Origin of the sequence: Burkholderia sp. MS389 (assembly GCF_016899425.1) — a bacterium.
Lineage (GTDB): Bacteria > Pseudomonadota > Gammaproteobacteria > Burkholderiales > Burkholderiaceae > Burkholderia > Burkholderia sola.
This window is the reverse complement of the sequence record NZ_CP045996.1, coordinates 1,031,894-1,089,564: the sequence shown is the minus strand read 5'-3', so window position 1 is coordinate 1,089,564 and position 57,671 is coordinate 1,031,894. Positions and strand designations below refer to the sequence as shown.

At 67.3% G+C, this 57,671-nt stretch carries 46 protein-coding genes and 2 pseudogenes (1 of these 48 cut by a window edge); 30 read left to right on the top strand and 18 right to left on the bottom strand.

The window, feature by feature from the left end; translation table 11 throughout:
- Nucleotides 1-893, top strand: the 3' portion of a protein-coding gene (locus GJG85_RS34535) for a tryptophan 7-halogenase (RefSeq protein ID WP_204384631.1). It extends 808 nt beyond the left edge of the window; the window shows 893 of its 1,701 coding nt (coding positions 809-1,701); its start codon lies beyond the left edge, outside the window; its stop codon occupies nt 891-893.
- Nucleotides 894-917: 24 nt separating this feature from the next.
- Nucleotides 918-2,012: a Rieske 2Fe-2S domain-containing protein gene (locus tag GJG85_RS34530; protein ID WP_204384841.1), complete on the top strand. Its 1,095-nt coding sequence runs from the start codon at nt 918-920 to the stop codon at nt 2,010-2,012.
- A 186-nt stretch (nt 2,013-2,198) separates the two neighbouring features.
- On the opposite strand, the gene GJG85_RS34525 is transcribed toward GJG85_RS34530, so the two are convergent.
- Complete coding sequence (locus tag GJG85_RS34525; protein WP_124640009.1) at nt 2,199-2,711, bottom strand: Lrp/AsnC ligand binding domain-containing protein; 513 nt, start codon at nt 2,709-2,711, stop codon at nt 2,199-2,201.
- A gap of 170 nt (nt 2,712-2,881) precedes the next feature.
- On the opposite strand from GJG85_RS34525, the gene GJG85_RS34520 reads away from it, so the two are divergent.
- Nucleotides 2,882-3,898 (top strand): 1-aminocyclopropane-1-carboxylate deaminase, encoded by a 1,017-nt coding sequence (locus tag GJG85_RS34520; RefSeq protein WP_050014211.1) that lies wholly within the window; start codon nt 2,882-2,884, stop codon nt 3,896-3,898.
- Nucleotides 3,899-3,970: 72 nt separating this feature from the next.
- A pseudogene (locus GJG85_RS34515) lies at nt 3,971-4,360 on the top strand (pyruvate dehydrogenase (acetyl-transferring), homodimeric type); the annotation flags it as partial.
- Nucleotides 4,361-4,546: 186 nt separating this feature from the next.
- Here GJG85_RS34515 and GJG85_RS34510 read toward each other — a convergent pair.
- Entirely contained in the window at nt 4,547-5,443 is an 897-nt protein-coding gene (locus tag GJG85_RS34510) for a LysR family transcriptional regulator (protein WP_050014229.1), read from the bottom strand.
- A 133-nt stretch (nt 5,444-5,576) separates the two neighbouring features.
- Here GJG85_RS34510 and GJG85_RS34505 point away from each other — a divergent pair, with 133 nt between their 5' ends.
- From GJG85_RS34505 to GJG85_RS34485, 5 genes are all read left to right on the top strand, one after another.
- Entirely contained in the window at nt 5,577-7,001 is a 1,425-nt protein-coding gene (locus GJG85_RS34505; protein WP_050014212.1) for a M20 family metallopeptidase, read from the top strand.
- A 48-nt stretch (nt 7,002-7,049) separates the two neighbouring features.
- Nucleotides 7,050-8,336, top strand: coding sequence for an MFS transporter (locus GJG85_RS34500; protein ID WP_050014213.1), 1,287 nt, complete (start codon nt 7,050-7,052; stop codon nt 8,334-8,336).
- 92 nt (nt 8,337-8,428) lie between these two features.
- Nucleotides 8,429-8,902, top strand: coding sequence for a hypothetical protein (locus GJG85_RS34495; RefSeq protein WP_124631900.1), 474 nt, complete (start codon nt 8,429-8,431; stop codon nt 8,900-8,902).
- A gap of 300 nt (nt 8,903-9,202) precedes the next feature.
- The gene (locus GJG85_RS34490) at nt 9,203-9,880 is read left to right on the top strand and encodes a heavy metal response regulator transcription factor (protein WP_050014215.1); all 678 of its coding nucleotides are present in this window, start codon (nt 9,203-9,205) and stop codon (nt 9,878-9,880) included.
- Nucleotides 9,877-11,337 carry a heavy metal sensor histidine kinase gene (locus GJG85_RS34485; protein ID WP_204384627.1) on the top strand — a complete coding sequence of 487 codons (1,461 nt, stop codon included), beginning with the start codon at nt 9,877-9,879 and terminating at the stop codon, nt 11,335-11,337. Before GJG85_RS34490 ends, GJG85_RS34485 begins: the two co-directional genes overlap by 4 nt.
- 63 nt (nt 11,338-11,400) lie before the next feature.
- Here the strand turns inward: GJG85_RS34485 and asnB are convergent, their stop codons facing one another.
- From asnB to GJG85_RS34465, 4 genes are all read right to left on the bottom strand, one after another.
- Nucleotides 11,401-13,221, bottom strand: a complete 1,821-nt coding sequence (gene asnB / locus GJG85_RS34480) for an asparagine synthase (glutamine-hydrolyzing) (RefSeq protein ID WP_124557418.1) — start codon at nt 13,219-13,221, stop codon at nt 11,401-11,403.
- 692 nt (nt 13,222-13,913) lie between these two features.
- Nucleotides 13,914-15,455 carry an efflux transporter outer membrane subunit gene (locus GJG85_RS34475; RefSeq protein ID WP_204384625.1) on the bottom strand — a complete coding sequence of 514 codons (1,542 nt, stop codon included), beginning with the start codon at nt 15,453-15,455 and terminating at the stop codon, nt 13,914-13,916.
- A gap of 31 nt (nt 15,456-15,486) precedes the next feature.
- The gene (locus GJG85_RS34470; RefSeq protein WP_204384623.1) at nt 15,487-16,896 is read right to left on the bottom strand and encodes an efflux RND transporter periplasmic adaptor subunit; all 1,410 of its coding nucleotides are present in this window, start codon (nt 16,894-16,896) and stop codon (nt 15,487-15,489) included.
- 53 nt (nt 16,897-16,949) lie between these two features.
- Nucleotides 16,950-20,186 (bottom strand): efflux RND transporter permease subunit, encoded by a 3,237-nt coding sequence (locus GJG85_RS34465; RefSeq protein ID WP_204384621.1) that lies wholly within the window; start codon nt 20,184-20,186, stop codon nt 16,950-16,952.
- Between the two features lie 266 nt (nt 20,187-20,452).
- Here GJG85_RS34465 and GJG85_RS34460 point away from each other — a divergent pair, with 266 nt between their 5' ends.
- Both GJG85_RS34460 and GJG85_RS34455 read left to right on the top strand, forming a co-directional pair.
- Entirely contained in the window at nt 20,453-20,920 is a 468-nt protein-coding gene (locus tag GJG85_RS34460; protein WP_089490276.1) for an MEKHLA domain-containing protein, read from the top strand.
- A gap of 236 nt (nt 20,921-21,156) precedes the next feature.
- The gene (locus tag GJG85_RS34455) at nt 21,157-21,462 is read left to right on the top strand and encodes a DUF4148 domain-containing protein (RefSeq protein ID WP_050017642.1); all 306 of its coding nucleotides are present in this window, start codon (nt 21,157-21,159) and stop codon (nt 21,460-21,462) included.
- A 67-nt stretch (nt 21,463-21,529) separates the two neighbouring features.
- Here GJG85_RS34455 and ansP read toward each other — a convergent pair whose 3' ends face one another.
- Nucleotides 21,530-23,020, bottom strand: coding sequence for an L-asparagine permease (gene ansP, locus GJG85_RS34450; protein ID WP_050017630.1), 1,491 nt, complete (start codon nt 23,018-23,020; stop codon nt 21,530-21,532).
- Nucleotides 23,021-23,491: 471 nt separating this feature from the next.
- Between ansP and GJG85_RS34445 the strand changes: the two genes are divergently transcribed.
- From GJG85_RS34445 to GJG85_RS34425, 5 genes are all read left to right on the top strand, one after another.
- A complete protein-coding gene (locus tag GJG85_RS34445; protein WP_050017628.1) occupies nt 23,492-24,298 on the top strand; it encodes a transporter substrate-binding domain-containing protein in 807 nt (268 codons plus the stop codon).
- Nucleotides 24,299-24,387: 89 nt separating this feature from the next.
- Entirely contained in the window at nt 24,388-25,074 is a 687-nt protein-coding gene (locus GJG85_RS34440) for an amino acid ABC transporter permease (protein WP_050017627.1), read from the top strand.
- Entirely contained in the window at nt 25,071-25,721 is a 651-nt protein-coding gene (locus GJG85_RS34435; protein ID WP_050017626.1) for an amino acid ABC transporter permease, read from the top strand. Before GJG85_RS34440 ends, GJG85_RS34435 begins: the two co-directional genes overlap by 4 nt.
- Complete coding sequence (locus tag GJG85_RS34430; RefSeq protein WP_050017625.1) at nt 25,708-26,457, top strand: amino acid ABC transporter ATP-binding protein; 750 nt, start codon at nt 25,708-25,710, stop codon at nt 26,455-26,457. The genes GJG85_RS34435 and GJG85_RS34430 overlap by 14 nt, the downstream gene beginning before the upstream one ends.
- A 174-nt stretch (nt 26,458-26,631) precedes the next feature.
- Nucleotides 26,632-26,910 carry a DUF4148 domain-containing protein gene (locus GJG85_RS34425; RefSeq protein ID WP_176016159.1) on the top strand — a complete coding sequence of 93 codons (279 nt, stop codon included), beginning with the start codon at nt 26,632-26,634 and terminating at the stop codon, nt 26,908-26,910.
- 193 nt (nt 26,911-27,103) lie between these two features.
- Here the strand turns inward: GJG85_RS34425 and GJG85_RS34420 are convergent, their stop codons facing one another.
- The 3 genes from GJG85_RS34420 to GJG85_RS34410 all read right to left on the bottom strand — a co-directional run bounded on the left by GJG85_RS34420 (nt 27,104) and on the right by GJG85_RS34410 (nt 30,010).
- The gene (locus GJG85_RS34420; RefSeq protein WP_050017623.1) at nt 27,104-28,246 is read right to left on the bottom strand and encodes an FAD binding domain-containing protein; all 1,143 of its coding nucleotides are present in this window, start codon (nt 28,244-28,246) and stop codon (nt 27,104-27,106) included.
- Nucleotides 28,247-28,287: 41 nt separating this feature from the next.
- Entirely contained in the window at nt 28,288-29,163 is an 876-nt protein-coding gene (locus tag GJG85_RS34415; protein WP_176016161.1) for an alpha/beta hydrolase, read from the bottom strand.
- A 127-nt stretch (nt 29,164-29,290) separates the two neighbouring features.
- The gene (locus GJG85_RS34410) at nt 29,291-30,010 is read right to left on the bottom strand and encodes a TetR/AcrR family transcriptional regulator (RefSeq protein WP_050017621.1); all 720 of its coding nucleotides are present in this window, start codon (nt 30,008-30,010) and stop codon (nt 29,291-29,293) included.
- Between the two features lie 238 nt (nt 30,011-30,248).
- Between GJG85_RS34410 and GJG85_RS34405 the strand changes: the two genes are divergently transcribed.
- Complete coding sequence (locus GJG85_RS34405; protein ID WP_089490279.1) at nt 30,249-30,485, top strand: DUF1427 family protein; 237 nt, start codon at nt 30,249-30,251, stop codon at nt 30,483-30,485.
- Nucleotides 30,467-31,204 carry a YoaK family protein gene (locus GJG85_RS34400; RefSeq protein WP_050017619.1) on the top strand — a complete coding sequence of 246 codons (738 nt, stop codon included), beginning with the start codon at nt 30,467-30,469 and terminating at the stop codon, nt 31,202-31,204. The genes GJG85_RS34405 and GJG85_RS34400 overlap by 19 nt, the downstream gene beginning before the upstream one ends.
- A gap of 159 nt (nt 31,205-31,363) precedes the next feature.
- On the opposite strand, the gene GJG85_RS34395 is transcribed toward GJG85_RS34400, so the two are convergent.
- Together GJG85_RS34395 and GJG85_RS34390 are read right to left on the bottom strand one after the other, a co-directional pair.
- Complete coding sequence (locus tag GJG85_RS34395) at nt 31,364-32,272, bottom strand: LysR family transcriptional regulator (protein ID WP_050017618.1); 909 nt, start codon at nt 32,270-32,272, stop codon at nt 31,364-31,366.
- 107 nt (nt 32,273-32,379) lie between these two features.
- A complete protein-coding gene (locus GJG85_RS34390; RefSeq protein WP_089490280.1) occupies nt 32,380-32,658 on the bottom strand; it encodes a XapX domain-containing protein in 279 nt (92 codons plus the stop codon).
- A gap of 298 nt (nt 32,659-32,956) precedes the next feature.
- On the opposite strand from GJG85_RS34390, the gene GJG85_RS34385 reads away from it, so the two are divergent.
- The 5 genes from GJG85_RS34385 to GJG85_RS34365 all read left to right on the top strand — a co-directional run bounded on the left by GJG85_RS34385 (nt 32,957) and on the right by GJG85_RS34365 (nt 38,501).
- On the top strand, nt 32,957-33,643 hold the full coding sequence (locus GJG85_RS34385; protein WP_034175518.1) for a hydrolase: 687 nt from the start codon (nt 32,957-32,959) through the stop codon (nt 33,641-33,643).
- 168 nt (nt 33,644-33,811) lie between these two features.
- Nucleotides 33,812-33,979: a DUF1427 family protein gene (locus GJG85_RS34380; RefSeq protein ID WP_014725963.1), complete on the top strand. Its 168-nt coding sequence runs from the start codon at nt 33,812-33,814 to the stop codon at nt 33,977-33,979.
- A gap of 19 nt (nt 33,980-33,998) precedes the next feature.
- Complete coding sequence (locus tag GJG85_RS34375) at nt 33,999-35,900, top strand: amidohydrolase (protein WP_204384619.1); 1,902 nt, start codon at nt 33,999-34,001, stop codon at nt 35,898-35,900.
- A gap of 172 nt (nt 35,901-36,072) precedes the next feature.
- Entirely contained in the window at nt 36,073-37,026 is a 954-nt protein-coding gene (locus GJG85_RS34370) for a hypothetical protein (RefSeq protein WP_060734298.1), read from the top strand.
- 14 nt (nt 37,027-37,040) lie between these two features.
- The gene (locus tag GJG85_RS34365; protein WP_124655263.1) at nt 37,041-38,501 is read left to right on the top strand and encodes an alginate export family protein; all 1,461 of its coding nucleotides are present in this window, start codon (nt 37,041-37,043) and stop codon (nt 38,499-38,501) included.
- A 28-nt stretch (nt 38,502-38,529) separates the two neighbouring features.
- On the opposite strand, the gene GJG85_RS34360 is transcribed toward GJG85_RS34365, so the two are convergent.
- Nucleotides 38,530-39,435 (bottom strand): LysR family transcriptional regulator, encoded by a 906-nt coding sequence (locus GJG85_RS34360; RefSeq protein WP_050018288.1) that lies wholly within the window; start codon nt 39,433-39,435, stop codon nt 38,530-38,532.
- Between the two features lie 168 nt (nt 39,436-39,603).
- Nucleotides 39,604-40,701 (bottom strand): IS5-like element ISButh6 family transposase, encoded by a 1,098-nt coding sequence (locus tag GJG85_RS34355; RefSeq protein WP_080334439.1) that lies wholly within the window; start codon nt 40,699-40,701, stop codon nt 39,604-39,606.
- 594 nt (nt 40,702-41,295) lie between these two features.
- Here GJG85_RS34355 and GJG85_RS34350 point away from each other — a divergent pair.
- Entirely contained in the window at nt 41,296-42,342 is a 1,047-nt protein-coding gene (locus GJG85_RS34350) for an MBL fold metallo-hydrolase (RefSeq protein WP_124557075.1), read from the top strand.
- 302 nt (nt 42,343-42,644) lie between these two features.
- Here GJG85_RS34350 and GJG85_RS34345 read toward each other — a convergent pair whose 3' ends face one another.
- Entirely contained in the window at nt 42,645-43,616 is a 972-nt protein-coding gene (locus GJG85_RS34345) for a LysR family transcriptional regulator (RefSeq protein WP_050014118.1), read from the bottom strand.
- 269 nt (nt 43,617-43,885) lie between these two features.
- Between GJG85_RS34345 and GJG85_RS34340 the strand changes: the two genes are divergently transcribed.
- From GJG85_RS34340 to GJG85_RS35165, 3 genes and pseudogenes are all read left to right on the top strand, one after another.
- The gene (locus tag GJG85_RS34340) at nt 43,886-46,447 is read left to right on the top strand and encodes a winged helix-turn-helix domain-containing protein (protein ID WP_050014119.1); all 2,562 of its coding nucleotides are present in this window, start codon (nt 43,886-43,888) and stop codon (nt 46,445-46,447) included.
- A 178-nt stretch (nt 46,448-46,625) separates the two neighbouring features.
- Nucleotides 46,626-47,615 carry an alpha/beta hydrolase fold domain-containing protein gene (locus GJG85_RS34335; RefSeq protein ID WP_239469021.1) on the top strand — a complete coding sequence of 330 codons (990 nt, stop codon included), beginning with the start codon at nt 46,626-46,628 and terminating at the stop codon, nt 47,613-47,615.
- 156 nt (nt 47,616-47,771) lie between these two features.
- Nucleotides 47,772-47,945: pseudogene (locus tag GJG85_RS35165) on the top strand (hypothetical protein); the annotation flags it as partial.
- 48 nt (nt 47,946-47,993) lie between these two features.
- On the opposite strand, the gene GJG85_RS34325 reads toward GJG85_RS35165, so the two are convergent.
- Nucleotides 47,994-48,914, bottom strand: a complete 921-nt coding sequence (locus tag GJG85_RS34325) for an AraC family transcriptional regulator (RefSeq protein WP_050014121.1) — start codon at nt 48,912-48,914, stop codon at nt 47,994-47,996.
- 401 nt (nt 48,915-49,315) lie between these two features.
- On the opposite strand from GJG85_RS34325, the gene GJG85_RS34320 reads away from it, so the two are divergent.
- The 3 genes from GJG85_RS34320 (at nt 49,316) to GJG85_RS34310 (ending at nt 55,039) form a co-directional block, all read left to right on the top strand.
- Nucleotides 49,316-52,261 (top strand): winged helix-turn-helix domain-containing protein, encoded by a 2,946-nt coding sequence (locus tag GJG85_RS34320; RefSeq protein ID WP_176016167.1) that lies wholly within the window; start codon nt 49,316-49,318, stop codon nt 52,259-52,261.
- Nucleotides 52,262-52,384: 123 nt separating this feature from the next.
- Nucleotides 52,385-54,283 carry an amidohydrolase gene (locus GJG85_RS34315; protein ID WP_050014175.1) on the top strand — a complete coding sequence of 633 codons (1,899 nt, stop codon included), beginning with the start codon at nt 52,385-52,387 and terminating at the stop codon, nt 54,281-54,283.
- Nucleotides 54,284-54,364: 81 nt separating this feature from the next.
- Nucleotides 54,365-55,039 carry a hypothetical protein gene (locus tag GJG85_RS34310; RefSeq protein WP_050014123.1) on the top strand — a complete coding sequence of 225 codons (675 nt, stop codon included), beginning with the start codon at nt 54,365-54,367 and terminating at the stop codon, nt 55,037-55,039.
- 94 nt (nt 55,040-55,133) lie between these two features.
- Here GJG85_RS34310 and GJG85_RS34305 read toward each other — a convergent pair whose 3' ends face one another.
- Entirely contained in the window at nt 55,134-56,246 is a 1,113-nt protein-coding gene (locus GJG85_RS34305) for an alkene reductase (RefSeq protein WP_124639746.1), read from the bottom strand.
- 78 nt (nt 56,247-56,324) lie between these two features.
- The gene (locus GJG85_RS34300) at nt 56,325-57,542 is read right to left on the bottom strand and encodes an MFS transporter (RefSeq protein ID WP_204384617.1); all 1,218 of its coding nucleotides are present in this window, start codon (nt 57,540-57,542) and stop codon (nt 56,325-56,327) included.
- Between the last annotated feature and the right edge of the window lie 129 nt (nt 57,543-57,671).

Here is a 57,671-nt window from a genome sequence, read left to right as displayed (position 1 = left end):
TGCAGCTCGATCCGCGTGTCTACCCGAAAACGGACATCTCCGCGCAGCAGGAATTCGACGAATTCCTCGCGCGGTTCCCGAGCATCGCGGCGCAGTTCCGGGATGCCGTGCCGGTGCGCGACTGGGTCAAGACCGACCGCCTGCAGTTCTCGTCGCGCGCGTGCGTCGGCGACCGCTACTGCCTGATGCTGCACGCGAACGGGTTCATCGATCCGCTGTTCTCCCGCGGGCTCGAGAACACCGCGGTGACTATCCACGCGCTCGCGGCACGCCTGATCAAGGCGCTGCGCGACGACGACTTCTCCCCCGAACGCTTCGAGTACATCGAGCGCCTGCAGCAGAAGCTGCTGGACCACAACGACGACTTCATCAGCTGCTGCTACACGGCGTTCTCGGACTTCCGCCTGTGGGACGCGTTCCACCGGCTGTGGGCGGTCGGCACGATCCTCGGGCAGTTCCGGCTCGTGCAGGCGCACGCGAGGTTCCGCGCGTCGCGCGACGAGCGCGCCCTCGATCATCTCGACGACGATCCCCCGTACCTCGGGTACCTGTGCGCGGACATGGAGGGGTACTACCAGTTGTTCAACGACGCCAAAGCCGAGGTCGAGGCCGTGAGCGCGGGGCTGAAGCCGGCCGGGGAGGCCGCGGCGCGGATTCACGCCCTCATCGACGAACGCGAATTCGCGAAGCCGATGTTCGGCTTCGGATACTGCATCACCGGCGCCAAACCGCAGCTCAACAACTCGAAGTACAGCCTGCTGCCGGCGATGAAGCTGCTGCACTGGACGCAGACCAGCGCGCCGGCGGAGGTGAAGCGGTACTTCGACTACAACCCGATGTTCGCGCTGCTCAGGGCGTACGTCACGACCCGCATCGGCCTGGCGCTGAAGTAGTCGACCGACCCCGGAATGAAAATGATAGACGACGTTCAATTGAATCAAGTGCGCGCCAGCGAGCATCCGTCGGCGGCGTATGACGCGACCACGCGCGTGGCCGCGAGCTGGTACGTCGCGATGCGCTCGGACGACCTCAAGGACAAGCCGACCGCGTTGACGCTGTTCGGCCGCCCGTGCGTCGCGTGGCGCGGCACGACGGGCCGGGCCGTGGTGATGGACCGCCACTGCGCGCATCTTGGCGCGAACCTGGCCGACGGGCAGATCAAGGATGGGTGCATCCAGTGCCCGTTTCACCACTGGCGGTACGACGAGCACGGCCAGTGCGTGCATATTCCCGGCCACAGCGCGGCGGTGCACCGGCTGGAGCCGGTGCCGCGCGGGGCGCGCCAGCCGACGTGGGTCACCGTGGAACGGTACGGTTACGTGTGGATCTGGTACGGCTCCCCGCAGCCGCTGCACCCGCTGCCCGAGATCGCCGCGGCCGACGTCGACAACGGCGACTTCATGCACCTGCACTTCGCGTTCGAGACGACGACGGCGGTCTTGCGGATCGTCGAGAACTTCTACGACGCGCAGCACGCGACGCCCGTCCACGCGCTCCCGGTCTCGGCCTTCGAGCTCAAGCTCTTCGACGACTGGCGCGCGTGGCCGGAGGTCGAGTCGCTGGCGCGGGCGGGCGCGTGGTTCGGCGCCGGGATCGACTTCACCGTAAACCGGTACTTCGGGCCCCTCGGCATGCTGTCGCGCGCGCTGGGCCTGAACATGTCGCAGATGAACCTGCACTTCGACGGCTACCCCGGCGGGTGCGTGATGACCGTCGCGCTGGACGGAGACGTCAAGTACAAGCTGCTCCAGTGCGTGACGCCGGTGAGCGACGGCAAGAACGTCATGCACATGTTGATCTCGATCAAGAAGGTGGGCGGCGTCCTGCGCCGCGCGACCGACTACGTGCTGTTCGGGCTCCAGACCCGGCAGGCCGCGGGGTACGACGTCAAGATCTGGAACGGGATGAAGCCGGACGGCGGCGGCGCTTACAGCAAGTACGACAAGCTCGTGCTCAAGTACCGCGCGTTCTACCGCGGGTGGGTCGACCGCGTCGGCTCGAGCGAGCGGTAACGCATGAGTCGGCGGCGCTGGCCGGCCCGGTGTCGGTCGCGCCGCTTCGTCCGGCGCTCGCGAACCGCGGCGCACTGAGCGACCGCGTGTCGCCTTCGCGTGCCGCGAGTCGGCCGGATCCGCTTCCGCGCGATTGTCGCCGGTGCGTTCCAGCGTGCACAGGAAAGGGCCCGCCTGTCTCAGCCGCTATATGGCGATCTGCGTCGAAGAAAAAACCTGCTTGAGCACCATGAAAGTCCGAATCTGACGCACGCCGGGCAGATAAAGCAGTTGCTCGGCATGGAGCCGGTTGAAGCTTTCGCTGTCGCGGGTGCGCAGCATCATGAAGTAGTCGAACTCGCCGGTCACCACATGGCATTCCATGCAGCCGGATACGTTCTGTGCCGCTTTTTCAAACGCGGCAAAGGATTCGGGGGTCGATCGATCCAGCACGACCCCGATGATGACGACCATGCCCGCGTCGAGGGCAGGCGCGTTGAGCAACGCGACGATTCCTCGGATCAAACCGAGGCTCTTGAGCCGTTCGACGCGGCGCAAACAGGCCGGCGCACTCAAATTCACCTTCGCCGCCAGCGCGACGTTCGAGATCGATGCGTCCTTCTGAAGGGCGCGCAGGATCGCTTTGTCCGTACGGTCAAGTTCGACGTGGCTCGCGTCCGCCGGGCGCGATTTGTCGAGAAATTTTGTTGTCGATTTCATCGATTCGAAAAAATTTGCGTTCGTCGGGATGGGGAAAATTGTATTTCAAAGCACGGAGGAGGAAATATGTTTGCAACCACGTTTCGAGGGTATTTCACTAGAATTTCTTCATGCCCGGTCGCCCTGACGACAGGCGTCCGAACCCACCGCCCATCTTTCGGAGAACCTCCGTGAACCTCGATCGCTTTCCCCGCCACAAGCTGACCTTCGGACCCACCCCCATTCATGAGTTGCCGCGCCTCGGCAAGGCGCTGGGCGGCAAAGTGCAGCTCTATGCAAAACGCGAAGACTGCAACAGCGGCCTGGCGTTCGGCGGCAACAAGACCCGCAAGCTCGAGTACATCGTGCCGGACGTGCTGGCGAGCGGCGCCGACACGCTGGTATCGATTGGCGGCATCCAGTCGAACCAGACGCGTCAGGTCGCGGCAGTCGCGGCTCATCTTGGCCTGAAATGCGTGCTGGTTCAAGAAAACTGGGTCAACTACTCGGATGCTGTGTATGACCGCGTCGGCAACATTCAGATGTCCCGCATGATGGGCGCCGACGTTCGGCTGGTCAGCGACGGCTTCGACATCGGCATTCGCCCGAGTTGGGAAGAGGCGCTGGAGAGTGTCCGCAACGCGGGCGGGAAGCCGTATCCGATCCCCGCCGGTTGTTCCGAGCATCGGCTTGGCGGCCTCGGGTTCGTCGGTTTCGCGGAGGAAGTGCGCGCCCAGGAAGCTGAACTCGGATTCAAGTTCGACTACATCGTCGTGTGTTCGGTGACCGGAAGCACGCAGGCCGGCATGGTCGTCGGGTTCGCGGCGGATGGACGCGCGGATCGCGTGATCGGTATCGATGCGTCGGCCAAACCCGAGCAGACGCGCGAGCAGATTCTTCGCATCGCACGCCAGACCGCCGATCTCGTGGAACTCGAGCGGCCGATCGAGGACGCGGACGTGGTGCTCGATACGCGCTACGGCGGCCCTGAATACGGCCTGCCGTCGGAAGGGACGCTCGAAGCGATTCGACTGTGCGCGAAGACCGAGGGAATGCTGACCGACCCGGTTTATGAAGGCAAGTCGATGCACGGAATGATCGATAGGGTGCGCCGCGGCGAGTTTCCGGAAGGGTCCCGGGTCTTGTATGCGCACCTCGGCGGTGTCCCCGCATTGAACGCATACAGCTTCCTGTTCAAGAACGGTTGAGGCTTTGGCCGCGTTCCGACTGCAAGTGAAGTCGGAACGCGGCGTGCATATCGCCAATTCGGGGCGCCAAGTATGGACATGCAGAATCGACTTCCGACCAGCACGATGACGGATCCCGACCCGGAGGAACTCAGGGAATGGTGCGACGCGCTCGATGGCGTGTTGCATGCGTGGGGCGGCGATCAAGGCAACGCACGTGCACGCCATCTTCTCGACTCGTTGTTGGCGCATGCACACACCCGTCGCGTCGCGTGGCGGCCGCCGCTGGTCACGCCGTACGTCAATACCGTGGCGCCCGACGAGCAGCCGGCCTATCCGGGCGATCTGCACCTCGAGCGGCGGATCGCGGCGTTGATACGGTGGAACGCGCTCGCGATGGTGGTTCGCGCCAACCGTGCGCTGGGTGAACTGGGCGGGCACATTGCAAGCTATGCTTCCGCCGCGGATTTGTTTGCTATCGGTCTGCTAGCGTCGCCCCTGCGCGGGGCGGCGGTCACTTTTCTTTGTCTTCCAAAGAAAAGTAACCAAAAGAAAGGCGCGTCCTTGGGCGGACGGCAAAGGAGGTCCTGCTCAGGGTCGTGGTTTCCTTGTTGTCCCAGTTCGTGGGATTCGGACTGGGCGTGACAACAGTGCGACGTCGCCGTGTACCTAATCGGCCGTTTGCAGTTGCTTCACCAATTCGCCAACGAAGTCGATCAATACGGTCGACAACACTCTTCCGGTCAAGGTCTGGATCTGGATCGCACGCAACGACATGCCCGGATGATCGATCGGTATCGCTACCAGACCGTCCGTCGCCAGACGCGCCTGCACCGTCAGACGGCTCGTCAGGGACACGACCCCCGACATTTGAGTGAATGCATACAGCATGTTGGAGTTGTTGCAGGTCAGGACAGGCTCGAAGAGAAGATTCTCCAGGCTCGCCGTCGTATCGAAAAGCTGACGGATCGTCGTGCCGCGGTCAAGCAGCGCAATCGGGAAATTCCGCAACTCCGCCATCGATACCGTCGCACGCCCGGCCAGCGCGTGAGAACGGGGCATGACCGCGCAAATGGGCGCGCTCTGCGTGTACTCGACGTTGATCTCCGGCTCTCGTACGACACCGAACGTCAGGCCGATATCGGCTTCGCCGGTGCGGACGTGTGCCGTCACCTCTTTCGGCGCTGTCACTGCCACCTCGAAACGGGTACCGGGCGACTTTTCCAGAAATTGCGTGATGGCGCGAGGGAGAACATCCCGGGCAAACGCCTCCGACGTCGAGACGCGGATCGTGCTCCGATCGAATGAGTTCAGCGCCTTGATCTCCTCGATCACCTGCTGACCTTCGAGCAGGGTTCGTCGGACATGCGCAGCCAACAGCTCCCCGGCCTTGTTGGGGACCATGCCGCGCGCCTGACGCTCGAACAGCGGGCAGCCGACCTCCTCCTCGAGCCTCGTCATCTGACGGCTGATCGCCGAGATCGAAACGTGCAGCTTCTCGGACGCCTCGCTCAGCGAACCGGTGTTGGCAACGGCAAGGAAGTATCGGAGTGCAGCGTTGTGCATGACGGCCGCCAAGTTTGCGTTATTGGAAAGCAGGGCACGCAAAAAAGTCAATTGTAGTGCGCGTTTTGGCTCCGTACGCTTGATCCATCAGGGTTGAACAAACCGCTCTTCCACAATACACGCGAGGATCGTCATGACGCGCCGCCAAGCAATCGACTCTGCCACAACATATTTCGATTCGGGGGGCTTCCTGAAAGATCTCGCGCGACGCGTCCACATGATGACGGAAAGTCAGGATTCCGGAAGGGCCGACGATCTTAGAGCCTACCTCGTCGACGAGATCGTCCCGTCGATCGACCGTATGGGTTTCGAGTCTCGTATCGTCGAGAACCCGGTTGCGGGGAGCGCGCCGTTCTTGATTGCGACGCGTATCGAGGATCCCTCGCTTCCGACGATCCTGATGTACGGGCACGGTGATGTCGTCCGTGGCCATGACGGACAGTGGAAGGACCAGATGTCGCCATGGAACGTCACGGTTGAAGGAGACCGATGGTTTGGGCGGGGCACCGCGGACAACAAAGGGCAACACACGATCAACCTGGCCGCGCTGGAGCAAGTCGTCGCGGCCAGGCATCGACGCCTGGGTTTCAATGCGACGCTGCTGCTCGAGATGGGGGAAGAGACCGGATCGCCCGGGCTGCGTGCGGTCTGCGAGCAGAACCAGGACCTTCTCGCCGCCGACATTCTGATCGCTTCGGACGGCCCCCGGGCCAGATCGAACGTCCCTTGCGTTTTTCTCGGGTCGCGCGGGTTCGTCAACTTCACGCTTTCCGTCCGGCTCCGGTCGGGCGCACATCATTCCGGAAATTGGGGCGGGGCGCTCGGCAATGCCGGCACCGTCCTCGCCAACGCGATCTCGTCGCTGGTCGACGGGCGGGGGCGGATCCTCGTTGACGCGCTGTTGCCGACGCATATTCCGGATGCGGTGCGGACTGCGCTGAAGCATATTGCCGTCGGCGGCGGGCCCAACGATCCTCACGTCGATGCCGATTGGGGCGAACCTGGCTTGACCGCCCAGGAGCGCGTCTATGCATGGAACGCGCTGGAAGTACTGGCCTTTACCACCGGTAACCCGACCAGCCCGATCGGCGCGATTCCGCCCGTTGCGCACGCGCATTGCCAACTCAGGTACGTCGTCGGTACGGATTGCGAGCGTATCGAAGAAGTCTTGCGGCATCGCCTCGACGCATGCGGGTTCGATCGGGTCGAGGTGGCCATCGGCGAGCGGATGGGCGCCACGCGCCTGCCGCCGGAAGATCCGTGGGTCGCATGGGCGCTCGATTCGATCGAGCGGACGACCGGCAAGCAGCCGGATTTGCTGCCCAATCTTGGCGGGTCGCTGCCCAACGACGTCTTTTCCGAGGTGCTGGGCCTTCCGACGGTCTGGATTCCGCACTCATACGGCGCCTGCTCGCAGCATGCACCGAACGAACACCTGCTTGGAAGTGTCGCGCGTGAGGCGCTTCAGATCATGGCCGGCATATTTTGGGATCTCGGGGAGTCGGCATCCGCCGTCCGGGATCGGCGCAAGGAAGGAGTGCTTGTCGCCCAGGCATAAGACGCCAATTTTTAATGCACTTGTTATCGTAGGTTACCGGAGAATGAGATGCGTACGATGGAAATGGTGGATGCCGCGCCCACAAGAGAACAGGCTCCAAACGTGTTGCGACTGGTGTCCGCCGCAACGGTCGGCAATGCCTTGGAGTGGTTCGACATACTGATTTATGGATTCTTCGCGATCTCGATTTCAAAGGCTTTCTTTCCGGCGTCGAGTAGCGGGGTCTCCCTTCTTCTGACGTTCGGGACGTTCGCGATCTCGTATTTGGCCAGGCCGATCGGCGCGCTCGTGCTGGGTTCGTATGCGGATCGCCGCGGTCGCAAGGCATCGATGATGGTGTCGATTGTGACGATGATGATCGGCACGACGACGATCGCACTGACGCCGAGTTACGCGTCGATCGGCGTGATCGCACCGATTCTGGTCATCTGCGCTCGACTGCTTCAGGGCTTTTCCGCGGGCGGCGAGTTCGGCAGTACCACTGCATTTCTGGTGGAACAGTGTCCCGAACGCAAGGGATTGTTCGCCAGCTTCCAGTTCGCGAGTCAGGGATTGAGCTATATGCTCGCGGCCGGTTTCGGCGTTCTCCTGACCTTGACGCTCGATGCAGACGCCATCGACGCATGGGGCTGGCGCATACCGTTTCTCTTTGGCGTGTTGATCGGCCCCGTCGGCCTGTACCTGCGAAAGCACGTGCATGAGGCCGACGGCGCAACGCGTGAAAAGCGCGAATCGTTCCCGGTAAGGGAAGTGTTCGTCAACCAGAAAGCCAGGATGTTGTTGGCGATCGGTACGCTCGTCCTTTCCACCGGCGCCAGCTACGTCATTCTTTACATTCCGACCTACGCGGTACGTGAGCTTCATCTGCCCGCCAGTTTCGGCTTCATCGCAACGACGTTGACCGGCGCCATCCTGACGTTCGTGACGCCGTTCGTCGGCTATCTGTCGGACGGGATCGGCCGCGTCAGGCTGATGATCTGGGCCGGGATGGCATTCATTCTGACCATTTATCCGGTTTTCAAATTGCTTGGCGCACATCCCGATCTGGGAAGGCTCATTGCGATGATGGCCTGGATCGGGACGCTGAAGGCGGTCTATTTCGGCGCGCTGCCGGCGCTGATGGCGGAAGTATTTCCGACAGAAACCCGAGCGACGGGCATGGCCATCAGCTACAACATCGGCGTCACGCTTTTTGGCGGTTTCGCGCCGCTGATCGTCGCATCGTTGATCCATCAGACAGGCAATTTGGCATCGCCGGCGCTTTACCTGATGTTGCTCGGCGTGCTGAGCTTGATGGCGTTGCGCGGCTGTCGATCAATGTTGAATCTCCGATAAGGCGGCGCATCGAGAGAATCCCGCACAGTCGAGCGATTGCTTCGTCGGGTGCGGTCCGAGACTGTTTCGACGACATGCGAGGAGAGATCGGGATGAGTGCAAGGAAACTGGACACGGTATCGTCGGTCGCGTCGACGTGGAATTGGCTGTTGCCGCCTTCGGAGCGGGCCCGCGTGTGTGTCGTCATTGATCCGAGCCTCGGCGTTGCCGCGGTTTTGGCGACCGTAGCGTGCTTCACGGCGATGCCGGAAGTCGCGCTTCTCCAGATTGACGATCCCGTCGATGCGCACCGTGCATGGAGCGCGTCGCTCATGCCGGGTAACGGTCCCGATGCGGCGAAGACGAGCGCGGAGTGCCGATCGGGTCGATTGCCGCGAGGCGTGCCGTTGCTGGTGTGGTCGACACGCCCGCAGGACCTCGACTGGGTCGGCGGCATCGAAGGGAACAGGGTGAGTGCGCTCGTTACTTTCGACGGCGACGATGTCGAAATACAGGTATCTCGTCTTCTCACGCTTGTTCTGAAGGAGTTGAAGCATGCGATCGCCGAGAACATGTTGATCTATTAATACGATCAAAATGGTCTTGCTTCGGCATGCGGCCTTCCGGATTTCATCGAGTCATTTCAATGCCGGAGAGCGGGCGCGATGCACCGCCTGCGATAGCCGACCGCACGGCAATTGGTCGAAAAAGTCGCGCATCAGGACCGACGGCGCGGGAATCCGCCGTCTGGCGCCGCGACCGCACGCCAGGCTGACCGTCCGATTACCGTTTTGTCATCTACGCCGTTCGGGCCTGCACGGAGCGAAGCCGTGTCGCCGTTTCCGGGTAACATCGCCGGATGTCCCCACGAATGCGACGGAGCCGCCATGCGCATCCTGATAGTCGAAGACGAACCGAAGACGGGCGCGTACCTGAAGAAGGGGCTCGAGGAATCGGGCTTCAGTGTCGATCTCGCGAAGGACGGCGCTGAAGGGCTGATGCTCGCGCAGGAAGAGCGTTACGACGTGATCGTGCTCGACGTGATGCTGCCCGTGCTCGACGGCTGGGGCGTGCTCAAGCGGCTGCGCGAAACGCACACGACGCCGGTGCTGTTCCTGACCGCGCGCGACGACGTGCAGGACCGCGTGCACGGCCTCGAACTCGGCGCCGACGACTACCTCGTGAAGCCGTTCGCGTTCGTCGAACTGCTCGCCCGCATCCGCACGCTCGCGCGTCGCGGGCCGCCGCGCGAGACCGAACACCTGGTGGTCGGCGATCTGGAAATCGACGTGGTGCGCCGCCGCGTGAAGCGCGGCGCCACGCGGATCGACCTGACGCCGCGCGAATTCTCGCTGCTGCAGCTGCTCGCGCGCCGGCAGGGCGAGGTGCTGAGCCGCACGCAGATCGCGTCGTACGTGTGGGACATGAATTTCGACAGTGACACCAACGTCGTCGAGGTCGCGATCCGGCGCCTGCGCGCGAAGATCGACGATGCGTTCCCGGTCAAGCTGATCCATACCGTGCGCGGCGTGGGCTACGTGCTCGAACCGAAGGACGACGCATGACGCGCCCGCGCTCGCTTGCGGCGACGCTCGCGCTCGCGTTCGCCGCAACCACGCTCGCCGCGTTCGCGCTCGTCGGCGCATACGTGTATGCGGGCCTCGAGCGACAGGTCAACACGCAGGACGATCTGGACATCGTGCTGGCCGCGCGTCACACGCGCCGGCTCGCGGGCGAACTCGAGTCGCTCGACGCGGTTCGCGCGCACGCGGAGCGGCTCACGAGCCAGGTGCTGGGCAACGAGGCGCTGTCGATGGTCGTCGTCGATGCGCAGGGCGACGTGCTCGCGCGCCACAACGTCCGGCTCGCGGCGCTCGACGACGCGCCTGCGGCCGCATCCGTTCCGCTGGCGGACGCGCAGCTGTTCGCGCCGCACGCGGTGCCGGTTCCGTCGAACGACCGGATCACGGCCGACCGGCTCGTCACATGGACCACCGGCGGCGGCACGCCGATGCGCGGCGTCCTGATCGAGGCCGCACTCGGCGACCGCACGCCGATCCGCATCGCGATCGCGCGCAACATGCACGACCGGGCCGATCTGCTCGAAGGCTACCGCGACCGGCTCAAGCTTGCCGGCGCGCTCGGCGCGCTGTTCGCGCTGCTGCTCGGGTACTGGCTGATTCGCCAGGCGCTCGCGCCGCTGCGCGAGATCGTCGACGACACCGGCCGGATCACGGTCGACAAGCTCGACACGCGGCTCGATGCGTCGCGCGCGCCGCCCGAACTGCGCGCGCTCGTCGATGCGCAGAACGCGATGCTCGGCCGCCTGCAGCAGGCGTTCGCGCATCTGTCGCAATTCAGCGCCGATCTCGCGCACGACTTGCGCACGCCGCTGAACAACATGCGCGGCGCGACCGAAGTCGCGCTCGCGCGACCGCGTTCGGTCGACGAGTACCAGACGCTGCTCGAATCGAATCTCGAGGAATACGACCGTCTCGCGCGGATGATCGAGAACGTGCTGTTTCTCGCGCGCGCCGAGCACCCGAGCTTCGTCACGCGGCAGCGCGCATTCGACGTGCGCGAGGAACTCGAGCGCATCGCCGAGTATTTCGAGGGGCTCGCCGACGAAGCGGGCTCGACGCTGCGCGTCGACGGGCACGGGCAACTGACCGCCGACGTCGAGCTGTTTCGTCGCGCGGTGGGCAACCTGCTCGCGAACGCGCTGCGTTACACGCCGGCCGGTGGCGTCATCACGCTCGCTGTCGACGAAACGCCGGACGCGGTGCGCGTCGTCGTCGCTAATCCGGGCGAGCCGATCGATCCCGCGCTGCTGCCGCGGATCTTCGACCGGTTCGTGCGCGGCGACCCCGCGCGCAGCGGCGGTGTGCCGGGCGGCACGGCCGGGCTCGGCCTTGCGATCGTGCGCTCGGTGATGGAACTCCACGGCGGCACCGCGCAGGTCGAAAGCGACGCGCGCGACACGCGGTTCGTGCTCACGTTCAACCGGCCGCCGGCAGCGTGACGGCGGGTTCGACACAAAGATTGAGATGCTCCTTCTCGGGCACCACGCAAAACGAGGCTCGCCTCATGGCATGCTCACGCCGTGAACCCGCGACCAGTGAGCCAACGAGCACGCCCGAAACATGATGGCGCGCTCTTGTTCATTCAGCGGCGATGGATCGGCGCAGCGGCGCTGCAGCCGGGGTACGTCGAGCAAGCCGGCGATGCGGTCGGCGTCCGTAGCCAGTATTTCGCGGGTGTGCTGGCGCAATGCCTCGCCGTTGCCTTGATCCTTGGGTAAGGCCGATTTCCTGCGCAGGCGCACGGCTTCCGGCAACGCACCGCGCGACGCTTCGCGCAACATGGCCTTTTCCACGCCATCACGTAGCGCCAGTTCGGCCGGAATGGTGGCAGCCAGGTCCAGAACTTCGGTATCGCTGAAGGGGATGCGCGCTTCCAGTCCATGTGCCATCCCATGGATATCGCCGTTATGCAACAGCCGCTGCAACCAACGATGGCGCACCAGCCATTGCGTGGCGCGCAGACGTGAGGCGGGCGTATGCCAATCGTGTCCGGCGGCGATCGCCAGTTGGCGATAGACCTCGCCGTAGTGTTGCAACGGTTGCGCCAGCAGGCCGGGCCGTAGATAGGGATCGGCGGTCAAGCGTTGCAGGATATGGGTCGGGTCACGGGTGGCGTGCGGGTCGAGCAAGAAGTGATAGCCGTAGTGCGTTTCATCGGCGGCATCGCCGACCAATACCGCCTTGAGGCGCGTGCTGGCGGCTCGCGCCAGGTAATGTTGCGCCAGCTCCTGTTCCCACGCGGGCAGTGCATCGTTCTGCGTGGCCAATTGCAGCAGATCCTGGGCGAGTGTCGAGCGCGTCGGTGTGACGTCTTCACGTGGCAAACCCAATTCATCGGCGGCCTGCTCGGCGAAAGGTTGATCGTCGGAAGCCACGATCAGCGAACGCGCGTAGTCGTAGCGATGGTGATCTTCAAAGCGAATGGTGAAGCAGGGCGGTGTCGCACCTGCCGCTCGCGCTAGGCCGCCGATCAGCGTGGAGTCGAGGCCACCGCTGAAAAACAGGCCGACCGGTGTATCGGCGATCAAGCTGCGCTGGACGGCTGCGGCGAGGCGCTCGCGCAGCGCGGGAGCGATATCGTCGGCCCGGGTGGCCGGGTTTTCGGCAATCTCCGGCGCCCAGCGCGACAGCTGCAAGCCATCGCGATCCACGCGCAGCAGATGCCCGGGCGGCAGGTACGCCATGCCTTCGAACATGGGTTGCGCCACGCCGCTGAAGAACGGCGCCACCAGGTATTCCAGCACGGCGTCGATATTCGCACGCGGCGCTTGCATCGCGGGCAGCAGTCCTTTGGCCTCCGACGCAAACAGGAATTCCGGCCCCTGTTGCAGGTAAACGAACGGCTTGACGCCCAGCCGGTCGCGCGCGGCAAAGGCGCGTTGACGATGGGTGTCCCACACCAGGAACGCGAACATGCCGTTGAAGCGCCGAAGACACACTTCGCCCCAAACCGCATACGCGGCTAGCACCACCTCGGTGTCGGTGTTCGTACGGAACGACCAGTGCGCGCTCAGTTCGCGGCGAAGCTCAGCGTAGTTGTAGATTTCACCGTTGTAGACCAGCACGTAACGATGGTCGGCACTGCACATCGGCTGCGCGCCATGCTCGGCGTCGAGTAGCGCCAAACGGTCGTGAGCAAGCACGGCGTGTTGGTCATGCCATAAGCCCCGGCCGTCCGGCCCACGATGCCGTTGTCGCTCGCGCATGGCGAGCACCCGCTCGACCTGTGCGGGTGCCTGGCCGTCGTAGCGAATCAGCCCAGCCAAGCCGCACATCAGACGGTCGCGCCCGGTTGAACGGGGGCGAGCAACAGCGTGGTCCATCGCTGTTGCCGTTCGAAGTTTCTGCTAACGGTCACCACAGATACGGCTAATGGGAAAACTCGTGGTAGTGCCGTCAGCAAAGGCTGAGAGCGACGTTCTTTTTGTGTCTGCACGCGTTGCGCTCATGCAAAAAACGGGGGACGTATGCGCGAAGATTTTGCTAATGCGCCTTCAAGCGCTTGCAATGTCGGATTGGGTTCATGAGCGGCGTAATGAGGAAAGCTACTCGTGACAAAAGCATAGCGTGCACGTAACGGATGATCAACAAATTGGTGCGTGCACAACAATATAACCATCATCCGAAGCCCGGTGGGGCGACTCTAGTGGTTGTTTACCCTAGGGTCTGTTTACATATGGAACGCGCATGCGTTGCCACGAGAACGGCCGCTCGCGAGGCGCGCGACGCCGCGAATACTGACGTATTCGCAAGGGGCGCAACGCGGCGAGCGGCCGTTCTCGTGGCAACCCCAAATTAAAAAATCATTCCACGGGAATGCCCGAAATCGCCCGTATGGCGGCGTCGCTCGTCGCTTGTTTGGCTCGGCCAAACGGCGCTCCTCACTCCTTGCCCTACGAGCGATTTCGGGCATTCGCATGCGCGTTCCATATGTAAACAGACCCTAGACAGCATCGCAAGTGCGCCGCGAAAGGATTTTTGCGGGCATAGCGCGCGGCACGCGTTCCTTGCAGGTTCAACCAGCCGCCGGCGGCGTGACGGCGGGTTCGGGTTGCGCGGCCCCGGCGTGTTCCATCACGCCGGTGTTCGATTCCGCACCAGAGCCTGCGTTCGCCCCTGTCTGCCAGCCACCACCCAATGCCTTCAGCAACCCGACTTCCGCCTCGATCCGCCGCGCGTCGATCTGATCGGCCGTGCGCCGGTTCGTCAGCGCGATCGTCTGCGCGGTCACCACGTCCAGATAGCTGACGGCGCCCGCATTGAAGCGATTCGTCGTCAGCCGCAGCGACAGGTCGGCCGCGTCGGTCGCGCGTTGCTGGCTGCCGGCTTCGGATGCGAGCGCACCGATCGCGGACAACTGATCCTCGACCTGCTGGAACGCGACGAGCACGGTTTGCCGGTAATCGGCGACCGCGCCGTCGTATTGCGCATGCGCGCCGCGCAGCGACGCGCTGCGGCGGCCGCCGTCGAACAGCGTGCCGGCGAGTTGCGGGCCGAGCGACCAGAACAGGCTCGGCGCGGCGAGCCACGGCGCGAAGAACGAACTCTCGAGGCCGGCGCTCGCCGACAGCACCAGATCGGGAAAGAACGCGGCGCGCGCCTCGCCGATCTGCGCGTTCGCGGCCGCGACACGGCGCTCGGCCGCCGCGATGTCGGGCCGCCGCTCGAGCAATTGCGACGGCACGCCGGCCGGAATGGCCGGCACGTGGAACGCCTGCACGCGCGGCGGCAGCGCGAACGTCGATGCGCTCTCGCCGACGAGCGTCGCGATCGCGTGCTGCAACTGCGCACGCGACGCGTCGATGTCGGTGTCCTGCGTGCGCGTCGATTCGAGCTGCGTGTCGGCTTGCGCAACCGCCGACGCGTCGATCGCACCGGCCGCGAGTTGCTGCTTGAGCAGCGTCAGCGCGTCCGCGTACGCGTGCACCGTGTCATCGAGCAACTGCTTCTGCGTGTCGAGCGAGCGCAGCGCGAAATAGTCGGTCGCGAGTTCGGCCGTGACCGACAGCTTCACGGCCTGCAGGTCGGCCGCGCTCGCGGCGGCATTCGCCTGCGCGCCGGTCACCGCGTCGCGCACGCGGCCGAATACGTCCGGTTCCCAGCTCGCGGCCACGCCGGCCTGGTAGTCGGGCGTCGTCTTGCCGGCGAGCGACGAACCGAGCCGGTTCTGCGACACGCGCGAGCGGCTTTGCGCGACGCCCGCCGTGATCGTCGGCAGGAACCCGGCGTGCTGATAGTCGACCATCGCGCGTGCCTGCTGCAGGTCGGCGACGGCTTTCTTCACCGTCTGGTTCGACACGTCGACGCGGGCTTCGAGCGTGTTCAGGTCGGCGTCGCCGAACACGGTCCACCACGCGCCGCGCGCGGCGGCGTCCGCGGGCATCGCGACGTGCCAGCCGGCTTGCGCGGCCGGTGCGGCCGGCGCGCCCGCGTAGTGCGCGGGCACCGCGACGGCGGGCGGCGAATAGGGCGGCAGCGTCGAGCAGGCGGTCAATGTGGCGACGGCGCCGAGCGCGACGATGCGGCGAGCGAACGGGAGCGGATGAAGAAGGCGCATGGCAGGCATCTCGTGGGTGGTCGTCGATGGGTTAGCCGCGGGCGGGCGCCGGAGCGGGCGTTGAAGCAGCGCGTGCGACGCCGGCCGCGCGCAGCGGCGGCACGTCGCGCGCACCGGTCGCGGACGCCGGTTGCGCGGCCTGCGCGGACGAAGCAGCCGAAGCAGCCGAAGCCGCAACCGGCGCCGCATCGCGCGAAGTCGCCACGATCTTCACGGCTTCCCCGGCCGTGATCGCATCGCCGGGGTTATCGATCACGCGATCGGTCGCCGCGAGCCCCGCGACGATCTCCACGCGCGTGCCGAAATCGCGCCCGATCCGCACGGTCTTCAGCGCGGTGCGTCCGTTCGCGCCGACGGTGGCGACCGTCACGCCGTTCGGGCGGAACAGCAGCGCACTGACCGGCAGGTCGAGCGCCGGCGCCGCGCTCGGCAAGACGAGATGCGCCTGCGCATACGCACCGGGCATCAGCGTGCCGTCGCGGTTGTCGACGTCGATCTCGACGCGCAGCGTGCGCGTGACGGGATCGATCGCGCCCGCGCTGCGCGCGACACGCGCGGCAACGCGCCGCCCCGGATACTGCGGCGTCGTCAGGTAGACCGGCGTGCCGGTCGATACGCCGGCCGCGCTGTCCTGCGGCACGTCGACGAACACGCGCAGCGTGTCCGTCTGTTCGAGATGGAACAGTTCGCCCGACAGGCCGGGGCTGCCGGGCGTGCCGCCCGCGGTGACCAGCGTGCCGACGTCGACGTTGCGTGCGGTGATCACGCCGTCGAACGGCGCGGTGACGGACTCGTACGACACGAGTTCGGCAAGGTGCGCGACGTTCGCCTGCGCGGACGCGAGCATCGCGCGCTTCGCGTTCATGTCCGCGACCTTCGTGTCGGTGTCCTGCTGCGACACCGACTGCGTTTTCAGCATGTCCTGCCAGCGCTGCGCGGTCGATTTCGCATAGTCGTAGTTCGCCTGCGCGCTCGCTTCGTCGGCGCGCGCCTGGCGCAGCTGCGCGTCGAGATCGGGCGCCGAGATCTGCGCGAGCGTCTGGCCGGCCTTCACGTGCGTGCCGAGATCGACGCTCCAGTGTGCGATATAGCCGCTCGTGCGCGCATAGATCGATGCGTCCGCATAGGGCGCGACCGAGCCGGGCAACGTCAGCGTCTGGTCGGCCGGCGCCGCGCCGGGCACGACGATGGACACCGGCAGCGCCTGCTCCACGGCCACCTGCGCACGTTGCGCGGCGCGTGCGTCGATACGCGGCACGATGCCGAGCGCGAGCAGCGCGGCGGCGAGCGCGACGGCCGCGAGCGGCACGGCCAGCTTGCGGCGGCCGCGGGCCGGCGGGGTGTCGGGGGCGCCGCCGCGGGCGGCGGGCGGTACGGCTGCGGCCGCGGTGGCCGCTTCGGCGGCGGGCGGCGGGGCGACGGGTTCGATCGAGTCGTTCATGATGGGTCCGGGGTCGGGCGAATCGATGGATAGGAAAGGTGGGGCGCCTGCGCTCAACGCAGCGCCGGCGTATCGGGTGCGTGCTGCGCGCGCCGGGCGGCGGCGTCGCGACGCCGCGCGAGCCACGCGTGGACGAAGCCGAACAGCACCGGCACGAACAGCAGCGTCGACACCGTGCCGAACGCGAGGCCGCCGATCACCGCGCGGCCGAGCGGCGCGTTCTGCTCGCCGCCGTCGCCGAGGCCGAGCGCCATCGGCAACATGCCGATCAGCATCGCGAGCGCGGTCATCACGACGGGCCGGAAGCGGCTGAAGCCGGCGTCGAGCGCGGCCTGCCACGGCGATGCGCTGCCCGCGAGCAGCTCGCGCGCCGTATTCACGACGAGGATGCTGTTCGCGGTCGCGATGCCGATGCACAGGATCGTGCCGGTCAGCGCGGGCACCGACAACGTGGTGCGCGTGACGAACAGCATCCACGCGATACCGGCGAGCGACGCCGGCAGCCCGCCGACGATCACGAGCGGATCGAGCCACGACTGGAAGTTCACGACCATCAGCAGGTAGACCAGCGAGATCGCGAGCGCGAGGCCGCCGAGCAGGCCCGCGAACGATTCGTGCATCGCCTGCACCTGGCCGCGCAGCACGATCGACGAGCCGGGCGGCAGTTGCGCGCGCGCGGCGTCGACGAGCGTCGTCACGTCGGCCGTGACGCCGCCGAGGTCGCGCCCCTGCACCGACGCGAAGATGTCGAGCACGGGTTGCACGTTGTAGTGCGACACCACGGCCTGCTGCGTCGCGCGCGAGAACGTGCCGAGCGAGCCGAGCAGGTTCTGCGCGGGCACGCCCGCGGCCGGGCCGCCGGCCGGCGTCTGCGGCGAGCGGGCGGTGCCGGCGGGCAGCGGCACGTTCGCGAGCGACTGCAGCGAATTCACCGTGTATTGCGGCGTCTGCACGAGCACCGGGTAGCTGACGCCGTTGCGCGGATCGAGCCAGAAGTTCGGCGTCGTCTGCGAGCTGCCGGACAGTGCGATCAGCAGGTTCTGCGCGACGTCGCGCTGTTCGAGGCCGGCCTGGATCGCCTTCGTGCGATCGACGTTCACGTTGATCGCCGGTTCGTCGCCGGGCTGCTGGATGCGCGCGTCGACGAGCCCGCGCACGCCGCGCAGCTTCGCGAGCAGCGCGTTCGCGACCGCCCGGTTCTGGTCGAGCTTGTTGCCGACGATCTGGATGTCGATCGGCGCGGGCAGCCCGAAATTGAGGATCTGGCTGACGATGTCGGCCGGCAGGAACGCGAACGTCACGCCGGGGAACGATTGCGCGAGCACGTTGCGCAGCTTCGCGACGTACGCGGCGGTCGACGCGTGATTCGGCTTCAGCGTGACGAGCACGTCGGCGTCCTCGGTGCCGATCGGGTCCGACGAGTCGTACGTGAGGTTGATCCCGCTCACCGGCACGCCGATGTTGTCGAGCACGCCGGCGAGTTGGTTCGCCGGAATCACGCCGCGGATCTTTGCTTCGACCTGGTCGGTCAGCCGCGCGGTTTCCTCGATCCGCGTGCCGGTCGGCGCGCGCAGGTGCAGGCGGATCTCGCCGGTGTCGACCGACGGGAAGAAGTCCTGCCCGGCGAACGCATAGAGGCCGGTCGATGCGACGCAGGCGAGCAGGAACGCGGCCGCGAAGCGGCGGCGATGTGCGATCGCCGCCGACAGCAGCGCGCGATAGCGCAGCCGCACGGCCTCGAAGCGATGCTCGAACGCGGCCTGGAAACGTGCGATGTGCGCGAATACGCCGCGCGGCGGCCGGCCGCTGCCTTTGGCGCGCATCAGCGCCATCGCGAGCGTCGGCACCAGCGTGCGCGAGAAGAAGTACGACGCGATCATCGCGAAGATCACGGCTTCGGCGAGCGGCACGAACAGATAGCGCGCGACGCCGGTCAGCAGGAACATCGGTACGAACACGATGCAGATCGACAGCGTCGACACGAAGGTCGGCACCGCGATTTCGCCCGCGCCGGTCAGAATGGCCTCCTCGAGCGGCGCGCCGAGCTCGAGATGATGCGTGATGTTCTCGATCGCGACGGTCGCGTCGTCGACGAGGATCCCGACCGCGAGCGCGAGCCCGCCGAGCGTCATGATGTTGATGGTCTGGCCGAGCACGGACAGCGCGAGCAGCGACGTGAGCACCGCGAGCGGGATCGTGATCGCGATGATCAGCGTCGCGCGCCAGCTGCCGAGGAACAGCAGGATCATCAGCGCGGTCAGGCACGCGGCGATCAGCGCCTCGCGCACGACGCCCTGGACCGCCGCCTTCACGAACACGGACTGATCGTCGAGCGGCGAAATGTGCAGCGCCTTCGGCAGCCCGGCCGCGATCTTCGGCAGCATCGTCTTCACCTGGTCGATGATCGTCAGCGTCGACGTGCTGCCGGTCTTCTCGACCGTCAGCAGCGCCGCGCGCTTGCCGTCCGCCCGTACGATGTTGGTCTGCGGCGCGTAGCCGTCGCGAACGTGCGCGACGTCGCGCACATAGACGACATTACCGCCGATCGTCTTCACCGGCAGGTCGTTCAGCGCGGCGACCGTCTGCGTGCTGCCGTTCATCTGCACGTTGTATTCGTGCGTGCCGATCTTCGCGGTGCCGCCCGGCAGGATCAGGTTCTGCGCGTTGATCGCGTTGACGACGTCGATCGGCGCGAGTCCCTTCGCCTGCAGCGCGCGCGTATCGAGATCGACGACGATCTGGCGAATCTTGCCGCCGAACGGCAGCGGCACGGCCGCGCCCTGGACGGTCGCGAGCTGCGTGCGGATGAAGCTGTTGCCGAGGTCGTACAGCTGCTGCTCGGGGAGCGTGTCGCTCGACAGGCCGAGCTGCAGGATCGGCACGGTCGACGCGTTGTACGTGATGATGTTCGGCGGCAGCGTGCCGGGCGGCAGGATGCGCAGGATCGACGCGGCGTTGCTCGCGGCTTCCGCGATCGCGCGATTGATGTCGGCGCCCGGATGGAAGAAGATCTTCACGACCGACACGCCGTTCAGCGACTGCGACTCGATGTGCTCGATGTCGTCGACGTCGGACGTGAGCGCGCGTTCGTAGTTCGACGTGATGCGCTTGGCCATGTCCTCGGCGGAGAAGCCGTTGTACGACCAGACGATGCTGACGACCGGAATGTCGATGCTCGGGAAAATGTCCGTCGGCGTGCGCAGCAGCGCGAGCGGCCCCGCGATGAAGATCAGCAGTGCGAGTACGACGAACGTGTAGGGCCTGCGTAACGCCAGCCGGACGATCCACATGATGGTGCTCCTCGAAGCAGGGCTTGGATGCGCATTCGATGCGACGAGCATGCAGTCTGCCGGCGCGGCGTTGACCCGACCCTGACTCGAAGATTACGAAACCGTTATCTGTGCGGGCGGCGGCATCGGCCGTGCGGCGGGCGGCGCAGCGCGATGCGGGCTGGCCGACCCTCGCCGCCGACGGCGGTGCGCCGCTTCATCCCTATAATGTCCGGCGGCAAACTTTCGCTCGTTCGCGTATCTCGCTGATTTCAGGAGCCAGACCGATGTCGTTGCGCACCGATGCAAACTTCTTCCTCCTTCTTGCCGACTCGTATCGCCGGCTCGTGAACGGCCCGCTCGTGCCCGACGGCATGAGCGCATCCGACGGCGCCGCGTGGCTGTACGAGACGGCGCCGTTCGGCATCCTTGCGCACGACACGTCGGCCGACCCGGTGTTCGTGTACGGCAACCAGCGCGCGCAGGCGATCTTCGAATACGACTGGGATGAACTGACGGCGTTGCCGTCCCGTCTGTCGGCGGAGCCGATGGAGCGCCACGAGCGCCAGGTGTTTCTCGACAAGGTGATGCGCGATGGCTTCGTGTCCGAGTACCGCGGCGTGCGGGTGACGAAGTCCGGCAAGCGGTTCCGGATCGAGCGCGCGACCGTGTGGCAGCTCATGGACGCAGACGGAATCGTGCACGGGCAGGCCGCGATGATTCCGGAAGTACGGCCGCTCGACGCGTCCGCGTGAACTCGACGATCGATTGGCATAGGCGTCGCGTGGCGGGCCCGCACCGTGTCCGGCGAACCGGGCCGGCCGGCCCGCGACGGGCGCCGGCGCTCAGATGACAAAACCGTAATCGAAGCCTCACCTTCAGGAAAGCGCGCGAATCGCAGAATGCACCCAACTCTTCATCGCATCGATGGGGAGCGGAGGTCCGGCCTGATCTGCGGACGCGAACACGCCATCTTTGAGAGGTGAACATCATGAACAACCTGATTCGTGCAGTCCTGCTTTCCTGTGCGCTGAGCGCACCGATCGTCGCATTTGCGCAAACCACCGACCATGCGGTCACACGGGCCGACGTGCGCGCCGATCTCGTCCGCGTCGAAAAGGCCGGTTATCGTCCGGTCGGCAGCGATCCGTACTATCCCGACGACATCCAGGCCGCGGAAGCGAAGGTCGCGGCACAGCGAGCGCAATCGGCCGCCGCACGGCCGAGCGTCGCGGCCAAGACCGCTGCGCCGTCGTTCGCATCGCTCGACGAGCAGTCGTTGTACGAGCATCACTGAATGCGGCGGTCGACCGCCGTCGCTGGCCCGACGGCGGATCGTTCGACGGCGCGCGTGCCGCCGCGAGTCAGTGCTCGCCGTTCTCGAGCACGTTCTGCGTGAGCGCGATCGACGGAATCGTCGGCTTGAGCAACGCACGGCGCGCGCGACGGCTCAGCCACTTCCAGCCGGCCACGAGCAGCAGCGCGACCAGCGGGATCGACGCAATCGTCCACGTCCCGTTCGGGTAGTCGAATGCCATCAACACCAGCACGCCGAGCAGGAACAGCAGCGTGAGCCACGACGTCACGGGCGCGCCCGGCATCCTGAACGCGACGTCTTCCACGTCGCCGCGCCTGACCGCGGCGCGGAACTTCATCTGGCACACGACGATGAAGCCCCATGTGCTGATGATGCCGAGCGACGCGATGTTCAGCACGATCTCGAACACGCTCGACGGCACCAGATAGTTGAGCAGCACGCCGACCACATAGATCGCGACCGTCACCAGAATGCCCGCGTACGGGACGGATTGCGAACTCATCCGCGCGAGGAACGCGGGGGCCGAGCCGCCCATCGACAGCGAACGCAACACGCGCCCGGTCGAATACAGGCCGGAGTTCAGGCTCGACAGCGCGGCTGTGAGCACCACCAGGTTCATCACCGAGCCGATACCCGGCACGCCGAGCGCGCCGAAGAACGTGACGAACGGGCTCTGGCCCGCCTTGTACGCACTCCACGGCAGCAGGCAGACCAGCAGGACGACCGACGCGACGTAGAAAATCGCGATGCGCCAGATCACGTTGTTGATCGCGCGCGGCAGCACCTTGCGCGCGTCCTTGCATTCGCCGGCGGCCGTGCCGACCAGTTCGACGCCCGCGAACGCGAACACCACGCCCTGCACCAGCACCAGCGCCGGCATCAGCCCGTGCGGAAAGAACCCGCCGTTGTCGGTGATCAGATGCATGCCGGTGCCATGGCCGGCCACCGGCATGCCCGTGCCGAGGATCGCCGCACCGATCACGAGAAACAGCACGATCGCGGCGACCTTGATCAGCGCGAACCAGAACTCCATCTCGGCGAACCATTTCACGCCGATCAGGTTCATCGTCGCGACGATGCACAGCGCGACGAGCGCGAAGATCCACTGCGGCACGGCCGCGAACGGCGCCCAGTAATGCATGTAGAGCGCGACGGCGGTGATGTCGACGATGCCGGTCATCGCCCAGTTCAGGAAGTACATCCAGCCGGCGACGAACGATGCCTTCTCGCCGAGGAATTCGCGTGCGTACGACACGAAGCTGCCGCTGCTGGGGCGATGCATCACCAGCTCGCCGAGCGCGCGCAGGATCAGGAACGAAAACGCGCCGCACACCAGATAGACGATCGCGAGCGCCGGGCCGGCGGCCTGCAGCCGCGCGCCGGCGCCGAGAAACAACCCGGTGCCGATGGCCCCGCCGATTGCGATCATCTGCACCTGTCGATTGCCGAGGGTCTTGTGATAGCCGGCTTCGTGCGATTCGAGCCAGCTGCGTTTGTCGGTTTCGCCGGTTGTCGACGGGTCGGGAATCGATGCCATGACGGTATCCTCGCGCACGGATGGGATGGGACTCGCCCCGATCGCGGGACGATCGGGACCACCGGTACCGGAGGAGCCGCGCGCGCAATCGAGCGCGCCCGTCCTGATCGCGATTCGTCGGACGTGACGAAAGGCCCGGTACGTCGCGAACGTATTCAGCCGTAATTCCCGTCACAAACGGAATGCAAATTTGGACTGGGGCTGTTCGAATCCGTGCATAGGGCCCCGGCGCCGGGTGAACCGGATAGGTAATTTGGTGCGCCGGCGCGCGCTGCGGGGGCAAGCGTTACCGACGGCACCGGTTCGTGCACCGAAATGAGGAATCCGGTTCGCCGAGAGGTTCGCCGAAATTTCCGCCTCATGCCGGTGCGGCAAGCGTTTCACGTCGGTGGCCCGGTTTTTGCTGGAGTGGTGTCGGCCGCGCAATCGTTGCGCGCTGCCCGACGACATACCAGACAAGGAAGATTCACCGTGAGCCCGACGACCCGACCGTTCCCCCGACGCACCTGGCTGGCTGCGCTGCTCGCCGCCCCCGTGATCGCGCTGTTCGCCGCCGCGCCGGCCCACGCCGATGCGCTCGACACCATCGCGAAGAACGGCACGCTGCGCGTCGCGGTGCCCGAGGACTATCCGCCGTTCGGTTCGGTCGGCACGGACATGCAGCCGCAGGGCTACGACATCGACATGGCAGGACTCCTCGCCAAGGCGCTCGGCGTCAAGCTGAAGCTGGTGCCCGTGAACAGTGCGAACCGGATTCCGTACCTGACGACCAACAAGGTCGACATGGTGATCTCGTCGCTCGGCAAGACGCCGGAGCGCGAGAAGGTCATCGACTTCTCGAGCGCGTACGCACCGTATTTCCAGGGCGTGTTCGGGCCGTCCGACGTGAAGGTGAGCACGCCCGCCGACCTCGGCGGCAAGACGGTCGGCGCGACGCGCGGCGCGCTCGAGGAGATCGCGCTGTCGCAGCTCGCGCCGAACGCGACGATCAAGCGCTTCGAGGACAACAACGCGACGATCCAGGCTTTCCTGTCGGGGCAGGTCCAACTGATCGCGGCCGGCAACATCGTCGCGGCGGCGATTCTCGCGAAGAATCCGCCGCGCCGCCCCGAGGTCAAGTTCGTGATCAAGAATTCGCCGTGCTTCGTCGGCGTCAACAAGAACGAACCGCGCCTGCTCGCGAAGATCGACGATGCGATCGCGCATGCGAAGCAGGACGGCTCGCTGGGCGAAATGTCGCGCAAGTGGCTCGGCCAGCCGTTGCCGGCCGGACTGTGACGCATCGCCGTGTCGCGTGACACGTCGCCGCGGCCGGGATGCCCGGCGCGGCGCGTGTCGTTGTCCGAACCCGAATCTATCCCGTTCCCATGAGCTACCAGCTTCAATTCGGCGAGCTTGCCGAGTATGCCGGCGTATTCGCGAGCGGCGCGGCGATCACGCTCGCGCTGACCGCGGTCGCGACCGTGCTCGGCGTGGCGGTCGGCGTGCTCGGCGCGGCCGCGTACAGCGCCGACGCGCGCGCGGCCGTGAAACTTCGCCCGCTGATCGGCGCGTACGTCGAGGCGATTCGCAATACGCCGTTCGTCGTCCAGCTGTTCTTCATCTTCTTCGGCTTGCCGGCGCTCGGCGTGCACATCGACGAATACACGGCCGCGATCCTCGCGATGACGCTCAATCTCGGCGCGTACTCGGTCGAGATCGTGCGCGCGGGCGTGGCCGCCGTGCCGAAAGGGCATCTGGAGGCGGCGTCCGCGCTCGCGATGTCGCGCGCGCAGATGCTGCGCCACGTCGTGCTGCCGCAGGCGCTCGCCAAGGTGTTTCCCGCGCTGTCGAGCCAGATCGTGATCACGATGCTCGGCTCGGCGGTCGTGTCGCAGATCTCGGTGGCCGATCTGACCTATGCGGCCAGCTACATCCAGTCACGCAACTTCCGCGCATTCGAGACATACTTCGTGATCACGCTCGCGTATCTGGCGATGGCGCTGCTGATGCGCGCGACGCTCGGCGCGATGGGCCGCCGCCTGTTCTCCCGCCGCATGCGAGGTGCGCGATGACCGATTTCACGTTCGGGCAGATGCTCGCGAACCTGCTGCTGGCCGCGCGCTGGACGATCGTGCTGTCGATCGTGTCGTTCGTGTCCGGCGGCCTCGTCGGCCTCGGGCTGCTCGTGATGCGCGTGTCGAATTCGACGGTGCTGCGCGGTGTCGCAAAACTCTATATCGAAGTGTTCCAGGGCACGCCGTTGCTGATGCAACTGTTCATCGTGTTCTTCGGCTTGCCGCTCGTCGGGCTCGACGTTTCGCCGTGGGTCGCGGCCACCGCGGGGCTCACGTTCTTCACCAGCGCGTATCTGGCCGAGATCTGGCGCGGCTGCGTCGAGGCGGTGCCGAAAGGGCAGTGGGAGGCGTCGGCGAGCCTCGCGATGAGTTATGTCGAGCAGTTGCGTCACGTGATCCTGCCGCAGGCCGCGCGCATCGCGATCGCGCCGACGGTCGGCTTCGGCGTGCAGGCGGTGAAGGATACGGCGCTCGTGTCGATCATCGGCTTCACCGAGCTGACGAAGGTCGGCATCGCGATCTCGAACGCGACGTTCCGGCCGTTCGTCGTGTATGGCCTCGTCGCGCTGATCTATTTCGCGCTCTGCTATCCGCTTACCCGTTATGCGCGCACGTTGCAAAGGAGATGGCATGCCGCTCGTTGAAACCCGGGGTCTCGAAAAGAACTTCGGCACCCATCATGTGCTCAAGGGCATCGATCTGTCCGTCGAGCGCGGGCAGGTCGTGTCGATCATCGGCCGCAGCGGCTCGGGCAAGAGCACGCTGCTGCGCACGCTCAACGGGCTCGAGAGCATCGACGCGGGCACGATTTCGGTCGACGGCGAACGCGTCGATGCACGGCATGCGGACCTGCGTGCGCTGCGGCTGAAGGTCGGCATGGTGTTCCAGCAATACAACCTGTTTCCGCATCTGAGCGCCGGACAGAACGTGATGCTCGCGCAGTCGGTGGTGAAGAAGTCGCACCGCCAGCAGGCGCGCGCGATCGCGGAGCTGATGCTCGAGCGCGTCGGCCTCGGCGACAAGTTCGACGCGTTTCCGGAACAGCTGTCGGGCGGCCAGCAGCAGCGCGTCGCGATCGCGCGTGCGCTCGCGATGAAGCCGAGCGTGCTGCTGTGCGACGAGATCACGTCCGCGCTCGATCCCGAGCTCGTCGGCGAGGTGCTGGGCGTCGTCGAGCAACTCGCGCGCGAGGACATGACGCTGATCATGGTCACGCACGAGATGAACTTCGCGCGGGCGGTGAGCGACCGGATCGTGTTCATGCACCAGGGACGCGTGTGGGAGAGCGGGACGGCCGAGGAAATCTTCGAGCGGCCGCAGACGGTGGAGTTGACGCGGTTTCTGAGCAGCGTGCGGAATCCGGAAACCGCTGCGCGTTGACCGACACGGCCGTGCGGCCGGGCCGCGACCAGATGACAAGACCGTAATCGAAGCCTCACCTTCCGGACAGCGCGCGAATCGCAGAATGGACATCACTCCTCATCGCATCGATGCGGAGCGGATGTCCGGCCTGATCGGCGGACGCGAACACGCTATCTTTGAGAGGTGAAGGTCATGAACAAGCTGATTCGTGCAGTCCTGATTTCCTGTGCGCTGAGCGCGCCGGTCGTCGCATTCGCGCAAACCGCCGACCATACGGTCACGCGCGCCGACGTGCGCGCCGACCTGGTTCGGGCCGAGCGCGACGGCACGGTGCCGACGTCGAACTGGGACTATCCGCCGAGCACGCAGACGATCGCGCGCAATCGCGAGCTGTATGCGATCGCGCATGGCGACAGCCACACGGCAATGGCCATGACGTCGGCCGCCGTGTCGACCGCGAGCGCGCAATGAAGCGGGCCGCCATATCGATACGCGTGACGGGGCTGGCGATCGCCGCGTGGCTTGCGGCGGCCGCGGCCCCGGCTTTCGCGCGCGGGCAGCCGCAACTGCCCGATGACGACGGCGGGCGCGCCGGCGTGCTGCGCGCGTTGAACCCCGACTTCGATCCGCACCGCGCGGCACTCGACCTCCGGCCGGCGAGCCGTCACGCCGCGCCCATCAGCCGCGCGCCGAGCGCGATCCCGCGCGCGGACAACAGCGCGCTGGCCGCCCGCTGACGGGCGTCCCAGCCCGCCAGCGCGGCGTCGAACGCGACGCCGCGTGCGACGTCGCGCAACGCTTCGGCGAGATCGACCGCGTTGTCCGCCGCTTTCGCGACGCCCCCCGCGGTGTGCGGGCGCACGATGCACGCGGCGTCGCCGAGCAGCACCGCGCGGCCGAACGCCATGCGTGCGGCCGCGAGATCGACGATCGCCTGCGCGAACGGCGCGGCGGTCGCATCGACGAGCGCGGCGAGTGTCGGCGCGAGCATCCGGTCGGCGGCGTCGACGAGTTCCGCGCGGTTGTCGTCGCGCATCGCGCCGGGCGGCAGCGACCCGTCGCGCTGCGTGCCGTCGCGCGCGAGGAACAGCGACGGCAGCCGGTCGGACGCGAGCCGCCGGTACCACACCCAGTTCACGCGCCGCCCGCCCGGTTCGGTCGCGCCGTCGGCGCCGGGCACCAGATAGGTGAGGAACAGGTGCCGGTCGCCTTGCTGGAACGTGAAGCGTTCGCGCAGCATGACCAGCACCTGCTCGGGCAGCGCGCGTTCGTCGACGAGCCCGCGCCACGCGACATAACCCGCATACGCCGGCTGCACGTCCGGCAGCAACTGCGCGCGCACCGTCGAGCGGCCGCCGTCCGCGCCGATCAGCAGGTCGGCCGTCTCGACGCGGCCGCTCGCGAAATGCGCGACGATCCGCTCGCCGTCCTGCTCGAACCGCTCGAATGCGTCGCCCGCGTGGATGATTTCGGCCGGCAGCGCACGCCTCAGCGCCGTGTAGATCACGTTCCATCCCGTCTGCGTCTGCGGCATCGCGAAGCGCTGCACGATCCGGTCCTGCGCGTCGACGTAGATCCGGTCGACCGAATCGACGCCCGCGTCGCGCGGTAGCGCCATGCCGCCGAACGCGAATGCGCGCTCGATCGGCGGCTGCAGCACGATGCCGCCGCCGCGGCTGTCGAGTGCGTGCGGCGATTGCTCGAAGACGCGGACGTCCCAGCCGGCCGCGCGCAGCGCGGTCGCCGCGAACAGCCCGCCGACCGATCCGCCGGCGATGACGGCCTTGCGGCCCGATCCGTGTTCCATCCGATGTTCCCTCGATGATGCCGCGTGCGGCGAACGGCGCGTCAGCCGCCCCAGCCGCGCAGGAAATCGAGCAGCAGCGCGTTCACGCGCTCGGGCTGCTCCTCGTGCGGCAGATGTCCGCACTGCGCGATCGGCTCGGCACGCAGGTGGGTTGCCATGCTTTCCCACACGGTCTTCATGTCGAACATCTTGCCGACCGCGTAGAAATCCTCGCCCCAGATCGCCATGGTCGGGCACGCGATCCTGATATCCGCATCGACGAGGTCCTGCTGGACGTCTTCCGCGTTCGCGCGATAGTCCGCCAGCGCGCCGCGCACGGCGCCCGGACGCCGATACGCGCGCACGTACGTGTCGAACGCATCGCCCGAGATCGCGTGCGGGTTGTAGCACCAGTCGGCGAAAAAATAGCCGAGCCATTCGGCTTCCTTGCCGGCGATCAGCGCCTCCGGCAGGTCGGGCACCTGGTGGAACAGGAAAAACCAGTACGCGCGGGCCGTTTGCGCGGTCATGTTCTGCGCGACGATGCGCGTCGGCACGTTGTCCATCACGACGAGCCGGTCGACACGTTCGGGGAAGTCCTTCGCGAAACGCGTCGCGACGCGTGCGCCGCGGTCGTGCCCGACGAGCGCGATGCGCCCGATGCCGAGCGCATCGAGCAGCGCGGCGACGTCGCGCGCCATGTTGCGCTTGTCGTAGCCGGCCGCGGGCTTGTCGGTTTCGCCGTAGCCGCGCAGGTCGGGCACGATCACGCGATAGTGCCGTGCCAGCGCCGGAATCTGGAAGCGCCACGCGAAGCTCGTTTCGGGGAAGCCGTGCAGCAGCACGACGACGGGCCCCGCGCCGGCATCGATGACGTGCTGGCGGATGCCGTTCGCCGTAACGGTGTGGTGGGTCAGTGCAAGCGTGTCGGTCGTCATGGGAAATCCCGGTTGTGCGGGCGGTGCGCGATACGGCACGCGTCCGATGCTGTCCGAGGATAGGGCAGGCGACGTGCGTCGCGGCTGAATCGTTCTGAACCGGCCTGAGCGCCATGCCACGCCGGCATCACTTGCGGCGGGGGCGCTTGCCGGATGCGTCGGACGCCACACGCTGCAGCGCGGCCGGCGTGCCGTTCAGGAACGCGTCGATCTGCCGTTCGATTTCCGCGTCGAGATCGTCGGGCACCGGCAACCCGTATACCCACTTGCGCACGCCGAGATAGAAGATGCTCGCGTGCAGGCTCCACACCAGTTCGATTTCCGCGTTGCGCTGCGCTTCCGACGCCGGTGTCGCGATGTCGTACGCGTGCCGCAGCTCGCGCAGCACCGGCAGGAACACGCGTTCGCGCAGCCGCGACAGATAGCGCGTATTGAAGCCCTCGCGGCTGAGCCCCGCGAAGATGAACGTGCGGATCCATTCGCGCCGCAGGATCGTCTGCGCGTACGACCGGTAGAACGCGACGAGCCGCTGCTGGAGCGGAACCGAGCGGTCGGCGATCAGCTTTTCCCACTCGGGGTCCCACGTGTAGACCTCGTCGTATACGCGATCGATCAGCGCTTCCTTGCTCGGGAAATACCGGTAGAGCAGCGGCTGGGTCACGCCGATCTGCCGCGCGAGCTCGCGCGTGCTGCCGGAAAAACCGTGGGTCGCGAAGTGTTCGACCGCCTTTTCGACGATCTGTCGTTCGCGTGCTTCCGGCGTGAGGCGGCGGCCCGATGTGCCGGCGGTGTCGTCGGCGGTCGTCCTGCGCGCACGGGGCGCTGCATTGCGCTTGGTCTCGGTCATGCGTCGGCTCCTGAATGGGCCATTCTGCACTTATCGATCGAAAAATAGCAAGGCGCGCCCCGGCGAGGGCCGCGCGGCAGGCCGCGAAGGCGGGCGTCGTGCCGCGCGCGGTTCGGCGGTTTCAGAAAATTTCAGGTCGCCGCCATGACTTTCAGGCCCGCATTCCCTACGCTTGCTCCCGAACCGCTGCACGAGGCCGACGCCCTTCGGCCGGCCCGCGGCGCAACCGGAACGGACCATGGCTTACCTGATCTCGCCGGGAGCCGGCATCGCAGTCGGCTTCCTGCCCCCCCTCGTGCGCGTGCAGTCGCCCGCGCGGCCGCTGACCGCGCCAGCGGGCCTGCTCGGCCTCGTCTTCCGCGAGCATGCGATTCCGCTCGTGCAGGCGCAATGGCGCGTGCTCGCCGCGCGGGTCCGCGATACGGACACCTTCGATAGAACCACGGAAGCCACGACATGCAGCCCGCGCAAGTAACGGCAGCGGGCGCGGCGGCCCCCGATCACCTGCGCGGCGAGGATGTGTTCCTCGCCTCGATCGCCGGCTATGTCGACACGCTCGGCTTCGTCGCGCTGTTCGGGCTCTTTACCGCGCACGTCACCGGCAACTTCATCCTCATCGGCTCGGGCCTCGCCGGTGTCGGCCAGGGCCTGATGATCAAGTGGCTCGCGTTTCCGGCCTTCATTGCGGGCATCGTGGCCGCCCGCCTGCTCGATCACCGGATGCGCGTGCGCGGGCATGGCCCGCGGGCGTGCTCGCTGTATGCACTGCAGACGATCCTGCTGGCCGGCTTCATGCTCGCGGGCGTCGCGGCGTCGCCGATCGGCAGCGCCGATGCGCCCGCGACGATCGTCTGCGGGCTGCTCGGTGCGGCGGCAATGGGCGTGCAGAACGCGCACGGCCGGCTGACCGCGCGCACCGTCGTCGCGAATACCGTGATGACCGGCAACGTCACGCAGGCGGTCATCGATGCATTCGACTGGCTTGTGCCGATCGCCGCGCCGGCCGAACGGGAAGCCGCACGCGCGCGGCTGCGACGCACGCTGCCGCCGGTTGTCGGTTTCGCGATCGGCGCGGGCGCCGGCGCGACCGCGTACCTGTACGCCGGGTTCTGGGCCCTGGCGCTGCCGCTTGCGGCGCTCGGTTTCCTCACCTGGCGATCCGGCCGCGCCGGCGAGCCGTCCGCGTCGCGCTGAACGCCGATTCCGCACGCGGCGTCGGCTGCGTGCGCCACCGGGGCGGCGGCGAAGCCGCCCTGCGTTTCTTCATTTCATTCAACGCTGACTTCGAGAACCGCTTGATTGATGCAGGTCGGCAAGCGTGAGACCGCTCGACCGTTCGCGGAAAGCGCAACGTCACGCGCGCGCGGTGAACCGGTCGACGAGGTCGTGGTGACCGAGCTGTTCGACCCACCAGCGTAGCGCGCGTCCGGCTTCGTCGGCGCGCCATGCGATATAGCAATGGGTCGTGTCGCGCATGCCGGTGACTTCCCGCGCGACGAGCCTGCCTTGCGCGATCGCGGGCGCCGCGATGCAGTCCGGGAGGGTACCCACCGCGAGTCCTTCGCATTGCGCGGCCAGTTTCGCGGCGAGCGTCGGCACCGCGAGATACGGTTGGCCGGCGTCAAGCGCGACGGGCTGCGGCTGAAGTTCGCGGGACGTGTCGGAGATCACCGCGCTGCGATACTCGACGATCGCCGCCATCGACAGCGGTTCGGGCAGCGCCGCGAGCGGATGGGTAGGGGCGACCGCGAACACGTGCCGGAGCGTGCCGATGGGCTGCGCGACGATGTCCGGCAGTTCCGGAGGCTCGCCCGCCGCGCCGACGATCAGGTCGGCCCGCCGCGAAATCAGCGCATCCCAGGTGCCGCCGAGCACTTCGGTGGAGAAGCGCAGTCGCGTGTCCATTTCAAGATCGTAGAACGCGTGAACGTATGGCCACATCATGTCGAACGGCAGTATCTCGGCGATGCAGACGCGGACCTCGGTTTCCCAACCTTGCTGCGCGCGCTGGGCCTTCCGTTCGAGCTGTTCGGCGGCATGAAGGAGACGGCGACCTTCCTCGACGACGACGCGGCCCGCATGCGTGAGCTTCGCACGACGCCCGCTGCGATCGAACAACGCGACGCCGAGATCGCTCTCGAGCTTCTGTACGACGTATGTCAGCGCTGACGGCACGCGGTGCACCAGCTCTGCCGCGTCGGCAAACGTACCGGTGCGGTCGATCGCGTCCAGTGCCTCGAGTGCTTCGAAAGACAGCTTCATGGCGAGTTTCTACGGCAAGGGCATCAGGCGATGTCGCGCCGTCGGGCGACGCGGATTCCAATCCTGTTCACAACGGGCCGCCGCCGCATTCGCTCGACGTCCGCCTGTCACGTCGGTGTCGATTCGCGGCGCTTCACGGCAGCGTCGGCGTGTGCGCCGGGCAGCGCGCCGAACATGTGCTGGTTGCACTTCGCGTCGCGCCACGCGGTTCCCAGTCGGATCCCGTCGAACATCCGTCGCACCACGGGAAGGATCTGTTCGCCGGCCAGAATGCCGAGCAGGCCCACCAGGGCGACGGCGGGCGGCGCCGGCGATTGCACGCCGATCAGCGCGTAAACGACGCCGGCGAGGATGCCGGCGAGAAGTGAAGCAATGTACGGTTTCATGGGTCTGGAATGGAATGACGGCCGTTTAAAAATACGGATGAATACCGGGCTGGCGTCGATCCGAAAGTCTTGGGCCAGCCTATCAGGTCTGCGCGTTCGTCGTCAGCGCATTCAATGAAATTCAGATCTTTTCAGTCTGAATTCAGCGCGTGGCGAGAATCAGAACAATTAACTGGTGCGGTCGCGCATTCGCGTATTGAATGACGCAGGCCGGTTGCCGGCACCGCGCATTGGACGCTTCGCGGATTCGTCGGCCAGGCGAGTCTCATCTTTCTCCGCGTCAAAGGACATCACCATCATGAGCAACCCCAAGCTTGAAGTACTTACCCCGCACAACAGCCAGCTGATCTTCATCGACCAGCAGCCGCAAATGGCGTTCGGCGTGCAGTCGATCGATCGCCAGACGCTGAAGAACAACGTCGTCGGCCTCGCGAAGGCCGCGAAGGTCTTCAACATCCCGACCACGATCACGACGGTCGAAAGCGAGAGCTTCTCGGGCCACACGTATCCCGAACTGCTCGACGTGTTCCCGAACCAGAAGACGCTCGAACGCACGTCGATGAATTCGTGGGACGACCAGAAGGTGCGCGACGCGCTCGCCGCGAACGGCCGCAAGAAGGTGGTCGTGTCGGGCCTGTGGACCGAAGTCTGCAACACGACGTTCGCGCTGTGCGCGATGCTCGAAGGCGACTACGAGATCTACATGGTCGCCGACGCATCGGGCGGCACGACGCAGGCTGCGCACGATATCGCGATGCAGCGCATGGTGCAGGCCGGCGTGGTGCCGGTCACGTGGCAGCAGGTGCTGCTCGAATGGCAGCGCGACTGGGCGCGCCGCGAGACGTACGACGCGGTGATGGCGATCGCGAAGGAGCATTCGGGCGCATACGGGATGGGCGTGGACTACGCGTACACGATGCTCCACAAGGCACCGCAGCGCACCGCGACGCCGCACGAGTCGATTGCGCCGGTTCCGGCGAAGTAAGTGAAGACGGCCGGTAACGGCTGATGCCGGTGCGGCGGGTTCGACGCGAACGCGCCGCATGGGCTCCATTGCCGCGGGCGGCGGACGTGACCGAAACACGAATGCCGCCCGCGGCATGCGGGTCGAAACACTGCGCCTGCATTTGAAATTGTCCGGGAGATTTATCGCATGGAACCTTATCTGGTTTCCCTTGGTGCGGGCCTGCTGATCGGTGTGATTTACAGCGCCATCAAGGTTCGCTCTCCCGCACCGCCGCTGATTGCGCTGGTCGGGTTGCTTGGCATGCTGATCGGCGTGCAAGCCCTACCCACCGTCAAACAACTCTTTGGCTTCTGATCAACAAGAGGTGATGCATATGACCGCAACCGTGACCCAACCGGATCTGATCCTGCACAACGGACGATTCACGACGCTCGACCGCGCGAACCCCGTCGCGACGGCCGTCGCGATTGCCGCCGGGCGCTTCGTCGCGGTCGGCAGCGAAGCGGACGTGATGCCGCTCGCGGGCCGCGCGGCGAAGGTGGTCGATCTCGGCGGCCGCGGCGTGCTGCCGGGTCTGATCGACAACCACTGCCACGTGATTCGTGGCGGACTGAACTACAACATGGAACTGCGTTGGGACGGCGTGCCGTCGCTTGCGCTCGCGATGGAGATGCTCAAGCAGCAGGTCGCGATCACGCCCGCGCCGCAGTGGGTGCGCGTGGTCGGCGGCTTCACCGAACATCAGTTCGTGGAGAAGCGGCTGCCGACGATCGAAGAACTCAATGCGGTCGCGCCGGACACGCCGGTGTTCATCCTGCACCTGTACGATCGCGCGTTGCTGAACGCGGCCGCGCTGCGTGTCGTCGGCTACACGAAGGACACGCCGGAGCCGCCGGGCGGCACGATCCTGCGCGATGCCGCCGGCAACCCGACCGGCCTGCTGCTCGCGAACCCGAACGCGACGATCCTCTACGCGACGCTCGCGAAGGGGCCGAAGCTGCCGTTCGAGTATCAGTACAACTCGACGCGCCATTTCATGCGAGAGCTGAACCGGCTCGGCGTGACGGGCGTGATCGACGCGGGCGGCGGTTCGCAGAATTACCCCGACGATTACGAAGTGATCCGCAAGCTGCACGACGCGGGCGAGATGACGATCCGGATCGCGTACAACCTGTTCACGCAGAAGCCGAACGCGGAGAAGGAAGACTTCGTGAACTGGACGAAGAGCGTCAAGTATCACGACGGCACCGACTACTTCCGCAACAACGGCGCCGGCGAGATGCTGGCGTTTTCCGCGGCCGACTTCGAAGACTTCCGCGTCGCGCGTCCGGACCTGCCCGCGCAGATGGAGGACGATCTCGAAGGCGTCGTGCGCGTGCTCGCGGAAAACCGCTGGCCGTGGCGCATGCACGCGACCTATGACGAAACGATCAGCCGCGCGCTCGACGTGTTCGAGAAGGTCAACGAGGACATTCCGCTCGAAGGGCTGAACTGGTTCTTCGATCACGCGGAAACGATCACCGAGCAATCGATGGACCGGATCGCCGCGCTCGGCGGCGGGATCGCGGTGCAGCACCGGATGGCGTACCAGGGCGAATACTTCGTCGAGCGCTACGGCGCGCAAGCCGCGGAGGCGACGCCGCCGGTCGCGAAGATGCTCGCGAAGGGGCTCAAGGTGTCGGCCGGCACGGACGCGACGCGCGTCGCGTCGTACAACCCGTGGGTGTCGCTTGCGTGGCTCGTGACGGGCAAGACGGTCGGCGGCATGCGCATGTATCCGCAGCGTAACCTGCTCGATCGCGAAACCGCGCTGCGGATGTGGACCGAGTATGTGACGTGGTTCTCGAACGAGGAAGGCAAGAAAGGCCGGATCGCGGTGGGTCAGCTTGCCGACCTGGTGGTCCCCGATCGCGATTTCTTCGGGTGCGCGGAGGACGATATCGCCGCCACGACCGCATTGCTGACGGTGGTCGACGGGAAGATCGTGTGGGGCGCGGGGCCGTTCGCGTCGCACGACGCGCCGATTCCGCCGGCGATGCCGGACTGGTCGCCGGTGCGCGAGTTCGGCGGCTATGGCGGCTATGGCGGCTGGGGCGCGACGCAACGCAACGGCGCGCCGCTGCAACGCGCGGCAGCGGCCGCAGCGATGTGCGGCTGCGCGAACGAATGCAACCTTCACCAGCATGCGCACGCGAGCGCATGGGCGAGCACGTTGCCGACGTCGGATGCGAAGGGCTTCTGGGGCGCGTTCGGGTGTTCGTGCTGGGCGATCTGATATCGCGTGCATACCGCTTTCAACTCCCCGGCATGGGTCCGCGCGCTGCCGCTCGCGGTGCGCGTGTTTCTCGCCTGTCGTCCGGGCCGCCCGGATGAGCGGCCTGCATCCCGCTGAATCAGAATCCGCGCGCGGCGCCACGCCGCGCGCGTCAACATCACGGAGAAAACCAATGAGTTCATTCAACCTGCGCAACCTGCTGCGCATGACCGCCGCGTCGTCGGCCGTGCTCGCCGCGCTGCTGGTCGGCGCGCCGGCATTCGCCGACGAAACCCACCTCGACGACATCGCGTCGCCGGCCGCCGCCGCGCGCTCCCCCGCGATCGCGGTCGGCCCGCAGTACGACACGACCCACGTGTGCGTCGCGCCGGAAGACTTCGATCGCTTCACCGACAGCTTCGTCGCGACGTTCGGCGGCAAGAAGTCGAAGCAGGGCGTGTTCCAGGTCACGCCGACGCCGAGCCAGACGATGTCGCAGCTCGTGCTGACGCCGGTCGGCACGATCTCGGTATTCGGCTTCAAGACGCCGATCCCGTATCCGTTCTGCGAGGAACGCACCGGCTATCTCGTCACCGACATGGACGTCGCGGTGAAGTCGGCGCGTGCGCATGGCGCGGACATCGTCGTGACGACGTTCCCCGACCCGATCGGCCGCGACGCGATCGTCCGGTGGCCGGGCGGCGTGAACATGCAGCTGTACTGGCACACGCAGGCGCCGAACTACGACCCGCTGCAGACGGTGCCGGAGAACCGCGTGTACGTATCGCCGGAAAGCGCGAGCAAGCTCGCACGCAACTTCGCCGCGTTCTCGCACGGCAAGATCGTGTCCGACGTGCGCCATGCGCCGGGCATCGAGATCGGCCGGCCGAACGATACGTACCGCCGCATTCGCATCGAGTCGGGCTTCGGCAAGATGACCGTGCTCGCGACCGACGGCCACCTGCCTTACCCGTTCGGGCGGGAAATGACGGGCTATGAAGTCGCCGATCTCGCCGCGACGCTGAAGCAGGCCGAAGCCGCGGGCGTGACCGTGCTGGTGCCGCCGTTCAAGTCGGACGGTCGCGACGCGGCGCTCGTGCAGTTCCCGGGCGGCTACGTCGCCGAAATCCACGCGCGGTCGAAATGACGGTGCGCAGGCCGATGAAGCGATCGTGGCGCGGCGCGCTGCCGTGCGTCGTGCTGGCGGGCGGCGCCGCGTTGCACGCGGGATCGGCCGTCGGCGCCGATGCCGATGTGGCGGCGGCCGGCGCGGCCGCGTCGCCGGCCGCCGCCGCCGCGGCGTGCACCGCGAAGCGCCCGACGGTGTCGTTCAACCGCTGGCAGGAAGACTGGTCGGTGCTCGCGAATCCGTGCGTGCCGCGCAAGCCGTTCGACGCGCTGAAATACATACGGCTCGGCGACGATCCGTCGACCTACCTGTCGCTCGGCGCGAACCTGCGCGAGCGCTTCGAACTGAACAACGCGCCGCTGTTCGGCCTCGGCGCCGCGCACGACGACAACTACGTGATCCAGCGCGCGAACGTGCATGCCGATCTGCGCTATCGCGGGCACTTCCAGGCGTTCGTGCAGTTCGTCGATGCGCGGCCGTTCGGCAAGGACACGGTCGGCCCGGTCGACAAGGATCAGCTCGATATCGAGCAGGCGTTCATCGCGTACGTCGATCAACTGGGGCCCGGCACGTTCAAGACGCGGATCGGCCGGCAGGAGATGGCGTTCGACTTGCAGCGTTTCGTGTCGGTGCGCGACGGCCCGAACGTGCGGCAGGCGTACGACGGACTGTGGACCGATTACGAAATCGGCAAATGGCGCTTGATCGGCTATGTGACGCGCCCGGTGCAGTATCGCAATGCGGCCGTGTTCGACGACGTGTCGAACCGGCACCTGCGATTCGACGGCGTGCGCGTCGAGCGCACCGCAACGGGGCCCGGCGATCTGTCCGCGTACTGGTCGCGCTATACGCGCGACAACGCGCGCTATCCGGATGCATCCGGCACCGAGCGGCGCGACGTGTTCGACATGCGCTACGCGGGCAAGACCGACGGGTTCGACTGGGACGTCGAGGCGATGCTGCAGACCGGCCACGTCGGGCAGGATACGGTCGGCGCGTGGGCGTTCGGCGCGCTGGGCGGCTACACGTTCGCGAAGACGGCCGGCACGCCGCGCGTCGGCATCCAGGTCGACGGCGCGTCGGGCGACGCGCATCCGGGCGACCGGCGCGTCGGCACGTTCAACCCGATGTTTCCGAACGGCTATTACTTCACGCTCGCCGGCTACACCGGATACAGCAACCTGATCCACGTGAAGCCGTCGCTGACGTTCAAGCCGGCCAGCTCGGTGACGGTGCTCACCGCCGTCGGCTTCCAGTGGCGGCAGACGACCGCCGACGCGATCTACGGTCAGGGGATGTCGGCGGTGCCGGGCACGGCCGGCAAGGGCAGTGCGTGGACGGGGATGTACGCGCAGGCGCGCGTCGACTGGCTCGTGAACGCGAACGTCGCGCTCGCGCTCGAGGCCGTGCACTTCCAGCTTGGCTCGTCGATTCGCGCGCTCGGTGCGCGCAATGCCGACTATCTCGGGATGGAAGCGAAGTTCGGCTGGTGACGCGTCGTGTCGCTCCGCGCCGCACGTGTCAGCGCTGCGCGCGGGCGAGCGATTCGACGAAATCGATGAACGCGGTCACGCGCTTCGAGCCGCGCTGGTTCGGCAGGTACAGCGCGGTGATCACCGCGCGCGCCGAGCCCGGCGTCACGTCGTACTGATCGAACAGCCGCTGCAGGCGGCCCGCTTCGATATCCGCGTCGACGAGCCAGTCGGGCAGCAGCGCGATACCGGCGCCGTCGAGCGCGGCCTCGCGCAGCACCTCGCTGTGATTCGATTTCAGCCGGCCGGTGACGACGACCTGCGTCGTGCGTTGCGCGCCGGCGAACGTCCACGTCTGCTGGTCGACGCCGAAATGAAAGCGCAGGCACGCGTGATCGACCAGTTCGCCCGGCGTCGCGGGCGTGCCGTGCGCGTCGAGGTACGCGCGGCTCGCGACCACGTAGCGCCGGAACGTGCCGAGCGGCCGCGCGACGACTTCCGCGGTCGGGGCCGCGTCGCCGAGCCGGATCGCGACGTCGATCCGCGCGGACACGAGATCGACGCGTTCGTCGGTCAGTTGCAGGTCGAGGTCGAGCTTCGGATGGCGCGCGACGAACGCGGCGACGTGCGGCGCGATGCGTCGCAGCCCGTACGCGACCGGGACCGACACGCGCAGCGGCCCGGACGGCGCGTCGCCGCGGTCGGCCACCAGCGCGTCGGCATCGGCGAGTTCGCCGAGCACGCGTTTCGCTCGCGCATAGTAGACGGCGCCCGCGTCGGACAGCGTGACCTGCCGCGTCGTGCGGTTCAGCAGCACGGTGCCGAGCGATGCCTCGAGCGCGTCCACTGCGCGCACGACGGACGAAGCGGCGAGATCGAGCCGGCGCCCCGCGCTCGAGAAGCCGCCGGCTTCCGCTACTTCGACGAATGCGCGCAGCGCGGAGAATTTGTCCATGGGGTTGCTAGCAGGCTGTTGAAAAGCGCCTCGCTTTGATGACTGGGGCACTGTTTAAAAGGATTTCGTATGCGCTTGGCTGCCGAGTTGCCAACGAATCGCCGAAGCTGGACCGTTCGCGAGCGATCCAGCCGGCGCGTTGCCGTACGACGGCCGCGCTTGGGCGGCTCATTGCACCGCTCCTTGCGGCGGCACCACCGTCAGCATTCGCGCCATTCGAGTCAGATTGCTCGCCAGCATCGTCAGCTTGAAGTGCTGGTCGACCCGTTTGAGGCCGCGATACGCGGTCTGTCGAATCCTGCCGACGGTCTTGCCCCAGCCGAAGTGCTCTTCGATGCGTTTGCGAATCACTTGGCTAATGCCATAACCGGCGTGCCGCGAGGTGCGGCCGTCGATCGCACTGCCGCCTTGATGCGTGTCGTTGCGCGCGACGTGTGGCGTCACTTTGCGCGCTCGGCAATCCCGCACAAAGTCGCGCATGTCGTAACCCTTGTCGGCGCCGAGCGTCTTGGCGTGACGACCCGGCACGCAATCGAGCAGGCGCAACGCACTCGCGCGTTCGCCGAAACCATCAGCGTGGCTGACCACTGCGCCGACCACCAAGCCCGAGCGGTTCTCCATCAGGATGTGCCCCTGATAACAAAGGATGGCTCCGCTTTGCCGCCCCTTGCGGAACAGGCGCGCATCCGGATCGGTGCTCGATTCATGCGTGTCGTTGCTGCGCCGCTTGCCCTTCCAGTCGGTGTCGACATTGCGGCCACCGCCGGCTGGCGGATCGTCCGAACCGTCCTTGGGCCGGAAGCTCTTGTGGCTGGCCCAAGCCTGGATCAGCGTGCCATCGACCGAGAAGTGTTCTCTGGACAGCAGCCCTTGCTTGTCGGCCAGGCTCATGACTTCGGTAAAGAACGCTTCGACCACGTCGTGCTCCAGCAGTCGATCCCGGTTCTTCGAGAACACCGAGTGGTCCCACACGGCGTCTTCGATGGCCAAGCCGACGAACCAGCGGAACAGCAGGTTGTAGCGCATCTGCTCCATCAGCATGCGCTCGCTGCGTACCGAGTAGAACACCTGCAGCAACAACGCACGCAACAGCTTCTCCGGTGCAATCGACGCGCGGCCGCTGTCCGCGTAGATCGTGCCGAACAACCCGTTGAGCCGCTTCAGTGCCTGATTGACCAGCAGCCGGAGCGGCCGCAACGGGTGATCGGCCGGCACGAAATCTTCCAGCTTCACCGTCGTGAACAGCGGTTCCTGCATCTCGTCCATTCCGCGCATCGCTCTTATCTGCCCAAGGTCATGAACACGATATCTCTAACGCACCGCTCGCAACGCCCGTTTACACCGTTCCGAATTTCAACAGCCTGCTAGGGCCTGTTCACGCTAATAACGGGCTTGCGCTGGCCCCCGGAAGGGCCGAGCGCAAGGATTGCGACGAAGCGGATACTCGACGTATTCGCGAGGAGCATGACGCGGCGATCGGCCCTTCCGGGGGCAGCCCCACGAATGCATTTTTCCAAACAGGGGAACGCGCCTTTCCGCCCACATTGCGGCGTCGTGCGTCGCTTGTTTGGCACGGCCAAACGGCGCTCCTTACTCCTTGCACTGCGGGCGGAAAGGCACGTTCGCAAGCCCGTTATTAGCGTGAACAGGCCCTTGTGCGGGTCGTAACGTCGCGTTGCATGCGGTTCGCATTCTAGCGCCGGCCGGTGCGGCGGCCGCGCGCGCGTGCCGCGTCTTCAGGACAATTCAGGCGACGCTCAGGATCTTCGCCACGACGCCCGATAAGCTGCGCGACATTGCGTGTTGCACGGGTCGGTCCGTTCGTGACCGGGCGCGCGCACGGTTCGTCGCGGAGATCGCATGAAGACCCTGTTCCGGCACGCGTGCGTTGCGCATGCAGCCCGTTTGCTGATCGTGGCCGGGTGCGCGGGCCTGTCGGCGCCTGCGGCGTTCGCGCAGGCCGGCGCGCAGCCCGACGCCCACGCCAATGCGCAAACCGAAACGCAATCCGCAGCGCCAGCCCCTGGCGCGGGCCAGCAGCCTCCCGGCTTCTACCGGCAGAAGATCGGCGATTTCACGGTGATCGCGCTGTCCGACGGCACTCATCCGTTTCCGGTCGACACGGTGTTTCGCGACATCTCGAAGCACGAGATCCGGCGCGACCTCGACCGCGCGTTCCTGGAGCCGCCCGTGCAGGGGTCGATCAACGCGTTCCTGGTCGATACCGGATCGAAGCGGATCCTCGTCGATGCGGGCGCCGGCACGCTGTACGGCGACTGCTGCGGCAAGCTGATCGACGACCTGCGCGCGGCCGGCTACGCGCCCGCGCAGATCGACGAAGTGCTGCTCACGCACCTGCACAAGGACCATGTCGGCGGGATCGCGTCGAATGGCGCGATGACGTTTCCGAATGCCGTCGTGCGCGTGAACGCCGTCGAGGCCGCGTACTGGCTCGATCCCGCCAACAAGGCGCAGGCGCCGGCGTTCCTCGCGTCGTTTTTCGACGCGGCCGCCGCGGCGGTCGCCCCTTACGTCGCGGCCGGCCGCTTCAAGACGTTTCGCGGCGAAGCGACGCTCGCGCCCGGCATTCGCGCGGTGCCGATGCCCGGCCATACGCCGGGGCATACGGCTTATCTGATCGAGAGCGGCAATGCGGGCCTGCTCGCATGGGGCGACATCGTGCATGTGGCGGCGATCCAGTTGCGCGATGTCGACGCGACGGTCCAGTACGACAGCGATGCCGGCGCCGCCCGCCGTACGCGGCGGGACACGCTGAAGCGCGTCGCCGATCGACGCTATCTCGTCGGCGCCGCGCATATCGCGTTTCCGGGGCTTGGCCACCTGCGCCGCGAGGGTGCGCAATACGACTGGGTGCCGGTCAACTACGACGCGACGCCGGTGCGGTGACGGCCCGGCGTCCTTCGTCATCGCACACGAAGTGCCGTCACACCGCTTCTCCGACGGGCCGGCTACAGCGGAGAGGCCACCTCCGTGGCGGCATGCGCATGCTGCGGCATTCTGGAGGACGACGCGCCACGATGCGAATCGCTCAGGCGCGTTGCGTGTCCCGGTCCGGCGTCGACGCAAGCCACGACCGTCCGGTTCTGGATCGCGAGTCCGAGATACCGCGACGACACATCCAGCAGACATCCAGCAAAATCAACCATCATTTCGTCGTTCCCCCTGCATTCGTATCAGCAAAATCGTCATCAAGCTGCGCACGGCGTGAGCGTCGCCTGCGTCGCTGCCATCCGGGCCATGTTCGGTACAGCGGCCATTGCGCCGATCTCCTCGCGCTGCTCGCCGAAGGCGTCGAGCAAATACTCGGTCAATTTGCGTACCCGCGCGGGGAGATTGCGTCTGGACCGGTAAACGAGACAGGCTTCCAGTGGCGCCACCTGCCACGCATCGAGCACACGCACGAGTTCGCCGCGATTGAGCGCCGCTCGTGCGAGCGGGTCGGGCAGGATGGCTAGCCCCTCGCCGTCGACGGCCGCCGCGAGAAGCGCATGAGGGCAATTCGTGCGCAGCGCCGCGCGCGCGGCAAGCGTCACACTGTCCCCGGATGCTGCATGGCTGACCGTCCACACCGAATGCTGTGCGCCCGTCGCGAGGCAAGCTTCGGCAGGCACATCGAGCGGGTGAGCGAGATCGTTGGTCCGTTCGAGCCACGCAGGACTCGCATAGAGCCCGAGCGGCACGGCCGCGAGCGATCGCGCGATGCACGACGACGGCGCCGAACGACCGACGACGATCGCGAGGTCGGCAAGATCGCCGAGCGTGTCGGCCAGGTGATCGACGCGCCGCACGTCGACCCGTACTTTCGGCCAGGCGCGCATGAAGCGGACCAGGACGGAAGTGAGGCGGGCGGTATCGAAGATTGCCGGCACCTCGATGCGGACGTTACCCGCGCAATCGCCGGCTTCGTCGCTGCCGGTACGCGCGAGGTCTTCATAGGAGGACAGGACGCCCGTGACGCGCTCGAGCACCGCATGGCCCGCCGTGGTCAACGCGACGCGGCGCGTGGTCCGGTTGAAGAGCTGCACGCCGAGCATCGTTTCGAGATCCTGCACCGCGCGGCTCACCGACGGTACGCCAAGATTGGTGGCGTCCGCTGCCCGCGTGAAACTGCCGTGGTCCGCCACTGCCTTGAATACCTCCAGTGCTTTCAGACGCTCCATATCGACCTCCGATCATTGATTGGCTTGCATGGAGCCATATTGGCGGGCAGACGCGCATCGGGCCAGTTACGACTTGTTAAGCGTTGCTAAGTCGGCGCCCGGATCCGTGCCAATCGTCGTCGGCTGCAACAAAGCGGTTTTTTTAAGATCTTTTAAGGGCGCGTACTGAGCTTTTGAGTAATGATTGGCTGTTTTTGCGTCAGTGTGCGCGCCCAGCGCACCGTATTGGTCGACACGGCCGACCCTCAACCCGCGCGACGACGCTCTCGATGACCGCTCCTTACAGCCTCGCGTTCGGCCCCTTTACGCTGCAATTCCCGCAACGAATCCTGCTCAAGGACGGGACGCCGCTGAAAATCGGCAGCCGCGCGCTCGACATTCTCGTCGTACTCGTCGAGCAGGCAGGCGTGCTGGTCTCGACGCGCAATCTGTGCGACAGCGTCTGGGTCGACAACGTCGTCGAGGAAGGCGCGCTGCGCGTGCATCTGTCGGCGTTGCGCAAGGTGCTCGGTGACGGACCGGACGGCGCGCGTTACATCGTCAACGAACCCGGACGCGGCTATCGTTTCGCGGCGCCCGTTACCCGTGCCGACGCAGTGGACCCTGCCGCACCACGGCCCCATACGCACGCCGCCCAGCCTTCCAACGGGTCCGAAAGCGGTTCACGCGGTCTACCGGTCACGCTCGCTCGCGTGATAGGCCGCGAGGACGTCATCGCAGGTCTGACCGACCACTTGCCCGAGCGACGCTTGCTCACCATCGCCGGCCCGGGAGGCATGGGCAAGACGACGGTAGCCGTGGCCATCGCGCATCGCTTCGCCCAGCGCACCGGCATGCGCGCCGTGTTCGTCAATTTCGCGCCGGTTTCCGCGGCCGCGAGCGCGGCCAGTACGATCGCCTCGGCGCTCGGCGTGGCCGTCTCCAGCGGCGATCCGGTACCCGATCTCATCCAGGCGCTCGGGGCGTCGCCGGTGCTGCTGGTGCTGGACAACTGCGAGCATCTGATCGATGCCGTTGCCGTGCTCGCCGAGCAACTGCTGCAAGGCGCGCCGGGCGTGCATCTGCTGGTCACGAGCCGCGAGCCGCTGCGCGCGGAAGGCGAATCCGTCCATCGCCTCGCCGCGTTGCCGTCGCCCGAAACGGTCGCAGGCGTGAGCCTCCACGATGCCGTGCAGTTCCCGGCGATCGCGCTGTTTCAAGACCGTGCGCGCGCCGCCAATGACCGGTTCGCGTTGAGCGACGCGAATCTGGCCGCCGTGATCGATATTTGCCGACGGCTCGACGGCATCCCGCTCGCGATCGAGTTTGCGGCGGCGCGCGTCGGCCTGATGGACGTGCATTCGATTGCAGCGCGGCTCGACGACCGTTTCGCGCTGCTCACGCAGGGCCGCCGCACGGCGCTTCCGCGCCAGCAGACGCTGCGCGCGACGCTCGACTGGAGCTATGAATTGCTCCGGCCGGAGGAGCGCCAGGTGCTGCGCCGCCTCTCGGTCATGCGGGCCGCGTTCGGCATGGATGCCGCGGCGGCTGTCGCGGCCGGTGGCGACGTCGATGAACTCGCCGCCTTCGACGCCGTCACCGGCCTGATCGCCAAGTCGCTGATCGCCTGCGCGATCGACGATCCGGACCATCCGTATCGACTGCTCGACACGACGCGCCATTACGCATATATGCGACTTGAAGAGGCGGACGAACTCGACGACGCGCGCCGCCGCCATGCGCTGTACTGCTGCGCGATCTTTGCCGACCCCGTGGCGGCGTGGGAAGGCAAGGCGCCGCGCCAGTGGCTTGCGATTCACAGCCAGCGAATCGACGACGTGCGAGCCGCGTTCGATTGGGCGGCCGCGCAGGATCGCGAGCCGCAGCTCGCGATCGACCTGCTGATCGCGACGGCGCCGCTGTGGTTTCATCTTTCGCTCCCTCACGAGTTCCTCCGGATGGCCGAGCGCGCGATCGCCGCGGCGGAAAACTCGGATCTGGCGGGCAAGGCGCAGCATATCGAGCTGCTCGCCGCGTACGGTCACGCGCTGTGGCACACGCGTGGGCCGACGGCGGCGATGGCGAACGCATTCGACGCCGCACAGGCCGCCGCGCAGCGCCTCGGCGACGACCGGCTCGCATTGCGCATGCGGTGGGGCGTGTGGGCGCATCGCACGCTCGCGGGCGCGTACACGGAAAGCCTCGAACATGCGCGTGCGTTTCGCGCTGCCGCCGCACGGACGGGTGATTTTTCGACGACGCAAACCGCCGACCGGATGTGTGCGCTGTCACATCACTTCCTCGGGGACCACGATATCGCGCGCGCGTTGATCGAAGCGGTGATGGCGCGCGACAAGGATCCGGTGCGCGCGACGCACGCGAATCACGCGCAGGTCGACGCGCATATCGCTGCGATTTCCATTCTGATGCGCATTCTGTGGCTGCAGGGCGAGACCGACGCGGCGATGGCGCTCGCGCGCGACTGCGCGACGGAGGCGCTCGCGATCGATCACGATCTGACCGTCTGTTATGGGCTCGCGATCGGCTCGATCGCCGTCGCGACATGGGAAGGCGAAGTGGCGCTTGCGCGCGAATGGACCGCGCGGCTTCGCGAGCGCACGCGCCGGCGCGGTCTCGCGTATTGGGACAAATGGGGCGAGGGCTTCGAGGCCATTCACGAAGGCAGACCTGTCACGCCGGCGGGCGCCACCCCGATGCAACTCGAAGTGTTCGCACGCGCCGGCGACGCAGCGAGCGCACACGCATTGATCGAAGCGGGACGGGCGGACACGCCGTCGTGGTTGCAGGGGCATTTGCAGGAGGCCGCGGCAACGCGCGGTGTGCGGACCTGAAGCGACGGCAAATCGGCTCGAAGCGCGCGTCGGTAGCCTGAATGCCTTGCTGGACATGGGCTTAACGGCTCTTAGCAACGCTTAACTGTGGCTCGTGCGGGAATCCGATGAAAATTTGATCTGTCGACGGCCAACGGCGCCGGATCGACAAGCAAGCTCACTCATCGGAAACTGCGCCATGAACGATTTCACGTCTGCCCGTCTGCCCGAAGACGCCGCACCGGGCCTGATCAGATCCGCGGACTCGTATCCGGTTCTCGATGCGGAAACGCAATCGTTCGTCGACCATGCCGCCGAGGCAGGGGTTCCGGCAGAGCGTTTGCGCGAATGGGCAAACGGCGATGCGACGGACGCGATACACGCCGAAGAAATCGCGCTGACAGCGGGTGCTGCGGATCCGGGCTTCACGATACGGATCGTGCGGCCGCCGCAGGCGGCGCCCACTCCGCTGCCCGCCGTGCTCTTCCTGCCGGACGGCGCGAGTTTCGCGGGTGGCCAAAGCGACAACCGGCTGGCGCGCAGGATCGCCACCGACGCCGAGGCGGCCGTCGTACTGGTCGATTACACGTCCGCGCCCGCTGCGTGCTTTCAGACCCAAAACGAGCAGGCATTCGCCGCGCTCGTTCATCTGCAGGAGCACGCACGGGCATTGAATCTCGACGGAGGTGCCCTCATCGTCGCGGGCGAAGGCACGGGCGGTCATCTCGTCGCCACCCTCGCGCTGCTCGTCAAGGCGCGCCGCGGCCCCCGTATCGCGCTTCAGATCATGCTGTGTCCGACGCTTTCCGCAAGCACGGCGGGCGCGTCGGCAGCGAGATATGCGGGCGGTCCGAGCTTGACCACACAGACCACGGGCATGCGTGCACGGACGCGCTTTCCGTCGGACAACCTCGGCGAAACAATCGCAATGCCGCTAAACGCGAGTTACACGGATCTCGAAGACCTGCCGCCCGCGCTGATCGTCACGGCCGAAAACGATGTCGCGCGTGACGACGGCGAAGCCTACGCCCGCAAGCTGATGCTCGCCGGGGTGCGTGTCAGCGCGGTTCGCTGCCTCGGCACGATTCACGATTTCACGGTGCTCGATGGCCTCGCCGACACGCCGCCCGCCGAGGCGGCATTGCGATTGGCATGCGGCACGATCCGCGCGACGCTACGCGGACACTGAATATGGGACAGATCGATATGTCAGTCGAGTGCATTGACGAACGCCGCAGCTCAACCTTCCCCTCTCCTCAGGAAGTCGAGCAGCAGCGCGTGTCCATCATAACGATTAAGTTGCCCTCGGTTGGGGGACGTCCTCTAATTCAGGCGTGACCGACTCGCCTCGGTATTCGGTGGCGTCTGCAATAACTCGGGCGGTGCACTCGTGCAACGTGGTCCTGCATACACGCAAATGTCGGTCTATGTCGCCAAACCCGCGTTGAAGCAGCATTACATGGACCTGGATCCGTGCAATTGCTTCAATCCCGGCATGGGACATACATCCAGATTCGCGAACTACCGGGAAGGCGGATCGATGGGAGCAGCGCCAGGCCTATATGCTTCAGCGCGACCGTGCGCGCCGCCACGCGCCGGGCGGATGGCCGACGATCCGCGCGAACACGCGGTTGAGATGGCTCTGGTCGGCGAAGCCGCACGCGACCGCGATGTCGGCCAGCGTCATGTCGGACGTCTCGATCAGCTCGCGTGCGCGCGTCACGCGCTGTTCGAGCAGCCACTGGTGCGGCGTGCGGCCGGTCGTGCGCGAGAACGCGCGGATGAAATAGCCGCGCGACAGGTCGCATTCGTTCGCCACTTCCTCGATCGATACGCCGAGGTCCGCCTTTTCCATCAACAGCTCCTGGGCGCGCGCCACCTTCGCGGCAGACAGCACGCCCTTGCGCTCGAGCTCGCGCGTGCGCGCGCTGCCGTAGCGGCGCAGCAGATGCGTGCCCATCGCGAGCCCGATCTGCTCGATGAACAGCGCGTTCAGCGGGCCGCCCGCGTCGAGGCTGTCGGCCACCGCGTGCGCGAGATGGCCGAGCACCGGGTCGCGTACGTCGGGGCGGCACGTGAGGCCGCCGATCGATTGGCCGCCGTGCTCGGGGCCGACGTGTTCGAGATACGCATGCGGCAGCTCGACCAGCACGAAGTCGAAGTTGCCGTACAGATCCGCGTGGAAATGGCGCGAGAAATCGCGAATGTAGATCGAGTGATGCTGGAACCGGCGCTCGCTCGCGCCGGCGCGCCCATAGAGCGTGCGGCGGTGGCCGCCGCTCAGCGACACGCCGACCAGGAAGCCGCGGTCGCACGGCGGCATCTCGATGCGTTCGACGTGCGCCTCGCGCATGCATTTGCGGTGCAGCCTCAGGCCGCCGGATGCCGTCTCGACATCCTTTGCCAGCAGGCTCGACACGCAGCCGAGCGTGTCTTTCGGCCGCCGCGGAGGCGATGCCACCGGCGCGGCGATGACGGAGTCTGACATGGAATTCCCCAGCGAGGGACTCGGAACATGAAATGACGAGTCCAGTTTAGATGCGCACGCGAACGTTCAAAATGAATTTGCATAAACGTCCGCTCGCCATCCTGACAAATTGCTTTCAATGCGTGGGCGCGGCGAGTGCGCCACCCGGCTCAACGCCTGCGCGAGCGGCCCGGCAGAGTATAGCGCCCCACTTTTACACGCAAGTGATCGTGCCGGTCGCGCCCGCCCGAAATGCGCGGGCAGAGCGCATTTTCCTTCAAGATTTTCGATGGCCATCCGTCTACACTCGGTCCGGAATTCGACATTTTCCGTCCGGTGCAACGGCGCGCCGGACGCGGACTTCCTGCCGGGTGAACTGCCGCGTTCATCGGGCAGCCATCCCGAGGGAACCGGAGGCGGCCATGATCCAGATCGGAACTTTGTCTGTGGATTTCGAGCAACGCGACATTCGCCAGCACGGCGCGTCGCTGCGCATCGGCGCGCGCGCGCTCGACATTCTCGAAGTCCTGCACCGCGCGAGCGGTTCGGTCGTGTCGAAGGACGACATCATGGACGCGGTCTGGCCGGGCCTGATCGTCGAGGAAAACCGGCTTCAGGTGCATGTGGCGACGCTGCGCAAGGCGCTCGGCGCGAGCCGCGATCTGATCAAGACGGTGCCCGGGCGCGGCTACCTGCTGGTGGCGAGCGCGTCGTCCGGCCCGGACCTCGTACCCGTGGTCGACGCGCCGGCCGTCGTCGCCTCGCCCGATACGCCCGATGTACCCGATGCGCCCGCGTCGTCGCTGCTCGCGCCGCTCGTCGGGCGCGACGCCGAACTCGCGCAGATCGTCGACATGCTCGAACGCACGCCGGTCGTCACGCTCGTCGGCGCGGGCGGCATCGGCAAGACGAGTCTGGCCGTGCGCGTCGCGCACGGCGTGCGCAGCCGCTCGCGCGAGCGCGTGCTGTTCGTCGAACTGGCGCGCGCGTCGACGCGCGACGACATGCTGATCGCGCTCGCCGCCGAGCTCGGCCTCGACACGCCCGGCGTGCCCGCCATCGACCGCATCGGCGACGCGTTCGCGACGTCGCGCTGCCTGCTCGTGCTCGACAACGCGGAGCACATCGTCGATCTGGTGGCGAGCCTCGTCGAAACGCTGACGTCGAGCGCCGGCTCGCTGCGCGTGCTCGTGACGAGCCGCGAGCCGCTGCACATCTCGGCCGAGGCGGTGCTGCGCATGAGCCCGCTCGTGGTGCCGGACGGCAACGCGTCCGCCGACGAAATCGTCCGCTGCTCGGCCGTCGAGCTGTTCCTCGAACGCGTGCGCGCGGCCGCGCCGGATTGCAGGGTCGACGAAGCCGGCGTGCGGCTGATCGGCGACATCTGCCGGCGCCTCGACGGGCTGCCGCTCGCGATCGAACTGGCCGCGGCGCGCGTGGCGACGCTCGGGCTCGCGGTCGTCGCGTCGCGTCTCGACGACCGGCTGAACCTGCTGACGGGCGGGCTGCGCTCGGCGCTGCCGCGTCATCAGACGCTGCGCGCGACGTTCGACTGGAGCTACGTGCTGCTCGATCGGCCCGCGCGCGCGCTGTTTCGCCGGATGGGGTGCTTCATCGGGCCGTTTTCGTTCGATGCCGCGTACGCGGTCGCCACCGAGCCCGGCACGTCGGCCGCGGACATGATCGCGGTGCTCGGCGAACTGGTGGCGAAATCGCTGGTGACCGTCGAGTTTCATGGTGCGTATGCGCGCTACCGGCTGACCGAATCGACGCGCGCGTACGCGCTCGAAAAGCTGCACAACGAAGGCGAGTTCGAGCGCATCGTCGCGCGCCATGCGGCGTACGAGCGCGAGCGCGCGCCCGTGCGGCTCGTCGCGCCCGTGACGCCCGCCGACGTGCCGCCTGCCGATGCGCGCGCGCTGGCCGTGGACGAACCGATGGACGAAGCGGTAGACGAACCGGCGGACGCCGCCGAGGCCGCAGCCGTGCCCGAGCCCGACCGGCTGGCGCGCGCGCTGCTGGAGCCGTCGCGAATGCGCGCATGCACGGCGCGCGCGAGAGAGGTGCTCGACGAACTCGACACGGGCGCGGCAGACCCGGTCGACGCCGCGCGCGAGATGCGGCTGCGGGCGGCCTGCGCGTCGGCGCTGCTGCATACGGACGGCGACGCGCTGGCCGCCGCCGCGATGTGGGACCGCACGCTCGGTCTCGCCGCGCACATCGGCGACGATGCGTTCGACGCGCGCGCGCTGGTCGGGCTGTGGAACACGATGCTGACGCTGTCGGACATTCACGAATCGCTGCGCTACGCGACGCGCTTCGAGCGCGCGGCCGAGCGGCGCGGCGACCGGTCGCAGCGGTTGCTGGCGAACACGATGGTCGCGACGTCGTTGCATTACTTCGGCGAGCATGCGCAGGCGCGCGAGCGGCTGGAAGCGGCGACGGCCGAGCTCGCCGACGTGGGCGAATCGCCGTGCGCGCAGGCCGCGCTGGGCGTCGACATGGCGACGCTGGGCCGCACGATGCTGATCCGTCTGCTGTGGATGCAAGGCGAGCCGGAGCACGCGATGCGCGTCGCCGCGCAAGCGGTCGAGCATGCGCGCCGCGGCCCGTCGCCGCTCGCGTTGTGCATCGTGCTCGGCGCGGCCGCCGTGCCGATCGCGCTGCGCTACGGCGATCACGACATCAGCTCCGACTATCTCGCGACGCTGCGCGCGACCGCCGACGCGCACGGTTTCGACATCTGGCGCAGTCACGCCGAATGCCTGACCGGTCAGTTCGACGTCCAGGCCGGCCATCCCGGCGCCGGGCTCGCGCGCCTCGAACCGGCGCTGCGGCGCGTCGAGGCGAGCGGCTTCCGGCGCGTGCTCGCGCCGTTGACCGTCGCGTACGCGGAAGGCCTCGTGCGGACCGGCCGCGCGGATGAAGCATGCACCCGGCTCGATGCGACGCTCGCGCGCTGCCGCGCGCACGGCGAGCACCTGTTCGTCCCCGAACTGCTGCGCGTGAGAGGCGTCGCGATGCTCGAGCAGGCGCGCACCGTCGGCGCGGATCTCGCCGTCGCGTACGAGGCGGACGGACATCGTCATCTGCAGATGGCGATCCAGACCGCGAACGCGCAGGGCGCCGCGATGTGGGCGCTGCGCGGTTCGCTCGATCTCGCCGATCACCTGATCGAGCGCGGCCACACCGCGCAGGCGTCGGCGCTCGTCGCCGGAGTCGCGCGGCACTTCGATCCGCATTCGCGCGCCCACGACGTGCGCCGCTTGCTGCGCGTGCAGAACTTCGTCCGTCCGGATGCGCCGCCCGCGCCGTGCCTGACGCATGCACGACGCGATGCCGCCGACGCGGCGCAGCAGGCGGCATGACGATGCGCGAATCCGGTACGGCAGTGCGGCCGCGCGATCGCAGCATGCGTGCCGACGCGCGCGCCGCGGGAAGCCGCGCGTGTCGTGCGGTGTCGCGCGCGGGCGCGCACGGGAGACCCGACGGTGCTTAGAGCGACGGAACCCGCGCGTTCGGCGGACCTCGTCGTGTTCAACGGCAAGATCGCGACCCAGGACGAACAGCGCTCGTTCGTCCGCGCGCTCGCCGTGAAGGACGGGACCATCGTCGCGACCGGCGACGATCGCGACGTGCTGCGCCATGCGCACGACGACACGACCCGAATCGATCTGAACGGCCGTACCGTGATTCCGGGCCTGATCGACGCGCACCTGCAGGCGATCCGCGGCGGCATGAACTTCAACCTCGAGGTGCGCTGGGACGGCGTACCGTCGCTCGCCGACGCGCTCGAGCTGCTCGGCCGTCAGGTCCGCCGCACGCCCGCGCCGCACTGGGCGCGCGTGGCGGGCGGCTGGACCGCGCTGCAGTTCGTGGAAAAGCGCGGCCCGACGGCGGCCGAGCTCAACGCGATCGCACCCGACACGCCGGTGTTCATCCAGCATCTGGCCGACAGCGCGTGGCTGAATGCGGCCGCGCTGCGCGCGCTCGGCTACGGGCGCGACACGCCCGATCCGCCCGGCGGCGAGTTGCGGCGCGACCGCCATGGGCGGCCGACCGGGCTGCTGCTCGCGCGCCCGGACCCGGCGGTGCTCGGCGCGGCGCTCGCCCGCGCGCCGATGCTCGATGCGGACGACCGCGTCAACTCGACGCGGCAGTTCATGCGCGCGCTGAACCGCGTCGGCGTGACGAGCGCGATCGACGCCGGCGGCGACGGTCTCGCGTATCCGGACGACTATGCGGCGGTCGCGACGCTCGCGCGGCGCGGCGAATTGACGACGCGCATCGCGTATGCGCTGGGCGCGCGGCACGCGGGCCGCGAGCTCGACGACTTCGCGACATGGATCGCGCTGACGGCACCCGACCGCGGCGACGCATTCCTGCGCACGAGCGGCGCGGGCGAGCGGCTGCTGTGCTCGGCCGTCGATCTCGGGAATTTTCTCGAACCGCGCGTCGACCTGCCCGCGTCGGTCGACGCGGAGCTGGCGGCGATCGTCCGGCTGCTGGTGCGTCACCGCTGGCCGTTCCGGCTGCATGCGACCTACGACGAATCGATCGGCCGCTTCCTCGACGTATTCGAAGCGATCGATCGCGACACGCCGTTCGACGGGCTGCGCTGGAGCTTCGACCGCTGCGAGACGATTTCGGATGCCAATATCGCGCGCGTCGCGGCGCTCGGCGGCGGCATCACCGTGCAGCCGCGCATGGCGTTCCAGGGCGAAGCGTTCATCGCGCGCCATGGGGCGGCGGCGGCCACGCGCGCGCCGCCGATCCGCGCGATGCTCGCGGCCGGGCTGCCGGTCGGCGCCGGTTCGGGCGCGACGGGCGCGGCGAGCTACAACCCGTTCGTCGCACTGTACTGGATGGTGTCGGGGCGCAGCGTGGGCGGCACCGCGCTGTATCCGGCGCGCAACCGGCTCGGCCGGATGGAGGCGCTGCGCCGCTACACGGTCGGCAGCGCGTGGTTCTCCGCGGACGAGCATCGCAAGGGCGCGCTGGTGCCCGGCCGATACGCCGACTTCGCGGTGCTGAGCGACGACTACTTCACGGTCGACGCGCGGCGTATCCCGACGTTGTCGTCGGTGCTGACGGTCGTCGACGGCAAGGTCGTGCACGCGGAGCAGGAATTCTCGCCGCTGGCGCCGCCGCCGCCGCCCGTCAGCCCCGTATGGTCGCCGGTCGCCGCAGGCGGCGTCGCCGATGCGGCGGGCGCCGGCGGCCGCGACGCGCCGCACGCGTCGGCGGCGGGCGACGCATGCGCGGCGCCCGGCATCGATGCGTGCCGCGCGCGCGGTCACGGACGCCGCTTCGCGCGGTCGCGCTATCCGACCGCAAGCGCGGCCGCCGAACGCTGCGAAGCCTTCGGCCGCTGCTGCGTCGCGTTTTGAGCGGCGCGTGCCGGTGCGCGACGCACGCCGCCGTGCATTGAACGATTTTCCGCCCCGTGCGCGGGGCATGAAGGAGACAGGATGAATGCTGCGCACCCGCGCGCATCGGCCACCGGCGACGAAGTGGCCGGCGTTCGCATTCCGCGCACGCCCGTTGCGGTCGAGGCAGCCGACGCGGCCCGCGCGTCGTTGCCCGCCGCGCTCGTCGATCACGCGGCGCGCGTGTTCGTGTTCGCATCGCTCGCCGCGCGGCGTGCGGGCGACGCGTGCGATGCCGATGCACTGTATGTCGCCGCGATGTACGCCAACATGGGGCTGAGCCCGGCGTACGGCCGTTCGACCGAACGCTACGAGCTCGACGGCGCGGATGCCGCGCACGCGTTGCTGCTGCGGCATCGCCGGTCGCGGCGCATGCGCGACGACGTGTGGCACGCGATCGCGCTGCATACGACGCCGGGCGTGGCCGTCCGCGCGTCGCCGCTCGCGCGCGCATTGGCGTGCGCGGTGTCGACGGACCTGATGGCGACCGACTTCGACGCGTACATGGCCCACGAGCGCGACGCGCTCCTTGCCGCGTATCCGCGCGCTGGCGATTTCCCCGAAGCGTTTCTCGACCTGGTCGCGCGCGGCGTCGCGCACCGGCCGCAGTCGACCTTCGGCACGTGGAGCGCCGACGTGCTCGAACGCGCGGATCCGGATTTTCATCGGCCGAATTTCTGCGGCCGCGTGCTGGGCGCGCGGTGGAACGACATGTGACGGCCCCGGTCGAGCGTGCGGCAGCCGCACGCTCGACCGGCTGCGGCGCGCGGCCGCGCGCGGGATGCCGCACGTGGCGCGCCGCATGTGCGGGTCACGCGTGCGACGGCGCCGCATCGTACCGCGCATAGTCGACGTAGCCGGCGCGGTCGCCGCCGTACCAGCCGGCGGCCTTCGGCTCCGCGAGCGGTGCGCGGGCCGCGATGCGCTCGACGAGATCCGGGTTCGCGATATACGCGCGCGCAAACGCGACGAGATCGGCGTCGCCCGCGTCGATCAGCGCGTTCGCCGCGTCCGGCGAAATGCCGCCGTTGACGATCAGCGTGCCATGGAACGACCGGCGCGCGTGCTCGACGATGCGCGGCAGATCGGGCTCGCCGCTCCAGCCGTTGGTGTCGGCCGCGTGCAGGTACGCGACGCCCGCCGCGTCGAGCATCCGGCCGACGTACGCGAGCGTCGCGTCCGGATCGGCGTCGCGCACGTTGTTGTATTTCGCGTACGGCGAGATGCGCACGCCGACGCGGTTCAGCGGCATCACGCCGCCGACCGCGTCGACGATTTCCTCGAGAAAGCGCGCGCGGTTCGCGACCGAACCGCCGTAGCGATCGTCGCGGCGGTTCAGCGTCGACGACAGGAACTGGTGCGGCAGATAGCCGTTGGCCGCATGGATCTCGACGCCGTCGAAGCCCGCGGCCATCGCGTGCGCGGCGGCCTGCCGGAATTCGTCGACGGCCGCGACGACTTCATCGGTCGTCATCGCGCGCGACGGCGTCGCATGAATCTTCGTGTAGTAGCCGTTCTGCAACTGCGCCCACACCTGCAACTGTTCGAGGTCGTCGTTCACGCCGGACGGCGACAGCGGCGCGGCGCCGCCGAGCAGCGTCAGCGAACTGACGCGGCCGCCGTGCCACAGCTGCGCGAAGATGCGGCCGCCGTTCGCATGGACGGCGTCGGTGACGGTTTTCCACGCGGCGGCTTGCGCATCGTCGACGAGACCGGGCGTCAGCTCGAATGCGGCGGACGCCGGGCTGACGTTGGTGGCCTCGGTCACGATCAGGCCGGCCGACGCGCGCTGCGCGTAGTACTCGGCCATCAGTTCGGTGGGCAGGCCGCGGGACGGCGCGCGCGAGCGCGTCATCGGCCCCATCACGACGCGGTTCGGCAGCGCGAGGCCGCGCAGATCGTAGGCACTGAGCAGGGAAGACATGATGGACTCCTGTGGTTCGACGGGGAGCGGGGCGGCTTTGCGCCCCGCGAACGGATCGATTCGATGGGTGACGATGGATCAACCCGCGGCGTGACGTTGCGCGTGCGGCCGCCCGACGAGCAGGTAGTGGCCGAGCGCGACGATCGGGAACGCGCCGGCCACCGCGGCGACGAGCGGCCAGCCGCCGTGTTCGTACAGCGGGCTCGCGAGCGCGGAGCCGATGGCGCCGCCGACGAAGATGCTCGTCATGTACAGCGCATTGAGCCGGTTGCGGCTCGCCGCATGCAGCGCGTAGATCTCGCGCTGGCCGAGCACCATGTTCATCTGCACCGCGAAGTCGAGCACGATGCCGGTGACGACGAGCCCGTACAGGCCGGCGCCGTGCACGACCCCGACCGCATACGCGAGCGCGCCGGCAACCAGCGCGATCAGCGTCGCGCGCACCGTATGGCCGGCATCCGCGAGGCGTCCGGCCACCGGCGCCGACGTCGCGCCGATCGCGCCGACCAGCGCGAACAGGCCGATCGCCGATTGCGACAACCCGTAGTGACGCGTCAGCTCGACGGGCACGGCGGTCCAGAACAGGCTGAACGACGCGAACATCAGGCCCTGGTAGAACGCGCGGTGACGCAGCACCGGCATCGTGCGAACGAGGTGCAGCAGCGAGCCGATCAGTTCGAAATAGGTTGCGCGATGATCGGGCTGGCGCGACGGAATCGTCAGCGCGAGCACGGCCGTGACGAGCGTCATCAGCACGGCCGCGGCCGCGAACACGAAGCGCCAGCCGAACGCGTCGGCGACGACGCTCGACAGCGGCCGCGCGAGCAGGATGCCGAGCAGCAGCCCGCTCATGATCGTGCCGACGACGCGGCCGCGCGAATGGTCGGGCGCGAGGTGCGCGGCGAGCGGCACGAGGATCTGCACGGCCACCGAGCTGAACCCGATCAGCAGCGAAATCGCGAGGAAGAGCCCGGGCGTGCGCACGAACGCGGCCGCCGCGAGGCTCGCGATCGACACGATGGCCGTCACGATCATCAGCTTGCGGTTTTCGAGCAGGTCGCCGAGCGGCACGATGAAGAACAGCCCGAGCGCGTAGCCGATCTGCGTCAGCGACACGATCAGGCTCGCCGTGTTGCCGGACATGTGCAGGCTCGGCGCGATGAGCTCGGTGATCGGCTGTGCGTAATACAGGTTCGCGACGATCGCGCCGCAGCTGAACGCGAACAGCAGGATCAGCCCCTGCGTGAGTTTGACGCCGTGCGCGGGCGGCGCGAGCGGTGTTGAATCCGTTGACATGATCGACTCCTGGAAAAGGGAAAGGCCGGACACCGAAGCGTCGCGCCGGCATCGGGTTCGCTCGGCCGCGCTACGGTGCACCGCATTGCCGTCCATACTATTGATCAATCGATAAAACCGGAAGCGAGA

Excerpts from the sequence above, each read along its gene's own strand:
- GJG85_RS34525 (WP_124640009.1), bottom strand. The coding sequence starts at position 2,711 with ATGAAATCGACAACAAAATTTCTCGACAAATCGCGCCCGGCGGACGCG.
- GJG85_RS34510 (WP_050014229.1), bottom strand. The coding sequence starts at position 5,443 with ATGCACAACGCTGCACTCCGATACTTCCTTGCCGTTGCCAACACCGGT.
- GJG85_RS34505 (WP_050014212.1), top strand. The coding sequence starts at position 5,577 with ATGACGCGCCGCCAAGCAATCGACTCTGCCACAACATATTTCGATTCG.
- GJG85_RS34500 (WP_050014213.1), top strand. The coding sequence starts at position 7,050 with ATGCGTACGATGGAAATGGTGGATGCCGCGCCCACAAGAGAACAGGCT.
- GJG85_RS34495 (WP_124631900.1), top strand. The coding sequence starts at position 8,429 with ATGAGTGCAAGGAAACTGGACACGGTATCGTCGGTCGCGTCGACGTGG.
- GJG85_RS34490 (WP_050014215.1), top strand. The coding sequence starts at position 9,203 with ATGCGCATCCTGATAGTCGAAGACGAACCGAAGACGGGCGCGTACCTG.
- GJG85_RS34485 (WP_204384627.1), top strand. The coding sequence starts at position 9,877 with ATGACGCGCCCGCGCTCGCTTGCGGCGACGCTCGCGCTCGCGTTCGCC.
- asnB (WP_124557418.1), bottom strand. The coding sequence starts at position 13,221 with ATGGACCACGCTGTTGCTCGCCCCCGTTCAACCGGGCGCGACCGTCTG.
- GJG85_RS34475 (WP_204384625.1), bottom strand. The coding sequence starts at position 15,455 with ATGCGCCTTCTTCATCCGCTCCCGTTCGCTCGCCGCATCGTCGCGCTC.
- GJG85_RS34470 (WP_204384623.1), bottom strand. The coding sequence starts at position 16,896 with ATGAACGACTCGATCGAACCCGTCGCCCCGCCGCCCGCCGCCGAAGCG.
- GJG85_RS34465 (WP_204384621.1), bottom strand. The coding sequence starts at position 20,186 with ATGTGGATCGTCCGGCTGGCGTTACGCAGGCCCTACACGTTCGTCGTA.
- GJG85_RS34460 (WP_089490276.1), top strand. The coding sequence starts at position 20,453 with ATGTCGTTGCGCACCGATGCAAACTTCTTCCTCCTTCTTGCCGACTCG.
- GJG85_RS34455 (WP_050017642.1), top strand. The coding sequence starts at position 21,157 with ATGAACAACCTGATTCGTGCAGTCCTGCTTTCCTGTGCGCTGAGCGCA.
- ansP (WP_050017630.1), bottom strand. The coding sequence starts at position 23,020 with ATGGCATCGATTCCCGACCCGTCGACAACCGGCGAAACCGACAAACGC.
- GJG85_RS34440 (WP_050017627.1), top strand. The coding sequence starts at position 24,388 with ATGAGCTACCAGCTTCAATTCGGCGAGCTTGCCGAGTATGCCGGCGTA.
- GJG85_RS34435 (WP_050017626.1), top strand. The coding sequence starts at position 25,071 with ATGACCGATTTCACGTTCGGGCAGATGCTCGCGAACCTGCTGCTGGCC.
- GJG85_RS34430 (WP_050017625.1), top strand. The coding sequence starts at position 25,708 with ATGCCGCTCGTTGAAACCCGGGGTCTCGAAAAGAACTTCGGCACCCAT.
- GJG85_RS34425 (WP_176016159.1), top strand. The coding sequence starts at position 26,632 with ATGAACAAGCTGATTCGTGCAGTCCTGATTTCCTGTGCGCTGAGCGCG.
- GJG85_RS34420 (WP_050017623.1), bottom strand. The coding sequence starts at position 28,246 with ATGGAACACGGATCGGGCCGCAAGGCCGTCATCGCCGGCGGATCGGTC.
- GJG85_RS34415 (WP_176016161.1), bottom strand. The coding sequence starts at position 29,163 with ATGACGACCGACACGCTTGCACTGACCCACCACACCGTTACGGCGAAC.
- GJG85_RS34410 (WP_050017621.1), bottom strand. The coding sequence starts at position 30,010 with ATGACCGAGACCAAGCGCAATGCAGCGCCCCGTGCGCGCAGGACGACC.
- GJG85_RS34405 (WP_089490279.1), top strand. The coding sequence starts at position 30,249 with ATGGCTTACCTGATCTCGCCGGGAGCCGGCATCGCAGTCGGCTTCCTG.
- GJG85_RS34400 (WP_050017619.1), top strand. The coding sequence starts at position 30,467 with ATGCAGCCCGCGCAAGTAACGGCAGCGGGCGCGGCGGCCCCCGATCAC.
- GJG85_RS34395 (WP_050017618.1), bottom strand. The coding sequence starts at position 32,272 with ATGAAGCTGTCTTTCGAAGCACTCGAGGCACTGGACGCGATCGACCGC.
- GJG85_RS34390 (WP_089490280.1), bottom strand. The coding sequence starts at position 32,658 with ATGAAACCGTACATTGCTTCACTTCTCGCCGGCATCCTCGCCGGCGTC.
- GJG85_RS34385 (WP_034175518.1), top strand. The coding sequence starts at position 32,957 with ATGAGCAACCCCAAGCTTGAAGTACTTACCCCGCACAACAGCCAGCTG.
- GJG85_RS34380 (WP_014725963.1), top strand. The coding sequence starts at position 33,812 with ATGGAACCTTATCTGGTTTCCCTTGGTGCGGGCCTGCTGATCGGTGTG.
- GJG85_RS34375 (WP_204384619.1), top strand. The coding sequence starts at position 33,999 with ATGACCGCAACCGTGACCCAACCGGATCTGATCCTGCACAACGGACGA.
- GJG85_RS34370 (WP_060734298.1), top strand. The coding sequence starts at position 36,073 with ATGAGTTCATTCAACCTGCGCAACCTGCTGCGCATGACCGCCGCGTCG.
- GJG85_RS34365 (WP_124655263.1), top strand. The coding sequence starts at position 37,041 with ATGAAGCGATCGTGGCGCGGCGCGCTGCCGTGCGTCGTGCTGGCGGGC.
- GJG85_RS34360 (WP_050018288.1), bottom strand. The coding sequence starts at position 39,435 with ATGGACAAATTCTCCGCGCTGCGCGCATTCGTCGAAGTAGCGGAAGCC.
- GJG85_RS34355 (WP_080334439.1), bottom strand. The coding sequence starts at position 40,701 with ATGGACGAGATGCAGGAACCGCTGTTCACGACGGTGAAGCTGGAAGAT.
- GJG85_RS34350 (WP_124557075.1), top strand. The coding sequence starts at position 41,296 with ATGAAGACCCTGTTCCGGCACGCGTGCGTTGCGCATGCAGCCCGTTTG.
- GJG85_RS34345 (WP_050014118.1), bottom strand. The coding sequence starts at position 43,616 with ATGGAGCGTCTGAAAGCACTGGAGGTATTCAAGGCAGTGGCGGACCAC.
- GJG85_RS34340 (WP_050014119.1), top strand. The coding sequence starts at position 43,886 with ATGACCGCTCCTTACAGCCTCGCGTTCGGCCCCTTTACGCTGCAATTC.
- GJG85_RS34335 (WP_239469021.1), top strand. The coding sequence starts at position 46,626 with ATGAACGATTTCACGTCTGCCCGTCTGCCCGAAGACGCCGCACCGGGC.
- GJG85_RS34325 (WP_050014121.1), bottom strand. The coding sequence starts at position 48,914 with ATGTCAGACTCCGTCATCGCCGCGCCGGTGGCATCGCCTCCGCGGCGG.
- GJG85_RS34320 (WP_176016167.1), top strand. The coding sequence starts at position 49,316 with ATGATCCAGATCGGAACTTTGTCTGTGGATTTCGAGCAACGCGACATT.
- GJG85_RS34310 (WP_050014123.1), top strand. The coding sequence starts at position 54,365 with ATGAATGCTGCGCACCCGCGCGCATCGGCCACCGGCGACGAAGTGGCC.
- GJG85_RS34305 (WP_124639746.1), bottom strand. The coding sequence starts at position 56,246 with ATGTCTTCCCTGCTCAGTGCCTACGATCTGCGCGGCCTCGCGCTGCCG.
- GJG85_RS34300 (WP_204384617.1), bottom strand. The coding sequence starts at position 57,542 with ATGTCAACGGATTCAACACCGCTCGCGCCGCCCGCGCACGGCGTCAAA.